This window comes from Methylobacterium haplocladii (genome assembly GCF_007992175.1).
Lineage (GTDB): Bacteria > Pseudomonadota > Alphaproteobacteria > Rhizobiales > Beijerinckiaceae > Methylobacterium > Methylobacterium haplocladii.
This window is the reverse complement of the sequence record NZ_BJZT01000002.1, coordinates 111,935-161,637: the sequence shown is the minus strand read 5'-3', so window position 1 is coordinate 161,637 and position 49,703 is coordinate 111,935. Positions and strand designations below refer to the sequence as shown.

40 protein-coding genes and 2 pseudogenes (1 of these 42 cut by a window edge) are annotated in these 49,703 nt (G+C 65.0%); 11 read left to right on the top strand and 31 right to left on the bottom strand.

Annotated elements, in window-relative coordinates; all coding sequences use genetic code 11:
• Positions 1-89: 89 nt before the first annotated feature.
• Positions 90-1,115: pseudogene (locus tag MHA02_RS01230) on the top strand (MFS transporter); the annotation flags it as partial.
• A 193-nt stretch (positions 1,116-1,308) separates the two neighbouring features.
• Positions 1,309-1,581 carry a hypothetical protein gene (locus MHA02_RS01225; protein ID WP_147076138.1) on the top strand — a complete coding sequence of 91 codons (273 nt, stop codon included), beginning with the start codon at positions 1,309-1,311 and terminating at the stop codon, positions 1,579-1,581.
• A 155-nt stretch (positions 1,582-1,736) separates the two neighbouring features.
• Here MHA02_RS01225 and MHA02_RS01220 read toward each other — a convergent pair whose 3' ends face one another.
• The 10 genes from MHA02_RS01220 to MHA02_RS01175 all read right to left on the bottom strand — a co-directional run bounded on the left by MHA02_RS01220 (position 1,737) and on the right by MHA02_RS01175 (position 11,919).
• Entirely contained in the window at positions 1,737-2,483 is a 747-nt protein-coding gene (locus MHA02_RS01220; RefSeq protein WP_147076137.1) for a glutaredoxin family protein, read from the bottom strand.
• 46 nt (positions 2,484-2,529) lie between these two features.
• Positions 2,530-5,703: an efflux RND transporter permease subunit gene (locus tag MHA02_RS01215; RefSeq protein WP_147076136.1), complete on the bottom strand. Its 3,174-nt coding sequence runs from the start codon at positions 5,701-5,703 to the stop codon at positions 2,530-2,532.
• A complete protein-coding gene (locus MHA02_RS01210) occupies positions 5,700-7,196 on the bottom strand; it encodes an efflux RND transporter periplasmic adaptor subunit (protein ID WP_147076135.1) in 1,497 nt (498 codons plus the stop codon). The genes MHA02_RS01215 and MHA02_RS01210 overlap by 4 nt, the downstream gene beginning before the upstream one ends.
• A complete protein-coding gene (locus tag MHA02_RS01205) occupies positions 7,193-7,588 on the bottom strand; it encodes a FixH family protein (RefSeq protein ID WP_147076134.1) in 396 nt (131 codons plus the stop codon). The genes MHA02_RS01210 and MHA02_RS01205 overlap by 4 nt, the downstream gene beginning before the upstream one ends.
• Positions 7,589-7,670: 82 nt before the next feature.
• The gene (locus MHA02_RS01200; protein ID WP_147076159.1) at positions 7,671-8,066 is read right to left on the bottom strand and encodes a hypothetical protein; all 396 of its coding nucleotides are present in this window, start codon (positions 8,064-8,066) and stop codon (positions 7,671-7,673) included.
• Between the two features lie 45 nt (positions 8,067-8,111).
• Positions 8,112-9,275, bottom strand: coding sequence for an MFS transporter (locus MHA02_RS01195; RefSeq protein WP_147076133.1), 1,164 nt, complete (start codon positions 9,273-9,275; stop codon positions 8,112-8,114).
• Between the two features lie 7 nt (positions 9,276-9,282).
• Positions 9,283-10,578 carry an arsenic transporter gene (locus tag MHA02_RS01190; RefSeq protein WP_147076132.1) on the bottom strand — a complete coding sequence of 432 codons (1,296 nt, stop codon included), beginning with the start codon at positions 10,576-10,578 and terminating at the stop codon, positions 9,283-9,285.
• A gap of 36 nt (positions 10,579-10,614) precedes the next feature.
• Positions 10,615-11,040 carry an arsenate reductase (glutaredoxin) gene (gene arsC, locus MHA02_RS01185; RefSeq protein WP_147076158.1) on the bottom strand — a complete coding sequence of 142 codons (426 nt, stop codon included), beginning with the start codon at positions 11,038-11,040 and terminating at the stop codon, positions 10,615-10,617.
• On the bottom strand, positions 11,040-11,567 hold the full coding sequence (locus tag MHA02_RS01180) for an arsenate reductase ArsC (protein ID WP_147076131.1): 528 nt from the start codon (positions 11,565-11,567) through the stop codon (positions 11,040-11,042). Before MHA02_RS01180 ends, arsC begins: the two co-directional genes overlap by 1 nt.
• Positions 11,560-11,919 (bottom strand): ArsR/SmtB family transcription factor, encoded by a 360-nt coding sequence (locus MHA02_RS01175; protein ID WP_170248958.1) that lies wholly within the window; start codon positions 11,917-11,919, stop codon positions 11,560-11,562. The genes MHA02_RS01180 and MHA02_RS01175 overlap by 8 nt, the downstream gene beginning before the upstream one ends.
• Before the next feature lie 50 nt (positions 11,920-11,969).
• Between MHA02_RS01175 and arsH the strand changes: the two genes are divergently transcribed.
• The 3 genes from arsH to MHA02_RS01160 all read left to right on the top strand — a co-directional run bounded on the left by arsH (position 11,970) and on the right by MHA02_RS01160 (position 15,436).
• A complete protein-coding gene (gene arsH, locus MHA02_RS01170) occupies positions 11,970-12,722 on the top strand; it encodes an arsenical resistance protein ArsH (protein WP_147076129.1) in 753 nt (250 codons plus the stop codon).
• A gap of 382 nt (positions 12,723-13,104) precedes the next feature.
• Positions 13,105-14,217, top strand: coding sequence for a DUF4062 domain-containing protein (locus MHA02_RS01165; protein ID WP_147076128.1), 1,113 nt, complete (start codon positions 13,105-13,107; stop codon positions 14,215-14,217).
• Positions 14,218-14,272: 55 nt separating this feature from the next.
• Entirely contained in the window at positions 14,273-15,436 is a 1,164-nt protein-coding gene (locus tag MHA02_RS01160; protein WP_147076127.1) for a T6SS phospholipase effector Tle1-like catalytic domain-containing protein, read from the top strand.
• A gap of 745 nt (positions 15,437-16,181) precedes the next feature.
• Here the strand turns inward: MHA02_RS01160 and MHA02_RS01155 are convergent.
• The 8 genes and pseudogenes from MHA02_RS01155 to MHA02_RS01120 all read right to left on the bottom strand — a co-directional run bounded on the left by MHA02_RS01155 (position 16,182) and on the right by MHA02_RS01120 (position 23,589).
• Positions 16,182-16,901 carry a DUF6602 domain-containing protein gene (locus tag MHA02_RS01155; protein WP_238180175.1) on the bottom strand — a complete coding sequence of 240 codons (720 nt, stop codon included), beginning with the start codon at positions 16,899-16,901 and terminating at the stop codon, positions 16,182-16,184.
• On the bottom strand, positions 16,898-17,659 hold the full coding sequence (locus tag MHA02_RS01150; RefSeq protein WP_147076125.1) for an SMODS domain-containing nucleotidyltransferase: 762 nt from the start codon (positions 17,657-17,659) through the stop codon (positions 16,898-16,900). The genes MHA02_RS01155 and MHA02_RS01150 overlap by 4 nt, the downstream gene beginning before the upstream one ends.
• A 29-nt stretch (positions 17,660-17,688) precedes the next feature.
• On the bottom strand, positions 17,689-18,636 hold the full coding sequence (locus MHA02_RS01145) for a DUF4238 domain-containing protein (RefSeq protein ID WP_147076124.1): 948 nt from the start codon (positions 18,634-18,636) through the stop codon (positions 17,689-17,691).
• Positions 18,637-18,690: 54 nt separating this feature from the next.
• Positions 18,691-19,020: a BrnA antitoxin family protein gene (locus MHA02_RS01140; RefSeq protein ID WP_174804633.1), complete on the bottom strand. Its 330-nt coding sequence runs from the start codon at positions 19,018-19,020 to the stop codon at positions 18,691-18,693.
• A pseudogene (locus tag MHA02_RS01135) lies at positions 18,974-19,183 on the bottom strand (BrnT family toxin); the annotation flags it as partial. The pseudogene MHA02_RS01135 and the gene MHA02_RS01140, both read right to left, overlap by 47 nt.
• A gap of 615 nt (positions 19,184-19,798) precedes the next feature.
• Positions 19,799-20,392, bottom strand: coding sequence for a hypothetical protein (locus tag MHA02_RS01130; RefSeq protein ID WP_147076123.1), 594 nt, complete (start codon positions 20,390-20,392; stop codon positions 19,799-19,801).
• Between the two features lie 1,337 nt (positions 20,393-21,729).
• Positions 21,730-23,175, bottom strand: coding sequence for an IS1182 family transposase (locus MHA02_RS01125; protein ID WP_147076122.1), 1,446 nt, complete (start codon positions 23,173-23,175; stop codon positions 21,730-21,732).
• 96 nt (positions 23,176-23,271) lie between these two features.
• On the bottom strand, positions 23,272-23,589 hold the full coding sequence (locus MHA02_RS01120) for a hypothetical protein (protein ID WP_147076121.1): 318 nt from the start codon (positions 23,587-23,589) through the stop codon (positions 23,272-23,274).
• Between the two features lie 313 nt (positions 23,590-23,902).
• On the opposite strand from MHA02_RS01120, the gene MHA02_RS01115 reads away from it, so the two are divergent.
• Positions 23,903-24,916 (top strand): hypothetical protein, encoded by a 1,014-nt coding sequence (locus MHA02_RS01115; RefSeq protein ID WP_147076120.1) that lies wholly within the window; start codon positions 23,903-23,905, stop codon positions 24,914-24,916.
• A 273-nt stretch (positions 24,917-25,189) separates the two neighbouring features.
• Here the strand turns inward: MHA02_RS01115 and MHA02_RS01110 are convergent, their stop codons facing one another.
• From MHA02_RS01110 to MHA02_RS01080, 7 genes are all read right to left on the bottom strand, one after another.
• Entirely contained in the window at positions 25,190-27,766 is a 2,577-nt protein-coding gene (locus MHA02_RS01110) for a hypothetical protein (protein ID WP_147076119.1), read from the bottom strand.
• Between the two features lie 442 nt (positions 27,767-28,208).
• Positions 28,209-28,805: a hypothetical protein gene (locus MHA02_RS01105; protein WP_210245044.1), complete on the bottom strand. Its 597-nt coding sequence runs from the start codon at positions 28,803-28,805 to the stop codon at positions 28,209-28,211.
• Between the two features lie 453 nt (positions 28,806-29,258).
• Positions 29,259-30,692 (bottom strand): site-specific integrase, encoded by a 1,434-nt coding sequence (locus MHA02_RS01100; RefSeq protein WP_147076117.1) that lies wholly within the window; start codon positions 30,690-30,692, stop codon positions 29,259-29,261.
• Positions 30,693-31,500: 808 nt separating this feature from the next.
• Entirely contained in the window at positions 31,501-33,462 is a 1,962-nt protein-coding gene (locus MHA02_RS01095) for a PAS domain S-box protein (RefSeq protein WP_147076156.1), read from the bottom strand.
• Positions 33,463-33,490: 28 nt separating this feature from the next.
• Entirely contained in the window at positions 33,491-34,297 is an 807-nt protein-coding gene (locus MHA02_RS01090) for an alpha/beta fold hydrolase (protein ID WP_147076116.1), read from the bottom strand.
• 661 nt (positions 34,298-34,958) lie between these two features.
• Positions 34,959-35,477: a peptide-methionine (S)-S-oxide reductase MsrA gene (gene msrA / locus MHA02_RS01085; RefSeq protein WP_147076155.1), complete on the bottom strand. Its 519-nt coding sequence runs from the start codon at positions 35,475-35,477 to the stop codon at positions 34,959-34,961.
• 206 nt (positions 35,478-35,683) lie between these two features.
• The gene (locus tag MHA02_RS01080) at positions 35,684-35,965 is read right to left on the bottom strand and encodes a DUF2312 domain-containing protein (RefSeq protein ID WP_147076115.1); all 282 of its coding nucleotides are present in this window, start codon (positions 35,963-35,965) and stop codon (positions 35,684-35,686) included.
• Positions 35,966-36,348: 383 nt separating this feature from the next.
• Here MHA02_RS01080 and MHA02_RS01075 point away from each other — a divergent pair, with 383 nt between their 5' ends.
• Complete coding sequence (locus tag MHA02_RS01075; RefSeq protein ID WP_238180174.1) at positions 36,349-37,314, top strand: NAD-dependent epimerase/dehydratase family protein; 966 nt, start codon at positions 36,349-36,351, stop codon at positions 37,312-37,314.
• A 24-nt stretch (positions 37,315-37,338) separates the two neighbouring features.
• Here the strand turns inward: MHA02_RS01075 and MHA02_RS01070 are convergent, their stop codons facing one another.
• From MHA02_RS01070 to MHA02_RS01060, 3 genes are all read right to left on the bottom strand, one after another.
• A complete protein-coding gene (locus tag MHA02_RS01070) occupies positions 37,339-39,126 on the bottom strand; it encodes a long-chain-acyl-CoA synthetase (RefSeq protein ID WP_147076114.1) in 1,788 nt (595 codons plus the stop codon).
• Positions 39,127-39,490: 364 nt separating this feature from the next.
• Positions 39,491-40,423, bottom strand: coding sequence for a homoserine O-succinyltransferase MetA (metA, locus tag MHA02_RS01065; RefSeq protein ID WP_238180173.1), 933 nt, complete (start codon positions 40,421-40,423; stop codon positions 39,491-39,493).
• Positions 40,424-40,530: 107 nt separating this feature from the next.
• Complete coding sequence (locus MHA02_RS01060; RefSeq protein ID WP_147076112.1) at positions 40,531-41,823, bottom strand: O-acetylhomoserine aminocarboxypropyltransferase/cysteine synthase family protein; 1,293 nt, start codon at positions 41,821-41,823, stop codon at positions 40,531-40,533.
• 438 nt (positions 41,824-42,261) lie between these two features.
• On the opposite strand from MHA02_RS01060, the gene MHA02_RS01055 reads away from it, so the two are divergent.
• Together MHA02_RS01055 and MHA02_RS01050 are read left to right on the top strand one after the other, a co-directional pair.
• On the top strand, positions 42,262-42,711 hold the full coding sequence (locus MHA02_RS01055; RefSeq protein WP_147076153.1) for a cupin domain-containing protein: 450 nt from the start codon (positions 42,262-42,264) through the stop codon (positions 42,709-42,711).
• Positions 42,712-42,822: 111 nt separating this feature from the next.
• Entirely contained in the window at positions 42,823-43,680 is an 858-nt protein-coding gene (locus MHA02_RS01050; protein ID WP_147076111.1) for a branched-chain amino acid aminotransferase, read from the top strand.
• A 32-nt stretch (positions 43,681-43,712) separates the two neighbouring features.
• Here MHA02_RS01050 and MHA02_RS01045 read toward each other — a convergent pair whose 3' ends face one another.
• From MHA02_RS01045 to MHA02_RS01035, 3 genes are all read right to left on the bottom strand, one after another.
• Positions 43,713-44,648 (bottom strand): hypothetical protein, encoded by a 936-nt coding sequence (locus tag MHA02_RS01045; protein WP_238180172.1) that lies wholly within the window; start codon positions 44,646-44,648, stop codon positions 43,713-43,715.
• A 383-nt stretch (positions 44,649-45,031) separates the two neighbouring features.
• Positions 45,032-46,729: a thiamine pyrophosphate-binding protein gene (locus MHA02_RS01040; RefSeq protein WP_147076110.1), complete on the bottom strand. Its 1,698-nt coding sequence runs from the start codon at positions 46,727-46,729 to the stop codon at positions 45,032-45,034.
• 161 nt (positions 46,730-46,890) lie between these two features.
• Complete coding sequence (locus MHA02_RS01035) at positions 46,891-47,799, bottom strand: acyl-CoA acyltransferase (protein WP_170248956.1); 909 nt, start codon at positions 47,797-47,799, stop codon at positions 46,891-46,893.
• Between the two features lie 265 nt (positions 47,800-48,064).
• Between MHA02_RS01035 and MHA02_RS01030 the strand changes: the two genes are divergently transcribed.
• Together MHA02_RS01030 and MHA02_RS01025 are read left to right on the top strand one after the other, a co-directional pair.
• Positions 48,065-49,507: a polysaccharide biosynthesis protein gene (locus tag MHA02_RS01030; RefSeq protein ID WP_174804632.1), complete on the top strand. Its 1,443-nt coding sequence runs from the start codon at positions 48,065-48,067 to the stop codon at positions 49,505-49,507.
• 161 nt (positions 49,508-49,668) lie between these two features.
• Positions 49,669-49,703, top strand: the start of a protein-coding gene (locus MHA02_RS01025) for a flavin reductase family protein (protein WP_147076108.1). The gene runs 490 nt beyond the window's last position; 35 of the gene's 525 nt are visible here — the first part of the coding sequence; it begins with the start codon at positions 49,669-49,671; its stop codon lies off the right edge, out of view.

The window sequence follows — 49,703 nt, the reverse complement described above, 5'->3', positions numbered from 1 at the left end:
GTCCCTCGGGATGCCGGCCACGTTGGCCATCCTCGGGGGCCTGACGCTGGCAGGCGTCGCCGCGGCAGCCTTGCTCTGGCCGGCGTCCGATCTACGCCCTGATCTTCGTCCTGCAATCGGCCTCGGCGGCGTTCACCCCGACCTTCCAGGCCACCATACCGGACATCCTGCCGGACGAGCGCGACTATACCCGCGCCCTGTCGCTCTCGCGCCTCGCCTACGATCTGGAGAACCTTCTCAGCCCGACCCTGGCGGCCCTCCTCCTGACCGTGGTGCCGTACAACGCCCTGTTCGGCGGTACCGTCGTCGGGTTCATGTGCTCGGCGGCCCTGGTGGTGTCCGTGAGCCTGCCGATCGCCACCCGGACCGAACGCCAGGGCGGCATCTACGACCGGACCACGCGGGGCCTCAGGATCTACCTCGCGACGCCGCGCCTGCGCGGGCTGCTCGCCCTGAACCTCGCTGTCGCTGCGGCCGGCGCCATGGTCATCGTCAACACCGTGGTGATCGTGCAGGGCCTCCTCAGCCGTCCGCAGACCGACGTGGCCCTGGCCCTCGGGCTGTTCGGCTGCGGGTCGATGATCGCCGCACTGACGCTGCCCCGCCTGCTCGACCGCCTGTCCGACCGGGCCGTGATGATCCCGGCAGCCGCCCTGCTCGGCGGAGTCCTGCTCAGCGTCGCCGCCATGTCCCGGGGCGGTATTATCGGCTGGCCGCTTCTTCTCGAAACCTGGCTGGTGCTCGGCATCGCCTACTCCGCCGTACAGACCCCCACCGGCAGGCTCCTGCGCCGGTCGGCGACCCCGGAGGACCGGCCGGCCGTATTCGCGGCCCAGTTCGCCCTGTCCCACGCCGCCTGGCTGGTCACCTACCCGTTGGCCGGCTGGCTCGGCGCGTCCCTCGGGATGCCGGCCACGTTGGCCATCCTCGGGGGCCTGACGCTGGCAGGCGTCGCCGCGGCAGCCTTGCTCTGGCCGGCGTCCGATCCCGACGTGATCGAGCATGCCCACGCAGACCTCGACGTCCGGCACCCGCACCTGCATGGGGGCCGCCGTCACGCCCATGCCTACGTCATCGACGACCTGCATCATCGGTGGCCGGCCAGGGCGGGGTGAGCGCCGTTCGATGTCCTTGCCGGCTGGGTCGAAAATCGGGATGGCCGACTAGTGCAGCGGAGCTCGAATGTTTCGTTAGGCACGCGAAGGGGAGAAGAACGTACCCCGCGGAACGGTCTTGGAAGCGGAGCCGTTCCAAAGGCTCGGGTGCCGTCGTATTCGACGCATTGCCGACAACGACATGAGGAAGCCCATGAAGAAGTCCCTTCTCGCCGCCGCCATCCTGGCAACCCTGGGTGCGGCTTCGGTCGCCCCGGCCTCCGCCGCCCCCGGCATGATCGGCGCCGTCGAGGCCCCCACCACCGTCACCGAGGTCCGGATGGATGGCATGCACGGCCATCGCATGATGGGCCACCATCACCATCGCGGTCACCGCATGATGCGACATGGGCACCACCACCACATGATGGGCCACGGTCATCGCCGCGGCCACATGATGGGCCATCACCGCGGTCACCGCATGTAGCTCTCGGCGACCCGGGTCCCAGCGACCCAGGACCGACCGGTTGAGGCGGGACGCGGAAAAGCGTTCCGCCTCGCTTACACAGGTCCGACCGCTCGGACGGATAAGCGTGGAAGCGCCGCGCCAGCACCTGAGACGAGCCCCCGTCGCGGCGGCGCTTATTGGTGCACCGCCAGCATCCAGAGGGCCATGGCGACCATCATCACGTTCTCGGTCAACGACACGAAGCCGAGCGGCACCGTGCTCGAACCGCCGACGCAGGCGCACTTGATGTCCCGCTTGTCGACGTAGACCGCCTTGAACACCGAGACGGCCCCGACCGTGCCGATGAACAGGGCCACGGGGATCGAGATCCCGTTCAGGGCGCCCGCCACCATCAGGACGCCGGCGATGCCCTCCAGGAACGGGTAGGCGTAGGCGTAGCGCACCCAGCGCCGCCCGAGCAGGTCGTAGCCCAGGAACATCGAGGAGAAGCTCTCGACGTCCTGCAGCTTGAGGAGCGCCAGCACGCACATGCTGAAGGCGATGAACCACTCGGCGGCGCGCATCGTGAACGGCGTGCCGTAGACGGCCTGGCTCGCCGCCAGCGCCATCAGCGCCGTCATCGAGAACACCGCGATGACGGGGGTGTAGGTCGTCGCGTTCGGATCGTTGGCGGCCTTGCCGAAGTGGCGCTGGAGGTCGTCGAAGCCGCCGACGCGCTCGCCGTTGATGAAGGTCTGCGGCGTCGACTTGACCTGGTGCTCGGACTTGAAGCGGTCGGTCTCGGCCCGGTCGGTCAGGAGGTGGTCCTCGACCTCGAAGCCCTGGCGTTGGAGGAGGTCCTTGGCCTTCAGGCCATAGGAGCAGGTGTGTTCGGGGGTGACCATCCGGTAGAGGGTGGCCTTGCGGGCGGCTGAGGACATCGGGTGTTCCTTCCTGAACTGCGGGCGGTTCGACCGGGGCCGGGACCTATTCGGCGGCCGCGCGGTGGGCCGGCGGCATGTCCTGGGTTGCCGCGGCCGTGGACGAGGCGGGTGGCAAGCCCCATCCCTTCACGAGGGCGTAGACGGCAGGGATCACGACCAGGGTCAGCACGGTCGAGGAGACCATGCCGCCGATCATCGGCACGGCGATGTGCTGCATCACCTCGGAGCCCGAGCCGGTGCTCCAGAGGATCGGCAGCAGGCCGGCCATGATGGCAGTGACGGTCATCATCTTCGGGCGGACGCGCTCGACCGCGCCGACTATGATCGCCCGCTGCAGGTCCGCGCGGGTGAGCGTGCGCCCCTCCCGGAGGCACCCGGCCAGGACCTCGTCGAGGGCGTGGTCGAGGTAGACCAGCATGATCACGCCGGTCTCGGCGGCGACGCCGGCGAGCGCGATGAAACCCACCGCGACCGCGACCGACATGTTGAAGCCCATCCACCACATCAGCCAGACCCCGCCCACCAGGGCGAAGGGCAGCGAGAGCATGACGATGAGGGTCTCGGTCAGCCTCCGGAAGTTGAGGAAGAGCAGCAGGAACACGATCAGGAGCGTCAGGGGCACCACGATCCTGAGCCGCGCCGTCGCCCGGTCGAGATACTCGACCTGCCCGCTCCACTGGATGAGCGTGCCCTGAGGCAGCGCCACCTCGTCGGCGACCGCAGCCCTGGCCTCGGCGACGTAGCCCCCGAGGTCACGGCCGGCGACGTCGACGTAGATGAAGACCGCGAGCTGGCCGTTCTCGGTCCGGATCTGGGTCGGGCCGCGGTTCAACTGCACCTTGGCGACCTCGCCGAGCGGAACCGTCCCCCCGCCCGCGATGGGCACCTGCACCTCGGAGGCGATGGATCGCGGATCGGAGCGGAAGGCGCGTGGGTAGCGCACGTTGACGGTGTAGCGCTCGCGGCCCTCGACGGTATTGGTCACGCTCTCGCCGCCGAGTGCCATGGCGATCACGTCCTGCACGTCGCCGACGGTCAGCCCGTACCGGCCCAGCGCATCGCGGTCGGGGGTGATGTCGAGGAAGTAGCCGCCCTGGACGCGTTCGGCGTACGCGCTCGACGTACCCGGAACCGCCTTCACCACCGCCTCGACCTGGCGGGCGACCTTCTCCATCTCGGTCAGGTCCGTACCCAGCACCTTGATCCCGACCGGCGTGCGGATGCCGGTGGAGAGCATGTCGATGCGGGCGCGGATCGGCTGGGTCCAGGCATTCGACACCCCGGGGAACTGGAGCGCGGCGTCCATCTCAGCCTTCAGGCTGGCCGTCGTGACCCCGGGGCGCCACTCCGTCTTCGGCTTCAGGTTGACGATGGTCTCGAACATCTCGCTCGGCGCCGGGTCCGTCGCGGTGTTGGCCCGTCCGGCCTTGCCGTAGACCGAGGCGACCTCGGGGAAGGATTTTATGATGCGATCCTGGGTGGCGAGCAGGTCCCCGGCCTTGGTCACCGAGATGCCCGGCAGGGTGGTCGGCATGTACATCAGGGTGCCCTCGTCGAGGTCGGGCATGAACTCCGAGCCGAGCCGGCTCGCCGGCCACGCCGTCGCCGCCAGGACCACCAAGGCAATCAGGATCGTCAGAACGCGCGCCCGCAGAACGCCCGAAATCAGGGGCCGGTAGATCCAGATCAGGAGTCTGTTCACCGGGTTGCGGTGCTCGGGGATGATCCGGCCGCGGACGAATAGGACCATCAGCGCCGGCACGAGGGTCAGGGACAGCACCGCGGCCGCCGCCATGGCGAAGGTCTTGGTGAAGGCCAGAGGCCCGAACAGCCGGCCCTCCTGGCTCTCCAGGGTGAAGATCGGCAGGAAGCTCACCGTGATGATGAGGAGCGAGAAGAATAGCGACGGCCCGACCTCGCTTGCCGCCTCGATAAGGATCTCGATCCGGGGCTTGCCGGGGTCCGCCCGCTCCAGGTGCTTGTGGGCGTTCTCGATCATCACGATGGCCGCGTCGATCATGGCGCCCACCGCGATGGCGATGCCGCCGAGGCTCATGATGTTGGCCCCGAGCCCCAAAACCTTCATGCCCGCGAACGCCATGAGGATGCCGACCGGCAGCATCAGGATCGCGACGAGGGCGCTGCGGACGTGGAGGAGGAACACGACGCAGACGAGGGCGACGATGACGCTCTCCTCGATCAGCGTGCCCTTGAGGGTCTCGATGGCCGCCTCGATGAGGTGCGAGCGGTCGTAGACCGGTAGGATCTCCGTGCCCTTGGGCAGGCTGGCGGCGACCTCTGCAAGGCGGGCCTTCACGTTCTCGATGACGTTCAGGGCGTTGGCCCCGAACCTTTGCAGGACGATCCCGCCGGCGACCTCGCCGTCGCCGTTCATCTCGGTGATGCCGCGGCGCTCGTCGGGACCGAGCTCAACCCGTGCCACGTCCTTCACTCGAAGCGGCGTGCCGCCCTCGGTCTTCAGGACGATGCTCTCGATGTCGGCGACGCTCCTGAGGTAGCCCTTCCCGCGGACCACGAACTCGAACTCGGAGAGCTCGACCGTGCGGCCGCCGACGTCCGCGTTGCTTGCCCTGACCGCGTCGCGCAGCTTCGCCAGGGTGATGCCCTGCGCCCGCAGGCGGTTCGGATCGACCACGACGTTGTACTGCTTCACGAAGCCGCCGACCCCCGCGACCTCCGCCACGCCCTCGGCGCGGGACGCCCCGAACCGGACGACCCAGTCCTGGAGCGAGCGGAGCTCGGCCAGCGTCCGTTCCTTGGCGACCACGACGTATTGGTAGACCCAGCCCACCCCGGTCGCGTCCGGCCCGAGGGTCGGGGTGACGCCGGCTGGCAGGCGCTTTGCGACGGTGTTCAGGTATTCGAGCACCCGGCTACGGGCCCAGTATGGGTCGGTGCCGTCCTCGAAGATGACGTAGACGAACGAGACCCCGAAGAACGAGAACCCGCGCACGACCTTCGACCGGGGCACGGTCAGCATCGCGGTGGTCAGCGTATAGGTGACCTGGTCCTCGATGACCTGGGGCGCCTGCCCGGGGTACTCGGTGTAGACGATGGTCTGGACGTCCGAGAGGTCCGGGATCGCGTCGAGCGGCAGGGTTTTGAGGGCATAAAGCCCCGCTCCGACGGCGAAAACGGTCCCGATAAGGACCAGCACCAGATTCCGGGCCGACCAGGAGATCAGGCGGGAAATCATGGCGTCTTCCCCTCGGCGGCGGCCTGCGGGCCCGGCTCGGACTTGGGCTCGGAAAGACCTTGGAGGGCCGCCTTGAGGTTGCTCTCGGCGTCGATGAGGAAGTTGGCCGAGGTCACCACGCGGTCGCCGGCGACGATGCCGTCCCGGATCTCGACGAAGCCGTCGCCGCGGGTGCCGAGCCTGACCGGCCGCGGTTCGAAGCGACCCTCGCCCCTGTCTAGCAGGACGACCTGTTTCGTGCCGGTGTCGATGACCGCGTCGTCGGGGACCGAAACCACCGGCCTGTCGCTGCCCGTGGCGATCGTCACGTCGGCGAACATGCCCGGGCGCAGGTCGCCGTTCGGGTTGGGCAGCTCAATGCGCAGGCGAGCGGTCCGGGTCCCCATGGCGAGGTGCGGGTAGATCCGGGTCACCGCGCCGGTGAAGACCCGATCCGGAAACGTCCGGGCGCGCACGGTCGCCGTCTGGCCCTCGGCCACGGCCGCCAGGTCGCGTTCGGTGACGTCGGCCACCACCCAGACCCGTGAATGGTCCACGAGCTTGAACAGGGTGTCGCCGGACTTGGCGCGCATGCCGTCGGAGACGTTGCGCTCGACCACGACCCCGTCGCGGGGCGCCGACCACGTGATGGTCGAGGGCACTTTTCGGGATCGCTCGATCTCGTCGATGACCTCGGGAGGGATGCCGAGGTTCTCCAGCCGCCGGCGGGCGCCCTCGTAGCCGATGCCGGTGAGGTACTGCGCGGCGGCCGCGTTCATCTCCGGCGAGAACAGGCGCAGGAGCGGCTGGCCCTTGTGCACGTGGTCGCCGGTGGTGACGGCCTCGACCTTCTCGATGAAGGCGTCGGTGCGCATCGCGATCACGGAGATCCGGCGCTCGTCCTCCTCGATGGCGCCCGGCGCCCGAACCGGCATCGACAGGGCCCGTCGCTCGGCCACCGCCGTCCGGACCCCGGTGCGCTGGAGCTTGCCGGGCGAGATTTTCACGGTGCCGTCGTCGGTGTCCTCGCCCTCGTAGACGGGGAGGTAGTCCATCCCCATCGAGTCCTTTTTCGGAATCGGCGAGGTATCCGGAAGGCCCATCGGGTTTCGGTAGAAGCGCACCTTACGGGCGCTTGCAGGGGGCGTGGCCTGAGCCATGGCTATGTCGCCGTGCCCGGCGTCGGGCATGGCTTCCGCCTCGTCGGGTTCGTCGAAGCGCACGTCCTCGCTGGCGTGAACGGCGCGGTAGTCTCGACCGTCCGCGGTGCGCGTCGGCTCGGTTGCGTAGTCCGGCTTCCCGTCGGGGTCTTGGTAGTAGATCACGGGTCCCGTTGCCTTGACCGGGACAGACACCGGGGACACCGGGCGATCACCCGGCAGCCAATGGGCGAACCCGGTCCGAGCCTGTCGGACAAGCGCCGGCACGGGGCTGCCCTCATGCCCCGCGCCAAATCCCAAAACCCCCGCCGCGAGCGCGGCGAGGGTCCCGGCGGCCCATGCCGTCCGGCTCACTTGGTGGCCTTGAACACCAGCTTGTTCTCGACGGTGCCGGACTCGCCCTGCACCTTGGCCCCGAGCGAGAGGCGCCAGCCGCCGGCCATCGTCAGCTTCGCCTTGAACCGGTAGAGGCCCGGTTCCGGCGACGGCAGCTGCTCGATTTTGGAGGTCATCTCCTCCATGCTGTCGGGCGCCATGTCGATGCGCTTGGCGAAGATGACGGCGTTCGGCACGGGCTTGGACGTGCGCTTGTCGACGAGGCGGACGTCGAGGATGGCCTCGCCCTGCTTGGCCTCGTCCTTTACCAACTGGAACTCGTAGTCCTTGGTGTCGGCCTTGGCCGCGGTGGTCAGGGCGAGGCCGAGCAGCGCAGCCGTGAGGGCGCGCGAAAACGATGTCTTGGACATGGTCGATGATCTCCTGAAAACGATGGGACCCGGGCCTTCAGGCGCGCGGGATCGGCCGGCGCAGGCGCCGGCGGCATCGGGTTCAGGCTCGGGGAGGCTCGGTTGGCGGCCCTTGCGCCAGGCTGTCGAAGGAGGCGGTGACGCCCCAGGTCTGTCCCTCGACGTCTGCGACGCGGCCCGGAAGTCCGACGGCGACCGGCAGCCCGGCGGCGACCTTCGCCAGGCAAAGCGCCATCAGGGGGCAGTCCTTCGAGCAGTCGGGCATGTCCTGCCGCTCCTTGGGGCAGCACGGCATTTCGTCCATGGCCATCCCGGCCATGTCGTCCATGGCCTCGTCGGGCATCGCCATGGCGTGTCCCTCAACGGCCGTCGGCGCGTGCATGCCCGCGGCGGCCGCGGAGGCGGTCACCGGCGCAAGGGCGAGGCTGAGCACCGTCAGAAGCGGTAGCAGCCGCCGAAGGGCGAGCCAGAAGGTCACGAACGGACGATGCCACATCGCATGTCGGCGAGGAAGGGACAGGGACTACCTGACGCGCCAGAGGGATAGGGCAAGCGCGACGTTCGCCAGGGCGAGCACCGCGAGGAGGGCATAGGTCGCGTCGGCGCCCGCCTGCGTCAGCACGACGGCCCCGAGGGACGGCGCAAGCGCCTGCGCCACCAGCCCCGGACGGGCGAGCCGGCCGACGAGCGGAGCGTATCGCTCGGGACCGAACAGCGCGAGGGGTACCGTGCCGCGTGCGATGGAATAGATGCCGTTCCCGGCCCCGTAGAGGATCAGCGCAAGACCGACCACCGGCAGGCCCGCTGCCAGTATCGTCACGCCCAAGGCCACGAGGACCATCGCCGCCGTGAGGGTCCAGAGGGGATGGTGCCGCCCCTTCCCGGCCATTTCGACGATGCGCGCCCCGACTTGGGACGGCCCGATCAGGGCGCCGTACGCCACGGCCGAGGTAAGCGCGACGCCATGGGCTTGGAGCAAGGTGATGAGATGCACCGAAACCAGGGCCATCACGGACCCGCCGAGGGTCAGCACCCCGGCCATGAGGAGAAAGGCGTGGCGCTCCCGACCAGCGAGACGAATGACCGGGTTTGGCCCTGCGGATCGCGTGACCGGATGTGCGGGCGGCCGGGGGATCACGAGCAGGACGAGGGGTAGCGTCACCCCGAGGTGCAGCCCGGCGTAGGCCAGGCAGGTCCCGCGCCAGCCCACCTGCTCGTTCAGGAAGGCCGAGAGCGGCCAGCTCACCGTGCTGGCGAAACCGCCCCAGAGCGTCAGCGTCGTGATCGCGGGCCGTGCCTCGGCGCCGTAGAGACGTCCGAGCGTGGCGAAGGCGGGGTCGTACAGGCCGGTCCCCATGCCGAGGCCGACGAGGAGCCAGCCTCCCAGGTAGACCGGCAAATTCGGCGCCATGGCGAGGACGGTCAGGCCCACGGACAGGATGACGGCGGCGAATGCCAGAACGGGGCGGCCGCCATGCTCGCCGATGAAAGCCCCCACCCGCGGCGAGACCAAACCGGCGACGAGGAGGCCGAGGGACAGGCCGCCGATGACCCAACCCAGCGGCCATCCCGTATCCTTCGACATCGGCGCGGCCAGCACCGACAGGAAGTAGAACGACGAGCCCCAAGTCAGGATCTGGATCAAGCCCAGGGCCGAGATGACGGGCCAGCGGCGCGACGTGGTCATCGCTGCGCTACCGAGCCCCGAGCACCGGCAGCCACAGCGCGAGGGCGGCCAGGGTGACGAGCAACACCGGAGGGGTGATCACGAGGCCGACCCGCATGTACTGGCCCCAGGTGATGCGCTGTCCCTTGGTGGCGAGGACGTGCAGCCAGAGCAGGGTCGCCAGACTCCCGATGGGCGTGAACTTCGGGCCGAGGTCGCATCCGATGACGTTGGCGTAGACCATCAGCTCGCGCATCAGCGGCGACAGGTCGGGGGCCTGCTGGATGGACAGCGCGCCCACGAGCACGCTCGGCATGTTGTTCATCACCGACGACAGGATCGCGGCGGCGACCCCCGTGCCGATGGTGGCTACGAACGGTCCGTGACCTGAGAGCCAGGTCAGTCCCTGAGCCAGGTAGTCGGTGAGGCCGGCGTTCTTCAGGCCGTAGACGACGAGGTACATGCCGAGGCTGAACAGCACGATCTGCCAGGGCGCGCCGGCGAGGACCTTGCGGATGGGAATGACGCGGCTCCGTTTGGCCAGCATCAGGAGAATGAGGGCGCCGGCGCAGGTCACGACCGAAACCGGCACGCCGAACGGGGCCGTCACGAAGTAGGCGATCAGCAGCAGGCCGAGGAGCGGGAAGGCCGCCCCGAAGACGAGCGGGTCCTTGATCGCGTGCCGAGGCGCTTCGAGCTCGGCCACCGGGTACGTGGCCGGCAGGTCGCGCCGGTAGAACAGCCACAGCACCACCAGGGTCGCGGCGAGCGAGACGAGGTTCACCGGCACCATCACGGCGGCGTAGCGGCTGAAAGAGATGTCGAAGAAGTTCGCCGAGACGATGTTGACGAGGTTGGAGATCACCAGCGGCAGGCTGGTGGAGTCCGCCACGAACCCGCAGGCGACGATAAAGGCCAGGGCGGCGGCCGGCTTGAAATTCAGCCGCAGCAGGATGGCGAGCACGATGGGGGTGAGCAGCAGGGCCGCCCCGTCGTTGGCGAACACCGCGGCGATGGCGGCCCCGAGCAGGATCACCAGCGGGAACAGCAGGCGCCCCCGACCCCCGCCCCAGCGGGCGATGTGGAGGGCGGCCCAGTGGAAGAAGCCCGCCTCGTCGAGCAGCAGCGAGATGATGATGAGCGCCACGAAGGTGAAGGTGGCGTCCCAGACGATGTGCCAGACCACCGGGATGTCACCCGGGTGGATGACCCCGGTAGCCAGCGCCACGGCGGCCGCGATCAGCGCGCTCCACCCGATCCCGAAACCCTTCGGCTGCCAGATGACGAAGACGAGGGTGACGACGAAAATGGCGACGGCGAGCATCGGGACCGCTTCTTGTTCTTGTGGGCTCTGGACGGTTCAGGCGGTGGCGACGCGGCGCCCGTGCTCGTCGACGACGCGCTCGCCGTCCTCCTTGACGAACTCACCTTGCTGGGCCGGCAGGAGGTCGAGCACCGCCTCGCAGGGGCGGCAGAGGGCGACGCCTTTGGGGGTGACCACGAGGGGCCGGTTGAGCAGGATCGGGTGAGCCTCGATGGCGTCCAAAAGCCGGTCGTCCGTGAGGGCCGCGTCGCCGAGGCCGAGCTCGGCGTAGGGCGTCCCCTTCTCGCGAAGGAGGTCGCGCACAGTGATGCCGGCGCGCTCCGCGAGCTGGCGGACGAGCATCCGGTTCGGCGGGGTCTTGAGGTACTCGATGACGTGCGGCTCGATGCCGGCGTTGCGGATGAGGGCCAGGGTGTTGCGGGACGTGCCGCAATCCGGGTTGTGGTAGATGACGACGTCCATCATGCGACCTCCGAGCGGGGCGAGGTCGCGCCGGCCTGCTGGCCGATCTCGCGAACCTTGGACGTCAGGGCGACGGTGTCGAGGCTCGCCATGGGCAGCGCGAGGAAGGCCGAGATCCGGTTCTTCAGGTAGCGCTGGGCTGTGACGAAGGCGGTCTTCCGCTCGATCTCGCCGCCCTCGACGGACGCGGGGTCCTCGATGCCCCAGTGGGCGGTCACCGGCTGGCCAGGCCAGAATGGGCAGGCCTCGCCGGCGGCGTTGTCACAGACCGTGAAGACGAAATCCATCACCGGCGCGTTCGGGCCGGCGAACGCGTCCCACGACTTCGAGTGCAGCCCCTCGGTGGGGTAGTCGGACTCCCGCAGGGCCTGGATCGCCATCGGGTTGACGTCGGGCTTGGGCTGGCTGCCGGCCGAGAACGCCCGGAAGCGTCCACGGCCGTCCTTGGCCAGCATCGCCTCGGCGAGGATCGAGCGGGCGGAGTTGCCGGTGCAGAGGAAGAGGACGTTGTAGACCCGGTCAGGCATGGGCTGTGTCTCCGGTGGGCAGGCAGGAGGCGGACAGGGCCGCGACGGCAGGGGCGCAGACCTCAGGGCGGCCCTGGCAGCAATCGCGCATCAGGAACTGGATGAGCTCGGACAGGTCCGGATAGGCGGCGCTGTAGATGATCGAGCGACCCTCGCGGCGGGAGGTGACCAGCCCCGAATGCGAAAGCTCCTTGAGGTGGAACGACAGGTTCGTCCCGGACACGCCGACCGCCTCGGCCAGCAGGCCGGCCGCCATGCCGTCCGGCCCAGCGGTGACGAGTTGGCGCACGATGCGTAGGCGGTGTTCCTGCCCAAGGGCCGCGAAGGCGGCCACGGCTTGCCGTTCGTCCATCATAATGTCAATATCTCAACCATCGTTGAAACGTAGAGGAAGAAATATCCTTGGACAAGCCCCAGCAGCCCTTCGCCGACGGCATGCCGAACCTGAGCGAGGGGCACTTCGAGATCCCGACCAGTTCCAGCCTGCAGGTGGCCGCGCCGTTCACCCACGCCCCGCGCTTCCTGATCCTGTACGGCTCGCTGCGGGATCGCTCCTTCAGCCGGTTCCTGGCCTACGAGGCCGCGCGCCTCCTTGAGGCCATGGGCGGCGAGGTCCGGATCTACGACTCGCACGGCCTGCCGCTGCCCGACGACGCCACGGCCGATCACCCGAAGGTTCAGGAACTCCGAAACCTCTCGATCTGGTCCGAGGGGCACGTCTGGGTCAGCCCCGAGCGCCACGGCGCCATGACCGGGGTCATCAAGAGCCAGATCGATTGGCTCCCCCTATCGGAAGGGTCTGTCCGTCCGACCCAGGGGCGAACGCTCGCCGTCATGCAGGTCTCGGGCGGGTCGCAATCGTTCAATGCGGTGAACGGCCTGCGCATCCTGGGTCGCTGGATGCGGATGATCACTATCCCGAACCAGTCGTCCGTGCCGATGGCCTACAGGGAGTTCGACGAGGGCGGCCGCATGAAGCCCGGGCCGTTCTACGACCGGGTCGTCGACGTCTGCGAGGAACTGTTCAAGTTCACCCTGCTCACCCGCGAGCGCTCCGACACCCTCGTCGACCGCTACTCGGAACGCAAGGAGCGGGAGCCGGAGCGGCTGAAGGCCGTGGCGATCGACATCGGGTTCGTGAAGCGCTCCCCATGACCCGTTCGCAGCAAAGGCTGAGGCGTCGCGAGTATGCCTGACGGGCGGTCATCCGGACAGGTTAATGTATCGCTGACCCGGGAAGCGGGCATGGGGAAGCGCATCCCGTATCGCGCTTCCCTGGGAGTCGAGGTCGGCCGCTCGCGATTGCGCCGGAGGCCCATCCGTTTGGGGTGGCGGACATAGACTGAGCCTTGCCATGCCCTGCGCCGGACCGACCCGTTTCGGAACAGATTAGGAACGTCCACGGGGCGGGCACGTTGGCTTGGCGGTGCGCCCAGGGCCTGCGCGCCCGGGTTCGGCTTCAGTGCGTAGCCACGGCGAGCTGATCGACGGCCCACCCAGCCGGAGCTCGTCCTCCGGATCGTTGCAGGGGGCATACGTGAAAGTATTCATCAGTTCGCTGATCGGCGGGATGGGTCCGACCCGGACCGCGGCGCGGGCCGCCGTCGTCGGCCTCGGGCACGAGGTCATCATGGCCGAGGATTTCGGGGCCATGCCGACATCCCCGCAGGTCGCCTGCCTCGAAGGCATCAGGCAGGCCGGCATCGTCGTGCTGATCCTCGGCAAGGACTACGGGGCCAAGCAGCCCTCCGGCCTCTCGGCGACCCACGAGGAGTACCGGGAAGCCCGCCAGTCCCGCCCGGTGATCGCGTTCGTCCAGGAAGGCGTCGACCGCGACGCCGACGAGGCGGCGTTCGTGACCGAGGCGCAGGAATGGGTCGGCGGCCTGTTTCGCGGGGGCTTCACGACCCCGGAGGAACTCCAGGCCAAGATCGGGCGCGCGATCCACGAGGTCATGCTCTCCCGCGCCGCGGGGCCGGTGGACGAGGGCAGCCTCGTCGAACGGGCGCTGTCGATGCTACCCCAGGAACGCCGCGGCTACTCTTCGATGAGCCGAAACCTGAACGTCGCCTTCGCATGCGGGCCCACCCAGGCGATCCTTCGTCCGAGTCGGATCGAGGACCGCACCCTCGCCGAGGAGTTCTCGCAGGCCGCCATGTTCGGTCCCCTGCGCATCCTCGACCGGACCAAGGGCGTCAAGGAAGCGGTCGAGGACGGATCGCTCGTCATCCGCCAGGAGCGAGAGACCTCCTTCACCCTGACACCTCAGGCCGACCTGTTGTTCGCGCTTCCGATCCCGCGGGCGGACGACATGATGGGCGGCGTGATCGAGGAGGACATCGCGGACCTCCTGCGTCAGGCGCTGCGGTTTGCCGTGTCGGTCCTCGACAAAGTCGATCCCACGCAGAAGATCACCCACGTCGTACCGGTCGCGTCCATCGGCGACGCGCAGATGCTGGCTTGGCAGACCCGGGCGGAGGCGTCACGCAATCGCGGCAGCATGAGCTACGGCATGGGTCGGGACGAGCCTAGCCCCGTGAGGCTGACGCCGGCCCTCCGGACCCGGTCGGCCCTCACCCACGACGCCGTCGACCTCGTCGAGGACTTCATTACCCTGCTGCGCCGGGAATACCGCAACAACGCGAACTGACGTCCCGGACGCGCGGCCGCCTCCGTGATGGTGGGCCTTTGGAGGGAACCCGAACGTGAAGCGCCTCGCCATCTTCCTCGACGGAACCTGGAACACTCTCGGCAACAACACGAACGTCTGGCGCCTGAAGTCGCTGTGCGATCCCTTGGCCAAGGACCAGATGGTCTACTACGGGCAGGGCGTTGGCACCCGCTTCGGCGAGAGGGCACGCGGCGGCCTCGGCGGCTATGGGCTCGATAATGAGATCATCGACGCCTACGCCTGGCTCGCCCAGGTTTACGACGAGGGCGACGAGATCTTCATCTTCGGGTTCAGCCGAGGGGCCTACGCCGCACGAAGCCTCTCGGGCCTGATCGCGAAATGTGGGGTGCTGAGGCCGGGGGCTCCCTTGTCCATCGAGCAGCTCTACGCCCGCTATCGCCGCGCCAAGGACCGGACCATACGGGACCTTCGGACCGGCGCTGGCGGTCCGCCGAAGGACATCGAGGAACGCTGGCTGATCGCGCACGCCGTCGCGGCGGACATCAAGTTCGTCGGGGTCTGGGACACCGTTGGATCGATCGGTAATCCCGTGGCGAGCATGCGGTCGAAGGTGGCCAAGTATCGCTTCCTAGATACACATCTGCGCAAGTCCAACCTTCACGCCTTCCACGCCGTCGCCCTCGACGAACACCGGGTATCGTTCGAGCCGACCTTCTGGACGGTCACCACCCCGAACGGGACGCCGCCCACCTCCGGGCGGTCCCTCGACGCGGTCGAGCAGCGCTGGTTCGTCGGGGCGCACGCCAACGTCGGCGGGGGATACGCCAGCGACATCCTCGCCCAAGCCCCCCTCCGGTGGCTCATGGAGAAGGCCGCACAGCATGGATTGGCGTTCCGCTCCGGCTTCGAAATGGACCCGTCAAATCCGGAATCCAAGATCGCCGATTCCTACGCGAATTTCACGCCCTGGTGGCTTCGTCCGATCAGCAAGCGCTTCCATCGACCGGTCGGGCCGCATCCATGGACCGGCACCAAATTCACGACCTCGCGGATCAACGAGACCATCGACGGGTCGGTGTTCGACCGCTGGCGGCAGAACCCGAGATACCGGCCCCCAAGCCTGAAGACTTGGGCCGAGCGACTGAAGATCGATCCGGCGTTCCTCAAGGAGCCCGTCCGCGCATCGGATGGTACGCGGATCGACGGTGGCACGGGCTCGCCCGCCGCCATGGCGTAGCGGAGCATCGTACCCATGGAGATGGGTGCTGCGCCCGACGCCCCGGCAAGCGGTCGGTGCCTGGAGCCATCCTCCGACGTCATCGGCCGCATGGTCCAGGTCCATGCCCGGGGCGACGCCCGTGAGTGCCTCACGTTCACCCCCGAGCATTGAACGAAGGTGATCAATTGGGGCCGCGCCGACCGCGCATCACTCGATCCTTCGGCGGTACCACCGGCTGCCGTCCTCGCGATCCTTGCTCTCGAAGTATTTCGTGTGCGTCACCCGGATGCCCATCTGCTTGTTGAGCCGACCCCGCGTCAGGTCGTGCCCGCGGGTGATGGCTTCGCGTACAAGCGACGGGGGCAGCAGCCTCAGCCCTGCCTGTCGGCCACTCAGCCCCCCTCTGGGAGAACGTCCGTTAATCGCCTGGTTTCAGAGAAGTGTTAAGTCTGATCGGCTGCTTCAACAATTAACTCTGTAAGTTGTTGAGAAAGATTAGACAGGCAAACTCGTCAGGCAGTGCTCCATGTGCCCCCCAAGGGGTATCCGAACAACCCAATGCGCTCAGGCCGGTAACGGCCTTTGAGGGCCGCTCAGCACCGGCGACGGACGGGGTGGGGAGGGGCTGGGTTGCGACGATGTTGCCGGCTGGGACGAGGCGAGCCTACTTACCGAGAGGCACCTGCCCGTGAACGCCGAGACCTGCCAGGAACTCCGTTCCGGCGGTGAGTGGAGCGAATACGAGATTCGGGGATAACCCGGCCTAAGTCAGCCAGCGCGCATAAGCCCGGATGTCGATCATGGGCACGGTTGCCGTCGCCTGTAGGCGCGCGATCAGCTCGAACAGGAATGCGGTCGCCGGGCGGCCTTCGGTTGTGTAGGCGTATGCGCCATCCGTCAGGGCAAAATGCCCATGGGCGGCCACGCAGCCAAGATGGAGGCGGCCATCCTCAATGCCAGCGGTGAGGGCCTTATCTAGCGGCTCCCCAAAGGGCGGGTTCCAGTCGCTTTGCAGGGTGAGCAGCCCGGCGATGATGTGGGGCGGCTCCTTGGCGGGGTACACGCCACCGGCATGGGGGATGGGAAGGCTTGTGCGCTTAAGGCAGCGCACCGAGGCAGCCTTCTTTTGCGCATAGTCCACCATACCCGCATTGATTGACTGTTTGGCCTCGAATACCGCGTAGACGCTTTCCGCAGGTATGACGTTCTGGCCTTGAAACGTGAAGATGAACGGCGAGTATTGCCGATCATAAACAACCACATCGATCTGGTCGCTGAACGTGCCCTCACTATCAACAACGTGCGCGGTATCCGCCTTGTAACGGGCGGGTAGGTACTTCTGCAGAAGCTCAAGCCAGACAGCTTCGCTGGCGTCGCCTTTGACACCGGGATGCCCGAATGAGGCCCGCGCCCGCCCTAGGCGCTGCTGAATATCGTCGTGCAGCTCCGCGAGTAGGGTTGCAAGGCTCCACTGACCGCTCACTTGACCACCTCGCCCCATGTACCTGCGGCAGCCGCAAGCCCGGCTGCTTTTGAGATTGCAGCTTTTGCCACGGCTGAGAGATCATCAGAAATGATGTTGTTGGTGTTAGCTGGATCGACAAACCGCGCATTGGGCAACCTATCGCGAAGATACTCAAATACCGTCTGTAAATTCCGCTCAAGTCCCATGAATAGGCACACTCTCAGCGCTTCGATAACGGCCAGCTCCAAATAAAACGACGGGAAATCCAGCCCTTTCTGGTTGCGCCAGAGCTTAATGAGGCGGATTTCGTCATGCCATCCGCAATTAATAACCGTCGAGATGTGCGTTGCGACGTTCGTTTTCGTCCATGTATCGGCCCGCCTGCGATACAAACTGTGATCGGCCAAACCCCAATTCTGCTGCTTTGCCGGGACCAAATCGACATCATAAGCCCCAACCTTGATGCCAATGGATACGTTTTGTTGGCGGGGACTATAACCCTTTTCCTTCATCCGCGCGGCAAGCTTTGTGTAAATCTCTTTCAGGGTGTCCGTAACGGTTGGTGCCAGAGAGATAAAAAGGTCGATGTCCGTACCGCTTTTGATTGCAGTGCCTTTGGCGAACGAACCACTTGGTGTCACGCTGTTTAATACGCCCGGCGCCCATTCCTGAATAATTGGGTCAATGGTCTGCTGTACGTTGCGGACAGGTGAGAAAATCCCAGTGTCTACGGCTTCGCGCGCCAGAATATTCCGCAAATACTGTTCGCCGCTCATGCTACGCTGCCTTTTTCCTCTAGATCATCCTAGCCTGCAAGTACGTCCTTCGGAAGATCGGCGACGGCCTGCAAATGCTCTTTATTAAGACCATATATTTGATTGTATGAGAACTTTAGCATCTGGCTGTTGTAATAATTTACCTGCAAGCTCATAGCCTTGGTCTCAGTCTTGAGCGGTGCAATTGCGTCCTTCTCAAATATCAATGCTAAGGTCGGTTTTAACGGATAATACAATCGAAACCCAATGCCATCTTCGCCTAGGCTAATCACAGGCTGGTCGCCGGTTATAAAGCTGGTTTCGGTTTCATTCGTAAGAAATTTGAATTTGTACATGTTCCTTTCTAAAAATATGCCTGCGCTAACATTCGTTGCAAATATCTGACTTTCAAGAAACCAAGTCCGGTCAAGATCAAGTCCTTTGTCAAAATACGGGTGATTTTCTCTGATCTGGAGGACTCGTAATTTTGGGGTGCGGAAAAATTGCTGAGATATGTAGTGGATAAAGTTTATCCGGTCCTGTTCGTGGTTATAAAAATCCACGTCAGAATTTTTGAGCTTTTCTAGTAGGGGAAAAGCGAGGTTTTCGATGCCAGTGTGCCACCGTTCTCCGAGGGTCTTCCGCATAACATCAAGCTTGGCTTGTAAGCTTTGGCGTGCTGTATCAGCTAGGTCCTGTTGAAGATCGAGCCAAGACTGCATCTTAAATATGTTCTGGAACAATCCCACCGTCTCACGGTGCATCTGCCGTACTTCGGGGTTAGATGCACGTTCTATAAGCCTATCAATCCACTCTTGTTCGATCTCGTTCAAATCCGTGAGCTCATAGAAGAAACGTTCAACTGCAATGTTTTCCGGCTTGGTACAGAAGGAATTACGCTCCTTCAACATGTAACAGGCAATGTGCCCTTTTTTGTCGGTCCACTCACGCAAGTAGTTACACCAGACATAATGCTGATTTTTAGTAAGAGTTGACATGATGCATCGCGCCGGTTGGGACAGGCTTAAAAAATGTCAACGAAAAAGCGAGCATCAGCCCGCTTTCTCCTTCGCTTGCACGTAGCTTCTCAACACGGCGTTGATGCGGGACTGGTAGCCTTTCCCAGTGCCCCGGAAGTGGCGCAGCACATCGGGATCGAGGCGCAGGGTGATCTGCTCCTTGTTCTCGGCCTCAACGGGCCGCGCGGTAATCCAGAACCCCGGCGGGATTGCACCCGCGTCGGGATCGTTGGCGGCCCGCCGCTCGGTTTCGTCGTCTGTCAGAGCCTTGAACGCGGGGCTCAGCGGCTCAGCCGGCGCCATGTCGTCGAGGCTATCAAACCTGACGAGCTGACCGCGCTTGTGCGTATGCTTTTCGGTCATGTCTGCTCGCCTTCCATGCTGAGATGATGCGGATGTCGCCGTCGCGCAGGACGTAGACGACCCGCAGCACCTCGTTGTCGTACTCACCCAAGGTAACGAACCGGCGTTCGCCGTAGTCGCGGCGGGTGTCCTGACGGGTCTGCCGGAAGCCCCAGAAAATCTCAGCTGCCTGCCGGAAGCTGACGAGGTGCTTGGCTTGGTTGGCCGCATCCTTCTCCGTGTCTCACTGAAAACCCATGGCTTATGTGTAGCTACAAAACGTAACTCTGACAAGATTATTTTCATATGTTCTGTAGGGTATAACGGCGCAAGGGGGTGGAGGTTTCGGACAGCGTCAAACTCTCAACATTTGGGTGGCGATCTGCCGTTTTGGGTCCAAGCTCAGGAAGTGAGGCCCTAGAGCGCCACGGCGTCCACAAAGGCCGTGTGGAAGCTCTGGCGCATCAAGACGGGCAACGCCTCGGCCAGCGGCATGGAAACCGTGAGGGCGGTCCCTAGTGGTGAAAACCTGACGGATGGTACCCATCCGGAACGTCCGAGTTGGGTGGATTTCTGCTCTTAGGCGCCACTCGCAGAGTGACTGCTGTCCGACCCAGTTCGGACATTGCGCACCAGATTTCTGCACTGACTTAACGGTTGTTGTTACAGGACCGATCGCACCGCTCATAAATCTTGATTTTTGGACTGATGGCCCGGTAAATGTTCTGGCTTACCTTACCTCGAACGACCTCAAGGGCGCTTTTAAATTGACAAACCCATACTACCTCTGAACGTCGTTCTAGAAACTGCAAATACCAACTTTTGCTATCCAGAAGCGAGCACCACCAGCGTCTAAGATATCAGACATTGCAATCTGTCCGTTAATCCGATTAAACTCGACCGAATAATATCCGTTGCCTATTTCAGTTTTGACACTTCCACTGATGATATCCTTTTCACCCGAAATGGGTATTGCAATGTCATTGTTTCGAACAAATTCTTTAGTACCAAAGTTTATAGTGTAAGTCTCTGTAGTCTGTCCGCCTTGATTTATAACAGGACGATAGTTGCCTTTCCATCCGTCATCGACTTTAATGTCGGACGACAAATTGCATATCAATTTCATGCCGCGTTTGGGGGCCTCGTTAAGTTTCACACGCGATGATGCGTCATTGCTTGAATCATTACTGTTAGTCGCTCCAGCAGGATCAGACGCCGCGGGTACAGAAGTTCTCGGTTGATGTGGGCTAGAAGGTGAAATTCTTATTGGACTACGTGGCTCTTCCTTTGGCACATCATCGCTGAACATGAAGCTGCCCGCGAAACCGGTCGTGCCGGATACTGCGGTGAACGATAGCGCACCCAGGAACGCGATAAGCGGTTGAAAGGACAAGACGACTGCTCCTGTACACGTTACCGTCAAATCCACCTGTCTATCAGATCATTCTGCATTCGTGAATGCCTGTCCGTGCATTTACGTACATAATCAAGAAAATCAGGTGGCCAAACGTCGCCATTCTAGGCTACCAGGTTATCCCTTCTTGTATAGCGCGGAGAAGTGAAGCAAGATCCATATTTCGGCGCGCAACCACGGCACCGCGTGACAAAAAGGAGACCGCTCACATGAAAAACTTTTTTATAGCTTCCGTTATAACGCTCGCTTATCCATCTATCTTGCCTGCAAATGCGCAACAAAACCATTATATGCAAACAGCACAGCAAGATATCCAGACTTTTAGTGCGTCAGGTCCGACTAAATCAGATGCATGCAGCAGCGCGATTAACCTTTCCAAGCACGGTTGTATGATAAAGAATTATAATATCACTAAAGTTAACTGTGAATGCGACGGAGAACCTTCCTCAATTGGCCGCTGGACATGCGTGGCCACGGTAATTTGCCAGAGATAGCAATTAATGCCGGGATTATATTTAAAAATCATACGGTTAAGGAAAGGCTACAAGGCAACACCTGTGGCTTGCATTGTAATGTTTATATTTATGTTTGCGTCAAGTGCCTTCGCTGAAGATTGCAAAAATATTGAACAGGCCCCTGTTAATGCGGTGCAACAATGTGATCCTGGTTTGTCGGAGACGCAGCGCTGTAACAAATTAATGAAAATCTCTGGTAAACCTTACAAAGAACCGACACCCCAATGGCAAGAGTGTCTAAGAAGCATTGCAGATTGTCGAATCAGAGTAAGAGAGGAAGAGCGGACGCGGGATAAACTTCTTTATCGCTGCAATCAACAAGCGCTACAACATCGAAAGGACGAAGAGAGACGTAAGCGCGATACAAACCGTATTAAGCAGTTCATGAAAAAATGTAAATCGAACACAGTAAGTTTGAATTGTAGTGGGTTCTAAACAGCTACTGTAAAAAAATTTTATAATCATACAATTTTAAAAGAAAGCGTCGTTGATTGTGAGTGATGACGTTCCATAATGGCAGTTTACGCGAATGAACGGTCTAGGCTGATGGCGGATCTCGGTCAGCTTTTCCTCGGCAGCTTTGGTGGCGGAGCTGTCATTCCGGGAGACGGTCAGGAATGGCTGCAAAGGGTCCTGGCTGTGTAAAAACGGTTTGCGATTATTAGCTTGGTGATTGCGGTCTTGGCGGACAGCGGACAATCAGCAGATTTTCTTGGTATCGCTCTGAGGCGGCCGTGAGCAGCTCTACGCCTTTGATTGCGCCAAGCGTCGTTGTCCCGCCAAGTGTACGCAGTGGGGTCGTCAAACGGCCCTGATGGCCGCGACCAGTGCCGGTCGCCCGAGGATATTCATCACGCGGGTCAGATTGTAGGCAAGCACGTGCAGCGCCATCTCGGCGGCCACGTTGGGCAGGCGCTTCATCAGGAAGTGCGTCGCGCCCATCCGCGCCTTGATCGTACCGAACGGGTGCTCGACCGTCTCGCGCCGTACCCGCATCAGATCGGGATTGGCGTCGAGCCTCGCTTGGACCGCCTCGATCAGATGCTCGTGCTTCCAGCGCGTGATGCGGCGCTCCTTGGACGTCGTGCATTGCCGCTTCATCGCGCAGGCGGAGCAGGCAGCCGTCGACCAGTAGCGCCGCAGCTCCATGCCCTTCTCGACGTTGCTGTAGTGGTAGGGCAGCACGTCACCGGCCGGACAGCGGTAGGCGTCCTGATCGGGCAGGTAGACGAAGTCCTGCTTACCGAAGCGGCCCTCGGCCTTCGAGCCGGACGTCTGCGGCTTGGGCAAGGTGATGGTCAGCCCGGCCTCCACGCAGTCCTTGACCTGCTCGCCATCGAAGTAACCGCGGTCGGCGATGACGTGCAGGTCCTCGACACCGAGCGTCTGCTGGGCCGCCTTGGCCATGGGAGCAAGTTGCGCGCGATCGTTGCCGACGTTGGTTACGTCGTGCGTCACGATCAGATGGTGCTCGGTCTCGACCACGACCTGCACGTTGTAGCCGACCATGCCGGAGCCGCGCCCGCTGGTGGCCATCGAGCGGGCGTCGGGATCGGTCAGCGAGATTTGGCCGTCCGGCGACTGGCACATCAGCTTGTCGATTGCGGCGAGCCGGTCGACCTCCTGCCGGAGCCGGCCGATCTTGTCCTTCAGCCGCGTCGTCTTGGTCAGCATCGCCTCGCTCGGCTCCTGCCGGTCGGCGCTGTCGAGTTGCTGCAGGTAGCGTGCGATGCTCTCCTCGATCTGCGCGAGGCGGCGGGCCATCTTGGCCTGGGTGAAGTTCCGGTCGCGGTTGTTCACCGCCTTGAACTTGCTGCCGTCCACCACGACCGTGCCGCCGGTCAGCAGACTCATCTGACGGCACAGGGCGACGAAGCGGGTGCAGACTTGGCGGATCGCCTTGCCGTTGTCCTTGCGGAAGTCGGCGATGGTCTTGTGATCCGGCACAAGCCGGCCGAGCAGCCACATCAGCTCGACGTTGCGCCCGGCTTCGCGTTCCAGCCGCCGGCTCGACTGCACGCGGTTCAGGTAGCCGTAGATGTAGAGCTTGAGCAAAGCAGCCGGATGGTAAGCCGGTCGTCCCGTCGCCGCCGGCAGCACGCCAGCGAAGCCCAGCGCGGCGAGGTCCAGAGCGTCGACGAAGGCTTCGATGACTTGGACGGGATTGTCTTCATCAACCCAGTCGTCGAGGCATTCGGGCAGAAGGCAAAGCTGCGAGCGGTCGGCTCCTTCCACGAAACGACCCATCCGATCCTCCCGCGACCCAGCGGGAAAACTCTATCCGACTCGTCCGTTTTCACACAGCCAGGATCGGGAGCGGACCCAGAGCAAGGGTTCCATCCGTCAGATTTTGACCACTAGGCGCTTGGCGGGCAAGCCGTCGAGCTGGTCGAGCCGCACCCAATAGCTGGCACTGCCTCCGGCCGGATCGAGGCAGGCGAAATACACGGTCAGGTGAAAGAGCCGGGCGAACGTGCGGAGTTTCCGCACCTCGTCCAGATCGAAAATGATAGCGTCATCGTAGACGCTCTTGGCCTTCACATCGAAGGCCACCATGCCGACGCCGGGCACCCCGGCAAGGTAATCCGGCCGCTTGAGCATGCCGCGCATCGGGGCGGGGACGCTCATGGGCGTCTGATCAATATAGAGGTGCGGCAGCACGCCCTCATCGAGCCAATCCCGGAAACGATGCTCTGCCGCTTCACCCTTGGCCTGATCGGCGGGATGAACGGCTCGGCGGGGGCTGTTGTACGGCTGGTGTTGGCTCTTGTTGATGCTCGCTTATGGGCAGGCAAGCAAAACCGCCCTGACGGGCGGGACCGCTGCCGGATTATTGTCGGCTCGGCGTCGCGGAGCTGTAGGTATGGTTTTGGGGCTGATGAATTTTAAAGGCTGTAGCCAACCGGTAACGGTCGACCTAAGTTCCATCTGGTATGAGACCACTACCCTTGAACGGTAATGTATTGATAAACCGATGTCCGCACCTGTAGAAATTGCTCAAGTTATTAGTCGCTCTCGAACCATTCCCATATTGGGAACTGGCTTGGTAATTATAGCCATTACCATTAGTTCGGCAGGCATCTTAGATAAAATCACTCAACAACTGCTATTTACGTTTGGCGGGTTGATAATCCTATTAGGTACATCCTTAGAGATGCTAAATTATCTTCAATCCGCTAAAAAGGTGTCATTTCCCCCTCCTGAAATAGAATTGGGATTTATTAGTAGTGAAGTAGATCCGCTAAAAGATCAGATCCAATCGCTTCAGAAAGAGATAGTCGCGCTGCAAAAACAGTCTCAAGGAGCAATTTTTAGTAAAGAAGATAAAGATCAAGCGTTACTTATTGCTCGCGACAGATTGACTAATGACGTAATTGGTCAGCTCTCAAAGTATTGGGAAGGAAAATATAAAGAAACTTCTTTTTCCGCAGAAGTTTCGAGTTTTGTGGATCGCATAGCGGAAGATACCAGACGACGCTTGCAACAAGAGGTTTTTACACTTGGCCGCAGAGCCAATCTCAATCTTGTAATTGGCGCAATGGTGTCGCTATTCGGAATTGGGCTGCTGTGGTATTTTATAGCCGCAACAACAGTTGATATCGTTGGCGGGGTGGCGACAACTGATATAGCTATAAGATTTGCTATCAGATTTTCTCTCGTAGTTGTAATCCAGATATTCGCCTACTTTTTTCTACGATTATATCGCTACAGCATATTTGAGACTAAATATTTTCAGAACGAGATTACCAATGTAGACTTTAAGCTTATTGGTTTAAAGTCTGCGATCCTGACGGACGATAAGAAATTGATCGGCTCGATTTGCAATGAAATTACAAAAACAGAACGAAACTTTATCCTCAAGAAGGGGCAAACGACCGTTAGTCTGCGCCGAGACGAGATGGAAATTCAATATGAAAACAACTTACTAGCAAAGGTAGAGCGGATTTTTGCTATCAAGAAGGCAAAGGATACTCCTGAAGGCGATTAAGCTTGAGGTTCGCGTGATCGCCCTCGCCTTGAATAGCCGGGGCGTGAGCTGGTAGCGCCTCGCCTGTGAATAAGCGTCGAAGGTTCACCCCTCATAAATACCACTCAATACTTTGAAATTGAAGCTGAAATTTGCTTTGAGGCGGGGTTGGCATCGGCACCGATCGTGACACCACCTCCGTTTCGTTTTTTCTAGATCGTTGAAAGAGTTAGATTCGATCTTGCCGGGGTCATGCTTCGAAGCCGATTCACACTGAAGGGTTAGATGCCTCGGTCAATCGTACCGCCCCCGAGCCGCCGGCGCGCGCGCCAACCAAGCCGGAGGACGGTGATCCAATCGGCTCGGCTCGCTTATTTCCTCCGCCCAGGTGCCCGACCCGGCCGAACGCTTTGGTAAGGTCAACCTGTCGCGCGGCGAGGCGGGTCTATCGGCCTCGAAGCCGAGATCGCCTTCGTAGGCTTCCTCGAAGACGCGACGGACAACATGCCTCCGGTCGGTTGGGAGGTACCGGCCATACGTGTTCCTGATCATCGGAATGTCGTCCTGAATGGCATCGGCAGCGGCGCTGTAATCGCCTCGCGTCAGCTTGAGGACACCCGTAGCCACGATGTGCCGGCAGGCTTGCGGCGCGAACGGGCGCACGCCCGGAATGCCCGAACCCGTACTCTCCCGCCAAACGAGATGGCGGCCCGTGATGAGAAGGAACCGGTCGGCTATGTGATCGGCGGTCATGCGCCCGGGATCAATCGCCGGCGGAACTCCCCCTTCCGGCCTCACGACCATGCGCTCGCGCCTAACGACCTGGCCGACTTTGTTCCGGTGCGGGACAAGGACGAAGAGCGCCGGCGTACGAAGCGCGAGATGCTTGGCCGGCCCGGCCAACAGTAGGGGCCGCCCCCAGGCGATGTAATCCTCGATGGCATCGTACAGGCCCTCCACGTCGAGGAGTTCCTCGTCGAAATCCCGCCAGCCGTCGTGGCCGACCCGAAAATACGGAGATTCCCAATTCTTGAAGTCGAGTCGCGAGATGCAAAGCCGCCACCGGCCCTCCTCCTGTCGCAAGTGGCCGGTCCCTTCCGATGGATGGTCGATCAGCGAGAGGGTTTCGGGGCGCAACGGATATTGCGCGACGATGCCGCCCAGGACTTGGTCCCTGAGTGCGTAAGCGCCGGCCAGCGTGTTCGATGCGGTTGCCTCCCGCACGATCCGCAGCTCGGAGTTCAGCTTCCGAAGGGCAGAGAGGGGGTTCGGAAACTTCAGGATGGGCAGCACCGCCTCGTGGCTGTTGCGTCCGCGGGCGACGAACTGTTCGTGCGCCCGGACCAGCCGGCGGCACGCCCGGTTGGCGTCGGCGCAGGCCCCGGCCCAATCGGCGCGCACTCGGTCGATGTCCTCGGCCGTGGCGATGCCGTCGACCGGTCTCAGCCGCGCGGCCAGTTCCGGACGTTGGGTCAGCCATCCGGTCTCGGGCTTGAGCAAGGCCTTGACGAAATGGATGCCGGTGATGTCGGCGCCGGTGATGTAGGCGCCCCGCGCCGGATCGAACTTCGCGTTACGCTCACTGCGGAAGCGGAGGAACAGGCCGCTGAGCTTGCCCGAGAAAACCAGATAGGCGAGGCTGAGGTCGGCAACCGGAAGTGCGCCGGGCCGCTGCTCGTGGGTCAGGAAACCGAACAGGCTGGACAGGTGCGACTTAACGATCTCCTGCGTTCCGCGCCTCCAACGCTTGCCTTCGCGTTCGTCTGTCAGCCGCTCAAGCGCCGCCTCTCCCTTGAAGCGAACGAGATCGCTCCATTCCTCCTGCAGCTCACGCGGCCAGAGCGACAGGCGATAGGGTTGACCAGCGGTGCGTTCGACCACGCGGTCGCGCCGAACCTGTTCCTCGCGGAGCCGGTCACAAAGGTCCCCAATCAGGGTGTCGCGCGCTGACTGCTCCATCGTCGCGATGTCGTTGGGCAGCTGGACAAGCAACCTCTTCCGCTGCGCCGATCTGGCCGGAAAGTCGGGGGGTAGCGTGACGTTCCGGGGTATGGAACCCTTCCCGCTCCTTCGAAACCGCACCCTCGACGCGAGGCTGCCCTCGGGCAGGTTGCAGAGCCTTTCGAGGGCCGCGACGAGATGCATGGACCGCTGCGAGGGGCCGCACATGCCGTTCATCCAGTTGCTCAGGCTGCCTTCGTTCATGCCGATCGTGGCCGCAGCCGTGCGCCGGGGCTGGCCCGCCTTGGTGAGGGCGCGACGCAACGCTCCGCCGAAGTCGTCCGGCAGGTCGGCGTCGGCCTCGTTGACGGCCAGGAACCTGAGGCACCACGACAACTCGGCGCGCAGGCTCCCGCCGGCCGTATCAGGATCATGGAGCAGACCCTCGATAGACTCCCGCGCTGCGGACCGGTCGCCGTAAACTTTTGACACGCATCCGAGTGCCCAACGCAGGTTCGCCAACGCCTTCTTGCGCCCCTGGAGATCCATGTCCGTCCGCGCCCGCAGGTTGCGCTCGCGTTCGGCCAAGGCCTTCTGTTTGAAGCGGCCCAGCGTGATGACGTCGAGTCCCCGAACGACGGTCAGACCGATCTCGGACGCCATTGCCTCGACCGCGAGCCGGGCAACGCAGCCGACGGCCTGGATTTCCTGGTTGAGCCCCGTCTCGCGCCGGACCTGGGTCCACCAGATGTCGTCGGGCCGCTTGTGATGCGCGGGCACGCCCCGTCCCTCGGCCACGAGCCGTAGTTGATAGGCCTTCAGAACCTCCGCCTGGGCGGCCCTTCCGATCCCGCCGCTCTTCCACAGCCGCGACCGGGTACGCGGCCGCCCGCCGGCACCTGGCTTGGAGAGCTTGGGAGTTTGCGCCATCCGGTTCGGTCTCCTGACAGGTCGATCTTGGCGCGACTGGCCGCCGTGTCGCGTGCCGTTTACGGCTCGGAGGTCCGCCCAGCGTGCCGTCAAGACGCCGCCGCCCTATCCGTAAACTGCTGGCAGTGCCGGCTCGCAAGAGTCAACGTATTTCTTGCAAAACAACCGGTATTGGCAACATTTTTTCAGCTGAGACCGGCCTTTTATAAGCCGATATACGACGCTTTAGCCTGACTGAAGGATTAGATGCGTTATCCTATACTTTGATTTATCGACAAACATATAAACTCAGCAAAATCAAAGATTTAAATCGAGGAGCCTACGCGCGTCGTGCTGAAAGAGAGGAGATCCGATCCTTGGCAAGCGACGCCCGAGCGCAATGCTCGGGCGTCGCGGGCCGACCCATCGGGCTGCCCCCATGCCTAACCAAACCTGACCTCGCCTAGCCGAGCCCTTGCCTTGCCGTGACCTGCGCCAGGAAGCGGCCGAACCGCGGCCGCCAATCGCCCAAGCCGACACGATGTCCGGCCAAGGCGATAAATTCCCCGATGTCCCGCGGGTTCAGGACGTCGGGAAGGTAGTCGGCCTCGAAGGCCAATCTCCATCCGGCCGGGAAGCGTGGCCGGGTCCGCATGATCCGTCGCGGCCCGATTGCGACGGGAACGCGGAGCCGGAACCGGGCGTCGCACCTAAGCGTCTCCAGGTCGCGCGGGCCGTCGTAGTCCAGGGTCGGCGTCTCCGGCACGAGGAAGCCGGCGCGGACCGATCTCGCGGCCCGCTTCAGCTTGGCCGCCTCGGCGACCATGGCCTCGATCGCCTCGGCCGGCACGCAGGGCTTGCCGGACAAGGCCCACAGACCACCCGTCCATTCGAGCTCATCGATCCGTGCGATGTCCGCCTCGGTGCGAACGCGCTTGCGTGTGATCGCCGCGATCTCCTGCGCGACGGGGTCCAGGGGATCCACCATCCGCCCGGACCGCATGAGCAGCGGTGCCGTGCCCGTCAGTTCGATCGTCAGCCGCTCGTGTCGCAATGGCATCTCCATAGGCCGGGACGGTGGTCAGGCGGCGACCGGGAACGAGGTCTCGGACGTCCTGCGGCGGCCCGACCGGTCTGCGGGCGTAACGGCGACGGCGCAGCTCGTCCGTCACCACCCGGTGGCAGGGTCTGCACAGTAACGTCAGGTCCGAGGGATGCTCGCGTCCGAAGCGGAGGTAGGTTCGATGGTGGACCTCCAGCACGGCGTCCGCCGCCCCCGCGTAGCAGACGCGGCACCGGCGTCCCGCCGCCTCGATTTCGGCTAGGCGGGCCGGGCTCGCCTGCCAGGCAAGCGACCTGATGTAGGAGTCGTATGCTGGGCTGATGGGAAAGCCTCCTTCGGGATGGCCCTCGCCGGCAATTCCCTGCCGTCGGCGAGGCTAGGGTTTCGGGCGGGGCACAAGGGGATGCCGGACCTTCGGGTGACGTCTCGGGCCGGATGTCGGCGCGACGGCTAAGACCGCGCGATGACCTGGTCCGGCTCCTGCACAAGGCTTCCGTCCAGCGGCGGCAATCTCACCTTCGCCACAGCCCTGCGCGCGGACCCCATCACCGGACCCTCGCTGTAGACGCCGAGCGTGATGCCGCTGCGCTTGTGGCCGACGACGGCGGCGATCAGGCTGTCGGCAACGTCTGCCTGTTCCAAGCGGGAGATGAACCACCGCCGGAATGAGTGGAAATTTACGAGGGAGCGCCGCACCCCAGGGATGTCGTGGCTGACGCCGACCGAACGTCGGTAATCCGTGAAATGGTTCGAGGCCTTGAAGCTGCGCTCGCGCTTCGAGTTCGGGTCCGTTACAGGCGGCCATTCGGGGAAGAGGTCGTCGCTTGGCGCCTTCCCCGCCGTTCGCCGCGCGATCACCGCCGCGAGGTCCGGATGCACGGGGACGTAGCGCGCGGTCGTCTCCGACTTCTGCGGCTGGAACAGCAGGCAGCGGTTCGCGGTATCGCACACCCTAAGCCGGACGATGGCGTCGAGACGGGCGCCGGTCAGCGCGCCGATCATCATCAGGTCCGACATGTGCGGCGTCGCCGGCCCCAGGAGCAGCCGTGCCAGTTCTCCATTCGAGAAGGGCCGCTCTTTCTGGTCGTGGGGCTTCTTCGGTCCCTTCACCACGACGCCGGCGAACACGTTGGTCTTCGCCGCATCCGTCCGCTGCACCAGGTACTGCCAGTACGACGACAGCCGACCGATGTACTTGTTGAGCGTCACGTGATCGAGACCGGTCATCTCCTTCAGCGCATCGGCGAAGGCATAGGCCCTCTTCCCGTCGATCCTCTCGACCGACGGGGGGATTCCATCCCTCGCGCACCACTGAAGGATGAGCTTGAGGGCGCGTTCGTCGTCGGACTTCGTACGCCGTGTCACGAACAGCTGCGCCAGATAGGCCTCATGGTGGAGGTCTATCGGAGTCGCGCGTCCATAGGCGACGTCGGAAAAGAGGTCGGCTTTCCGGGCCTGCTCGGGCCGTTCCTGCTCCTGCTCGAACGGACCGTCCTCGGGGTCCTCGACCGTGATCCACCGGGCATCCTTCCAACGGATCTCGGCCTGCCGCTCGTAGACGGCGTCGGTGAAGGCGCGCCACTCCTCCGGCGTTCCCTGCTCCCGCAGCCGTCCGGCGACCTTGCCGAGTTCAAGCGCGACGTTGAGGTCGGATCTGCTGGGGCCGCGGGACGCGTCCAGCGCATCCTGGATCTGCCTCTTGAACCGCTCGACGTGCTGCCGCTTGAGGACGTTCGCGACCGAGAGACTGTCGGTGCCAAGGTTGTGCTTCAGCCGGCCGGTGCCGAGCGCCTTGCGGGCCTCCTTCGGAACGGCGACGCTGACGCGCCAGGTCGTGCCGTGGAGTTCGAGATAGGCCTTCTTGGGATCTGGCTGGCGAGGCAAGGTTAGATCCGGAGCTACGGGAGGATAAGTCCCACGTTCGTCCCAGGATGCGTCCCGAAATCCTTCGGGCCTCCAAAGACTTCCATAACCGCAATGGGTTAATCGAACGTGGGTTCGAGCCCGCTCAGCTCCACCAGGTAGTCCCGCAAAAAAGTTGGCGTCGTTCTCCGTAACAATTTGCTTCGTGCCGGTAGACGCCTTCAACGGCCGCATCCCGTCTCTGCGCGCAGGAATTGCGTCAACAATTCGGGTCGACGGGCCGGCAAAACTCGATAATCTCAGAAGACGGGCCAGATTTTCTGCTAGGCCGGCACGAGATCGTGCGAGAGCGTTTCGTTCATATCGAGAGATAGTTCGAAATGAAATGTCGCTCAAGGTACTCGACAGCTAGGCCCGGTATTGGAATTCTGATGGTTTAGCGAACCTCAGGTCTTTCGCTTAGTGACCTATCGAGTATGATTATCGGGCTGTAAGTGGCCTTACGGTTTCGCGGTGATCTCCGTCGTCGAATGGCAACAACAGTGCTCTGACGTTGACGCAAAATACTTGTCCGGGCGTGGATGTGAAAGGCTTTCTTGGATTCCCTTTCTGGCAGGTAGATCAGGACACGATTGATCCGGCGGCAACGATGGGCGGCTTTGCGCCGAAAACAGAAGTTGGCAGCCTGCCCGGAAGCAAGATCCTCCGCCTTCGACCCGAGCTAGTCGTAATTCACGGCCCCCACCACGCCGGGAAGCAGTCGTTCGCCCCGCCGCCGTTCCGGCAGAATTGCGCCCATTTCCTTCATCCGACCGGCACGGACGGTTGCTCAGTCCCGCGGCCGTGGCACCACCTTGCCCAGGATGCGCCCAAGCTGGTCGGCCGAATACGGCTTGTGCAACAACTCGAAGCCGTGCAGCCCGTCCTGAGCCAGCACATGGCTGTAGCCAGACGTCAACAGGATCGGCAGATGCGGCAGCCGGTGCTGGAGTGCCTTGGCCAGCGCGATGCCGCCCATGCCGGGCATGACCACGTCGGAGAATACCAGGTCGAAGCTGGCGCCATCGGTGCCGAGCTTCTCCAGCGCCTCCTCGGCGTTGGCGGCCCAGGTCGTCCTGTAGCCGATATCCTCCAGGATCTGGGTGGCGAAGCGGCCGACCTCGACATTGTCCTCGACGATGAGCACACACTGGCCCTCGCCGCTCGGAAAGCTCCCATCGTCGGGAAGGGCTGCCGACGGTTCGCAGGCATCCCCTATGATCTTCGGCAGGTAGAGCGTGAAGGTGGTGCCGCGGCCGGGCTCGCTCTCGACCTCGACGTCGCCGCCAGACTGCTTGGCGAAGCCGAAGACCTGGCTGAGCCCGAGCCCGGTTCCCTTGCCGATCTCCTTCGTTGTGAAGAACGGCTCGAAGATGCGGGCGACCTGGTCGGGCGCGATCCCGCTGCCGGTGTCGGTGAGGGAGACGCACGCGAACCGGCCGGGCGCGGCGGCATGCCCGCGGATCGGCGGCAGGTTGCCGGTATGGTCCAGGCGCAACGTCAGCGTGCCCGCGCCGTCCATAGCGTCCCGGGCGTTCACCGCCATGTTGACGAGCGCAGTCTCGAACTGGCTCACGTCTGCCATCACGATGCACGGCTCGTCCGGGATCTCGGTCACGACGCGGATCCGAGCGCCGGTGACGGTGTCGAGCATGTCGGCGACGCCGCGAAGCCTTTCGCCGACGTTGAACATCTCCGGCTTTAGGGTTTGGCGTCGCGCGAAGGCGAGGAGCTGGCCGGTGAGCTTCGCCGCCCGGTCGACCGTGTCGGAGACCGCGTCCATGTAGCGGGTGCGGCGGTCCTCGGGCAGGTCCGGCCGGCGCAGGAAGTCGACGGACGAGCGGATGATGGTCAGGAGGTTGTTGAAGTCGTGCGCCACGCCGCCGGTCAACTGCCCGACCGCTTCCAGCTTCTGCGACTGGCGCAACGCCTCCTCCGCCCGCACCAGCGCGGCAGCCTGCTCGTGCTCGACCGTCGTGTGCCGGCCCGTCGCGTAGATCTGGCCGTCCTCGAACGCCCCCGTCCAGGCGAACCGGCGATAGGTCCCGTCCCTGTGCCTGAGGCGGTATTCGTAAGGCTCGACGAGCGGCGCCGTCATGATGCGGCCGAGGGCGGCCCGCGTCGGCTCCAGATCGTCCGGGTGAGTGAGCCCGGCGAAGCCCTGCCCAACGAGGTCGGAGCCCTCCCAGCCGAGCAAGTCCGTCCAGGCCGCGTTCACCGCCAGCAGCGTCCCCTGCGCGTCAGCGATGGCCAGGAGATCCGGCGAGAGCCGCCAAGCCCGATCCAGGGCGCGCGCCCGGTCGGCGACCCGGGCTTCCAGCGTCAGGTTGAGTTCCCGCAGCGCGACCGTGGCCTGCTCCGCGACCCGGCGCGCGTCGAGCATCTCCCGCTCGTAGCGCCGACGGTCCGAGGCGTTGAAGACGGTGATCCGGATGAAGCGCACGCCGCCCGCCTCGTCCTTGCGGACGACGGCGTTGACGAGGACCGGCAGCGTCGTGCCGTCCGCGCGCACGAGGTCGAGGGCGACCTCGGCGAAGAAGCCCTGCATCCGCAGCATCGGCGCGAAATGGGTCTCGTAATAGACCTTGCCGGCGATGTTCAGGAGGTCGAGGAAGCGGCGTCCGACGAGTTCGTCCGCCAGGTGACCCAGCCAGGTCGAGAGCGTCCGGTTGACCTTGGAGATGCGTCCGTTCGGCAGGGCGGAGGCGTAGCCGCAGGGCGCGTTCTCGAACAGGTCCTCCAGGTCGTCCACGTCCGGCACCGGAAGGGTGGCGGCCGTCTCATCCACGGCTCGGTCCTCGAAGGAAAGCCTGGATGGCCGCGATGGTCTCCGCAGGCGCGCTCAGGTTGGGGCAATGGCCCGTCGCGTCGAGCAGCGCGAGCTCGCTGTTCGCCAGGTGCCGGTGCACGTAGGCGCCGACCTCCTGTGGTGCGATCACGTCCTCGGAGCTCTGGATGACGAGACAGCGCGCCTCTACGCCCGCGAGATCGGCGCGGTTGTCGGCGAGGAAGGTCGTGCGGGCGAAGCGCTTCGCGATGTCCGGGTCGGTGCGGCAGAAGCTGTTGGTCAGCTCCTCACCGAGTTCGGGCCGGTCGGCGTTCCCCATGATCGCCGGCGCCATCGCCTGGGACCACCCCATGTGGTTCGTGTCGAGGAAGTCGAGCAGCTCGTCGATCTGCGGGCGGGTGAAGCCGCCGACGTAGCCGTCGTCGTCGAGATAGCGCGGCGAGGGGCAGACCAGGACGAGGCTGTCGAACAGCTGCGGGGCTTTCTTCGCGGCGAGGATGCCGATCATGGCGCTTACCGAATGGCCGACGAACACGCCACCGGTCACCGACAGGCCGCGGCAGAGCGCGACCACGTCGTCGGCATAGCCGTCGAGAGAGGCGTACCTGTCGGCGTCGTAGGCGGCCAAGTCCGATCCGCCGGCCCCGATATGGTCGAACAGGATCGTGCGGTAGCGCTCCTCGAAGGCCGGAGCCACGAAGCGCCACATGTTCTGGTCGCAGCCGAAGCCATGCGCGAAGACCATGGCGGTCGCACCGGCGCCAGCCTGCCTCACGTTGTGTCGCCGAACGACGGACAAGCCCGCACTCCTAGAAGGCTGGCGGTCTAGCATGCATCCGCGAGCAGCGCTCGCTCAACCCGCCGGCCCTGCTGACGCGGCAGCCTTCAGGTGTGCAGTGATCGGCCTGTCCCTTTCGAAACCGGATCGCGATCATCTCGCAGCCAGCGCTCGCTATTCAGCGAACGTGCGCTCGTCTGCTATCGCTCCGAAAGCACCCAAGCGGAAATCCAACGAAACCACGCCGCTCAGCCTCCCTCCAGGGAGTAAGAGCACACGCTGTCTTTCACTGGAATGAGCGCAAAGCTGCCGATGGACCCATCCTACTCAACCATGCTGGCGCATCAGCTTTCACTGTAAATTCGGTTTCATTCTCTGATCGGTGCTGTAGGAAAATTGTCCATAATTTGCTCAGATGTCATTGGAAATTTGGTGGTCAGCAAAGTTAAATGCGGATTTCCGAAGCGATTAGCTGTTTTTTTGCAGTATTAGGGAAAACCCGACGCAGACAGGTTCGATCTCGACGATCCTCACTACCAGCGGCGTCGCGCTACCGGCTCCATAGCCGTTCGAACTTCTTGCCGCGATCGTTTTGGATGTGGTCGTCGCGCGAGCGGTCCGGTCCTCGTGCCGTTCGCGACGCCGCCTCGGTCGGCGACGCCTGCGAACGGGGGTATTTCCCTCAAGCTCCCTGAAGCGCTTCGGCCCGGGCCGGCAACGTCCAGTTCGGCCTGATGAAGTGGCAGGTGTACCCATCGGGACGTCGCTCCAGATAGTCCTGGTGCTCCGGCTCGGCCTCCCAGAACGGCCCCGACGGCACGACCTCCGTGACCACCTTTCCGGGCCAGAGGCCTGAGGCGTCGACATCGGCGATGGTGGCCTCGGCAACCCGGCGCTGTTCGTCGTCAGTGTAGTAGATCGCCGAACGGTAGCTCAGACCGCGGTCGTTGCCCTGGCGATTCGGAGTGGTCGGGTCGTGGATCTGGAAGAAGAACTCCAGCATCCGCCGGAAGCTCGTGCGCTCCGGGTCATATGTGATCTCGATCGCCTCGGCATGGGTGCCGTGGTTACGGTAGGTCGCATTCGGCACGTCGCCGCCGGTATAGCCGACGCGGCTCGACACCACACCCTCCTGGCGCCGGATCAGATCCTGCATGCCCCAGAAGCATCCTCCGGCGAGAATAGCTCGCTCGTTGCTCATCATCCGTCCTCCTTCGGGTCGAAACCGAGTAGTCGTTCCCGATAGATAGGAACTCGGCCGCCGCTGCGGAATTCGGGCGCGTGCTACAAAGCGACGCCCGACGGGATCGGATCATACGGCCGGCGTCCCGGGAGGGCCCGAACGGCATCGCCCTGGGGAGACGGCGACGCGTCAAGGAAGGCGGGGCGGTCACACGGCGTCGATCGTCAGACGACCATTCCGAGGGCCTGCATGTAGAGTTCCAGAATGGCCTCTTCCTCCTGGCGCTCGGCGTGATCCTTCTTGCGCAGACGCAGGATGGTGCGGACGGCCTTCACGTCGAAGCCGCGGCCCTTCAGCTCGGCCATGACTTCCTTGATGTCGCCGGCAATCGCAGCCTTTTCCTCTTCCAGGCGCTCGATGCGCTCGATGAACTGGCGCAGTTCGTCGGCGGCAACGCCCTCGGAGGAGGAGACGTCCTGGCCGGCGGGGCTGACGTGGGCGTTCATGACTGGGGCTCCGTGCGGTTGCGGTCTGATGGGGGCGGCCTTAGGCCGGGGCGGGACGAGAGTCGATGATCGGTCGGTCCGGACGGCCATCGGCGAAGGGTGTGGTGCGCTCGAGAGGCGTTGGTATCGGCTCGGGCTTACCGGGCCGTGAACCCGAAGCTGTGCGGCCCGAGAGGGCGCCATGCCGCGCGTGCGCCGCGCAACACGCCGAGCGACGACGATCACTTGCGCTCGCGCGCTTCGTCGAATCGCTCCGACCCGGACCGAAACGGGCGGGACAATCGGCGGGGGGCATTGATCGGCCCGGCGCAGCCGATGCATTCATTTCACCGAGGCGCTGACCGAGCCTTCGGCGGACCGGGCGCTCGGGCGTCGAGGGATGAATGGTGACCCGGATCCTGATCACCGGCGTTGGCGGGTTCGTCGGCCGCCATGCCCTGCGAGCCTTGGCGGGGGCTCGCGCGCCGGGCGATGCGATTGCCGGGCTCGGGCTCCACGTACCGGAGAACGCTCCCGAGGGCGTGAGCCTGGCCGCGATCGATCTTCTCGACGGCGCCACGCTGTCACGCTTCTTCGCAGCGTTCGCGCCGACGCACGTGCTGCATCTCGCCGGCCTGTCATCCGTCGGGCAGGCTGGCGGCGCGCCTGCGGAGACTTGGCGGGTCAACCTTCTGGGAGTTCTCAATGTCGCCGAGGCGATGGTCGCCGGGGCACCCGGCTCGACGTTCCTGTTCGCGAGCTCCGGCGAGGTCTACGGCCGCGCCTTCCTCGCGGGCGAAGCGCTCGACGAGACGGTCGTTCCGCAACCGGCCAACACCTATGCCCGCACCAAGCTCGCGGCGGAGGGACTGCTCGCCGACGTGCTGCCCGCGGCGGGGATCCGGCTGGTGACGCTGCGGCCGTTCAACCATATCGGACCGGGGCAGGACGAGCGCTTCGTCGTCCCCTCATTCGCCGGACAGATCGCCCGGATCGAGGCCGGGCTTTCCGAGCCGGTTTTGGATGTCGGCGACTTGACGGCGCGACGCGATTTTCTGGACGTCGGCGATGTCGTCGCGGCGTATGCCGCGGTGATCCGCGGATCGGACAGCCTGGAGCCGCGCTCCGTCTTCAACGTCGGCTCGGGTCGCGCCCGGCCGATCTCCGACCTGCTCAACGGCCTGCGCGAGCAGGCTCGGGTGCCGTTCGAGATCCGCGTCGCGGCCGACCGGCTGCGACCGTCGGAGATTCCCACCGCGAGCGGCGATGCCTCGGCGCTCACCCGTGCCACGGGCTGGAAGCCGCGCATCGCACTGGCAGAGTCCCTGACGCGTATTCTCGACGATGCCCGTGCGCGGGTACGGCCGTGACGCGCGATCGCTGATCGGACCCCGCTACAGGCGCACGTCGCCTCGGCCGACCGCTGCATAAGTCGCCGGATCGAGTGGCCGGTACTGCCCATCGCGATCGATGTAGAGGGCATCGCCGATGCGCTCCGGATCGAAGCCTTCGGCGGCGAGCACGGCCTTCTTCTGCTTGAACGTCTCGGTATGCGCGAAATCCTGGACGATCCGGAGGAAGACCGGACGCGCGTAAGCCGGTAGCCCTTCCGCCAGGGCGGCGTGCAACGCATCGATGTCGAAGCTCGCGCCGGTCGTCAGCGCGGCCATGCCGGCCTTGCCTTCGGAACCGGGCACGGCGACGCCGTAGACGCTGGCTTCCAGCACGCCCGGGCAATGGCCGAGCACTTCGGCGACCTCGGTGGTCGCGACGTTCTCGCCCTTCCAGCGGAAGGTGTCGCCGATCCGATCGACGAAATAGAAGAAGCCCTGAGCATCCTTCCGCATCAGGTCGCCGGTGCGCATCCAGGCATCGCCCGGTTGGAGCGCGTCGCGAACGATCTTGCGGCTGGTCTCCTCGGCGCTGGTGTAGCCCTCGAAGCTGTGTTCGGCCTTCGCCGACAGCCGGCCGAGCAGCTCGCCGGGCTCGTCCGGATCGGCCGGCACGCAGCGGCCGGCGGCATCGCGCAGCGGCAGCCCGGTCTCGACGTCGTGCCGCACGATCAGGGCCGGTGAGCGCCGCGCCATGAAGGGCGGCACGCGTCCGACCGCGCCGAGCCTACCCTCGACGTTGTAGAGCGAGACCGTGCCCTCGGTGGCCGCATAGAATTCGAGGATGCGGGGAATCGCGAAGCGCTCGCGGAACCGCTCCCAGACGTCGGGCCGCATTCCGTTGCCGGTGCAGAGCCGCAGGGCGTGCCGGCGCTCGAACGGGTCCGGCGGTGCCACGGTGAGGTAGCGGCAGAGTTCGCCGATATACTGAAACACCGTCGCGCCGGTCTCGGTGACGTCGCGCCAGAAGGCGCTCGCCGAGAATTTTGGGCGGATCACCACGGAGCCGCCGCCGATGAGCACGCTGCCGGGTGCCACGACGCCGCCGACCGAGTGGTAGAGCGGCAGGCAATTGTACATCCGGTCGTCCGCGCCGGCATCGATCAATCCGGCGAACCAGTGCGTCCACATCATGATGCGGTGGTGGCTTACCCGCGCGGCCTTGGGCAGGCCGGTGGTGCCGGAGGTGAAGATCAGCAGAGCTTCGTCGCGCACCGTGACGGCCGGTCCCTCTCCTGCCTGCAGCGGAGCCTCGGAGTAGCCGGCGGCGGCCTCGGCCAACGACGGTCCTCCGGCACCGGGCCCCTGCCAGACGATGTCGGGCTGCTTCGCCAGATGCGGCTGCGCGCTCGCGACGGCCTCGGCGAGATCGGCCTCCAGGATGAGAAGCCGGGGGGCCGCGACGTCGATGCAATGGGCGAGGCTGCGATCCCGCAGGTTGGTGTTGAGCAGCGCCACCCGGACGCCGACGCGGGTGAGGCCCAGCCAGATCGCCAGGAAATCGGGCCGGTTGGTCATCAGCAGGGCGACGGTTTCGCCCTTGACCAGCCCCCGGGCGAGCGCCCAGCGGGCGTAGCGGTTCTGGCGCGCTGCGAGATCACGGTGGCTCAGCGTCTCGTCCGTGCCGATGAGGGCCGGGGCGGTGCCGTGGCGGGTGGCCAGTTCGTCGATGACGCGGGGGAAAATGCGTTCCGGCTGCGCATCGATGCGCGCGGTCCGTTCGAGCGCGCCGATCCAGCCCGAGGTCGAGGAGGGCCGCTGCGACGGTGGGGGGAGAGGGGAGGCGGCCATGAATCTGCGTTGTTGGAGGATCAGGCTTCGGACGGTTTCAGACCGTATCGCGTGCATCAGTCGATCGGCGAAGACTCTCTCTTCCCCGTATGGTTGCGCCCGATATGAAGCTGTTCCGAAGCCGTTTGGCTCTCTTTATCTCCCACCCGGAACCTCACCTCGAGGTGCCCGCGTCAGCGGGCCTCGAAGGGTTCTCCAAGGGATCGCGTCGGGACCAGGAAGACCCCCGTGCGGCCTCCGCTACGCTCCGGAACCTCAGGGTGAGGGCGTGGGTGGGATATCGAATCAAATCCGTACAGGCCCCGTAGCTCCGATGGGGTAGGAGAAGAACTGCGCCACCTGACCCAATCAACCGGATGTCGTGTCAAACCGCGCAGAGCTCCGCGCCGACAGTCCGGCGCAGGGCGACTTGCGCGATCCAGTTGCGAAAGAGCTGTACCGCCGGCTCCTGCCACGATGGCACCCTTGGCGGGGCAGCCGCGAGGCTCGGGAACCGGGTGAACAGCTCGGGCTCGCGCCGCGCCTGCGCTTCCGCCGCGAAGGCGTTGAGGCGAGCTACGGCCTCCGCGGAAAAATAGTTCTCCGGCAGCGGCGGATGAGTGTCACGGCTGCCGTCCAGGAACCGACCGACGTCGCGGCGGTACTCGCGGGCGAGGCTGTCGGGCGCGTATTCCGGGTGGCCCTGCAGGAACACGAACAGGCTGCCGGTCTCGCGCACGAACAGGTCGACCCCGATCTCGGCCGAGCGTCGCAGCACCGTGTAGCCACGGGCGACGAGATCGGCTTCCGCCAGGTCGTTCCAGCGGGAATGCGGCACCGCGACGGTGTCCGGCATGCCGGCGAGGAGCGGATGCGGAACGGCCGCGCAGGCGTAGACGCCGGAATGCTTTGCGGGCAGCGGCCTGCGCCGGATGCCGTCGAGATGCAGGACCGCCGCGTGAGAGGCGAGACAGGAGAACAGGGTCGAGACGGTGTTGGCCGCGGCCCAATCCACCACCGCGCCGAGCGGTGCGAAGAACGGCTCGTCGTCGAGGTTTTGGGCCTTCGGCTCGCATCCGGTGACGACGAGGGCATCGAGCCGCGCCGCCGCGAGTGCTTCGTGCGGCGCGTAATGCGCATCGATATGGGCGCGGACGATGGGTCCGCGCGGAAGGTCGCGGAAGACGAACGGTGCGAGCACCGCATCCTGGCCGATGAGTTGCCGGAACTGCCGCTCGGTCTGGACGAAGGCCGCGTCAGGCATGTTGTTCAGGAGGCCGATCCGCAGCGGCCGCTCGATGCGCGGCCATGAGGGCATGACCGGCGTCGCTTCGGAGCCGTCCCATCCTGTGGAGGGAGCGGGGCTGGGATGTCCGTGATCCAGCATTGCGAAGAACTCCTGGCTAATCGCCGCGCAGACGGCGGTCACGCCGCGCGGGCGAGAACGTTGGCCGCTGCGAGCGCCTGATCGAGGTCGTCGGTGATGTCGTCGATGTGCTCGATGCCGACGCTGATTCGGATCATCTCCGGGGAGACGCCGGCGGAAGCCTGCTCGGCCGGCGTCATCTGCCGGTGCGTGGTCGAGGCGGGGTGGCAGGCCAGCGATTTCGCGTCGCCGATATTGACGAGCCGCTTCACCAGCTTGAGCGCGTCGTAGAAGGACTTGCCGGCCTCGAAGCCGCCGCGCACGCCGAAAGTGAGCAGCGAGGAGCCCTCGCCGCCGAGATATTTCTGCGCCATCGCGTGGTGCGGGCTCTCGGGGAAGCCTGCATAGTTGACCCAACTGATCCCGGGATGCGCGCGCAGGAATTCCGCGACCCTGCGGCCGTTCTGCACGTGCCGCTCGACTCGGAGCGCTACGGTCTCGATGCCCTGGAGCAGCAGGAACGCGCTCATCGCAGGCAGCACGGCGCCGGTGGTGCGCTGGTAGACGCTGCGGGCGCGGGCCACGAAGGCGCCCTTGCCGAAATGCTCGGCGTAGACGAGGCCGTGATAGGACACGTCCGGCACCGAGAACATCGGGAAGCGCCGGGCCTGCGCTTTCCAGTCGAACCGGCCGGAATCGACGATGAAGCCGCCCATCGTCGTGCCGTGGCCGCCCATGAACTTGGTCAGCGAGCCGAGGACGATGTCCGCGCCGTAATCGATCGGCCGCAGCAGGATCGGCGTTGCCACCGTGTTGTCGACGACGAGCGGCACGCCCCGGGCATGGGCGACGCGGGCGAGCGCCTCGATGTCGCAGATGTTGCCAGCGGGGTTGCCGATCGACTCGCAATAGACCGCGCGGGTGTCGTCATCGATCAACTTCGCGATCTCGGCCGGGTCGTCGCTCGCGGCGAACCGGCACTGGATGCCCTGACGCGGCAGCACATGGGCGAGCAGGGTGTGGGTGGTGCCGTAGAGCTGGGGCACCGAGACGATGTTGCCGCCGTGGTCGGCGAGCGTCGCGATGGCGTAGTGAAGGGCCGCCTGACCGCTGGCGACGGCGAGCGCCGCATGGCCGCCCTCGAGTTCGGCGACCCGCTTCTCCAGGACCGCCACCGTCGGGTTGGCGATCCGGCTGTAGCGGTAGCCTTCCTCCTCGAGGTTGAAGAGGGCCGCGCCGTGATCGGCGCTGTCGAAGGCGTAGGCGACGCTCTGGTAGATCGGAACCGCCACGGCATGCGTCGCCGGATCGTGGTCGAAGCCGGCGTGAACCGCGATCGTCTCGCTGCGCATGGGGATTTCCGTGCTGGAGTTGCAAGATCTGCCAGCCGTCGAGCAAGGGTCGAACCAGGCATGTCCGTATCGTAACGGGACATCCGTTCGAGCAGGCCAAACGACGGGGCATGACCTCTACCATGCCGGACGTCCGTTAAAAGTTCTTCTGAAACAATGGTTTATAAGGCCTGACCGGTCGTTCGACAGAATTGCGGAAATCATTCGGGACGTTTCCGTGTCGATCCCATCGTGGAACGGATGTGCCGTAGAAGGACTTCAAGACTTGAGGCGATATTGATCTTTCTGCCGTCAGCGCAAATGCGTGTTCGAAGTCATTAATAATACGCAGTAGAAGTTCTTGCGCGGCGTCGGAATCCTCGTAATTGCTGCCGAGATTGCGCTTCGCTCATCCGCAGGCTGGCGCCGACGAGGGAGACCGTCTTGAAGACCAAACCGATGATCCCGTCCGTGACCACCGTCGAGCTGGCGCCGGCACCGATCGAGCCGAGCTGGATCCGCGAGGGCAATCCGATGGCACGCAACGCCACGCTGTCGAGCGGCGCCGACGGTATGGCCAGCACGCTGATCTGGGATTGCACCGCGGGCAAGTTCGAGTGGATCTACGACATCGACGAGACGATCTACTTCCTCGAAGGCTCGGCGACGATCAGCGACGGCCACGGGCCGGCCAAGACCTTCGGTCCCGGCGACGTGCTGTTCCTGCCCCGTGGGGCGGTCTGCCACTGGCATGTCGAGACATACGTGCGGAAGGTCGCCTTCTGCCGGAAGACGCAGCCCTGGCTGATGACCTTCCCGCTGCGGGCCTTCGGCAAGATCAAGCGTATCCTCACGGGCAAGAACACCGCCAAGCCGGGCGGCTTCCAGGTCGGCTTGGGCGCGGCCTGAACCTCGGCGCCACCCGTCGAATCCACCAGCCGCGCGTCAGGCGCGGCCTCGCGACCCGGCCGTGACGGACCGGGTCGCCGAACGCGGTGCAGCCGAGGCGAAACCCGAGCGATGTCGACACCGGACACGGACACTTGGACGTTCTTCGAGGGCGATTGGCACTCCGGCAACGTCCGCCTGATGGGGCCGCGCACGCATGGCGCGTGGCTCGGCTCGACCGTCTTCGACGGAGCCCGCGCCTTCGAAGGTGTTACGCCCGATCTTGAGCTGCACCTGGCGCGGGTGAACCGTTCGGCGGAGGCTTTGGGTCTCAAGCCGAAGGTGAGCGTCGAGCAATGGGACGGGCTGGTCCGAGATGGGCTCGCCCGATTCCCGCACGATGCCGAGCTCTACATCCGCCCGATGTACTGGGCGGAATCCGGCTTCGCGGGCGGCGTGCGGTTCGACCCCGAGACCACCAACTGGTGCCTGTCCATCTACGTCGCCCCGATGCCGCTGCCGACCGGCGTGCGGGCGACCCTCTCGCCGTTCCGGCGTCCATCGATCGAGATGGCGCCCGTGGACGCCAAGGCCGGCTGCCTCTACCCGAACGGCGCGAGAGCGCTGACGGAAGCGCTCTCGCGCGGCTTCGGCAACTGCCTGATGTGCGACGGTCTCGGCAACATCGCGGAATTCGCCAACGCCAACGCCTTCTTCGCCCGCGACGGCATCGTCTACACGCCGGTGCCGAACGGTACCTTCCTCGCGGGCATCACTCGCGCCCGCGTAATCGCGCTGTTGCGCGCGGAGGGGGTCGCCGTCGTCGAGAAGACGCTGCTCTACGACGACTTCCTGCAGGCGGACGAGGTCTTCACCGCGGGCAACTTCGCGAAGGTGGCCCCGGTCATCGGGCTCGACGACGCCCGCTTCGAGCCGGGTCCGATCTTCCGTCTCGCGCGCAAGCTCTACTGGGAGTTCGCACACCGCTAGCGATGGTGCCGTCGGCGACGGGCGCCGCCCGCTCACTCGCCGAACAGAACCTGCTCCGTGTAGCTGAGGTCCCCGACCGGGACGGGGTGCGGTCCCTTCGCGTAGCGCGGAGCGCGGTCGTGGATGTAGCGGCCGACCACGCCTGGCATCGGGCCGTTCGCATCGAGGAACAGAAGCGGGATGCCGTGCCGGAACAGCAGGTGGCGGCCGAGCGCTCCGAGCCAGCGTCCGAGGGTTTCGCCCGCCGGGCCATAGACGAGTTGATAGCAGGGGAGGGTGGGGCTCGCCGACCAGCGCGGAAGGGCCTTGATGCGATGCGGCTGCAGGACGACGGCCTGGGCCGCATTGCCTTCGCGGCAGACCAGCACGAGGCAGCCGTAGCCCGCGTGGTCACGGGCGATCGCCTGTTCCCGCGGGGGCAGCAGCGCGAGGTTCGCGTCTGCGAGAGTCTCGACTCGCTGCCCGCGCCGGATCCGGCTCAGAGCCGGGGCCGCAAGCAATTGCCCGTCGGCGTAGGCCCGAAAACCGCGAGCCCGATGCATCGCCCTGGTGTGAACGGTCGGTGAGATGTTGAGATAGGTTACGGACTTGTCGCGCATGGCGCGCCCGTCGAGGAGCGTGGCCGCGGCCCGGACGGCCGGCTCCACGTACCAGCTCGACAGGTTGCAGCGCAGGTGCGAGCCGGCACCGTCCTCGATCCGCGTGTAGAGCGTGAGCAGCACGCCGACCACGGCGCCGTCGCGTTCGAGCAGGTAGCCGTAGCGCGGCACGCCGTCCGGCACGCCGCGGGCGATGTGGCGCTCCAGACCCCGGCGCCAATGCGCTTCCGATCGGCCGGAGAAGCCCTTGCACAACAGCGCGACGACCGCGTCGCGGTCGGTCTCCTCGATCATCCGGCAGCGCAGGGCAGCGGCATTGGCCGGGATCGCGGCGGCTTTTTGTGCCGGTTCGGCTACGATCATGTTCATGACAGGGTACTCACCCCTGGACCTGTACCCGCAGCGCGTACGTGGCCTGCTGGGTTGTGGCTGGCGCTGGGACGGTCCGCGGATGACCGGAGCAAAGATGAGACTTCGCCCGCTAATTCTTGGTTAAGGCGCGCGACGAGGCGTCCGTTACCGAGTTTCGCTGCGCCCGTTGCCGACCTGCCGGACCGCCGCCGGCTGATGCGTTCGGACATCGTGTCCTTCAGGCTCAGCCGTCATTGCGAGGCAAAGTCGAAGCGATCCGGCGCCAACGTACTGACGTTGCGGGTGTGGCCCTGGGTTGCTTCGCTACTCTTGCAAAGACGAAGAAGGCTCCGATCCGATACGCCGGAAGTGGTATCACGTGAGACGGTACGCGGCCCGGTTCACCTCCCGGCCAGCGCCTTCTCGCGGATTGCGGTCAGGCTCATGCCGGGCGAGATCGCGTCGGTCGACATCTTCAGATGGATGATGGACGGCTGGCCCGAGGCGAGTGCCGCCTCCAGCGCGGCCGGGAAATCCGCGGTACGCTCCACCGTGATGCCGAAGCCGCCGAAAGCGCGGGCATAGGCGGCAAAATCCGGGTTGCGCAGGTCGGTCGCTGCGACGCGGCCGGGAAAATCCCGCTCTTGGTGCATGCGGATGGTGCCGTAGCTGGCATTGTCGCAGATGATGCAGACGATGGGCAGATCGTACTGGACGGCGGTGGCGAATTCCTGCCCGTTCATCAGGAAGTCGCCGTCGCCCGCGAGCGAGATCACCGTGCGCTCCGGATAGATCCGCTTGATCCCGACCGCCGCCGGCACGCCGTAACCCATCGAGCCCGAGGTCGGCGCGAGATGCGTGGCGCGCTGCCGGAAGCGGTAGTAGCGGTGGATCCAGGCCGCGTAGTTGCCGGCACCGTTGCAGAGGATCGCGTCGGGCGGCAGCGTCTCGCGCAGGTGGATCATCACCGCGCCGAGGTTCACGTCGCCGGGCTGCGGTGTCGCCTTCTCGCTCCAGGCGAGATAGTCGGCATGGGCCGCGCGGGTCTGTTTCGCCCACGGCACCGTTGCAGGCGCATCGAGGCGCGCCAGAGCCGCCGCCATGCGGTTGGGCGCGGCGTTGATCGCGAGATGCGGGACGTAGACCCGTCCGAGTTCCTCCGAACCCGGATGGACGTGGACGAGCCGGCTGCGCGGGTTCGGGATGTCGATGAGCTCGTAGCCCTGGCTCGGGACTTCGCCGAGGCGTCCGCCCAGCACGATCAGCAGGTCGGCCGCTTTGGCTCGCGCGACGAGCTTCGGGTTGGCCGCCAACCCGAGATCGCCGGCATAGGCCGGGTGCAGAGGATCGAACAACGGCAGCCGGCGGTAGCTCGTGGCGACCGGCAGGTCGAAACGGTCGGCGAAGGCGTGGATGTCGCGATAGGCCGCCTCGCTCCAGCGGCTGCCGCCGAGCAGCAGGAAGGGCCGTTCAGCCTCCGAGAGTAACGCCGCGAGCTGCTCGATCTCCTCGTGCCCGGGGGCGGCCTCGACCGGGCGCCAGGGTGCGGCGAGCGGGCCTGGACAGGCATCCTTCAGCATGTCCTTCGGCAACGCGATCACCACCGGACCCGGCCTGCCCCCGGTTGCTGCATGGAATGCGCGCGAGACGTATTCCGGCACACGCGCCGCGTCGTCGATCTCGGTGGCCCATTTGGCGATCGGGCCGAAGGCGGCGCGGTAATCGACCTCCTGCCAGGCCTCGCGGTCGCGCAGATGGCGTTCGATCTGGCCGACGAACATGATCAGCGGCGTCGAATCCTGCTGTGCGATGTGGATGCCGGCCGAGGCGTTGGTCGCGCCGGGTCCACGGGTCACGAAGCAGATGCCGGGCCGGCCCGTCGCCTTGCCGTAGGCCTCCGCCATCATCGCGACGCCGCCTTCCTGGCGGCAGACCGTGATCTGGATGCGCGATTCGTAGAGGGCGTCGAGCACCGGCAGGAAGCTCTCGCCGGGCACCGTGAAGACGTGGTCGACGCCGTTCGCGGCAAGCTGATCCACCAGCGCCTGGGCCGCGCTGCGGCTCGCGATGGGACCGTTGGAGACGTCTTGGTCGAGCATGGTGCGATCCGGACCGTCGCGGGCGAGCCTCTTACGGATGCCGGGACCATGTGGATTGTCCCGTATCCTGCGCCGGAACACTTCGCCCGTCGGTGCCGCGCCGTACAGGCGTAGCGCTCAGGCCGTGAAGATTTGGAGAACGCGTCGGCCTGCCGGTGATCTCAAGTCCCGATGACCGCGGCCTCGGTATAGGCAAGGTCGCCGCAGCGTGGGGTGACGGGTCCGCGCGCGTATTTCGGCATGCGCCCGGCCAGGAAGCGACCGGGCAGGCCGGGCACCGCGCCCTGCGCGTCGAGCAGGAGCAGGAACAGGCCGTGCCGGGCGAGGGCGCGTCCGACTGCATGCGACAGCCGGCGCCAGTCCAAGGCTTCCGCGCAATAGACGATCTGCGCGATCGGCAGGCGCCCCTTGATCAGCCGGCGCGCCACCACGAACGGATAGGCTCGCCCGTCGGCGACGCACCAGAAGGTGATGCAGCCGAGTGCCGCGTGATGCTCCATCAGCGCGGCTTCGGCGGGATCGACGGTCACGTCGGCACCCGGACGCCCCGCGGATATCGTCGCGCGTCCGAGCCCTGCCAGCGACGCCAAGGGTGCCGCGAGCATCACGCCCTCGGTATAGCGGCGGAACCCTTGCGCCTCGATGATCGGCCGGGTGTGACGCTCCGAGGAGATGTTGACGTAGGTGATCGATCGGTCGCGCAGGGCGGCGCTGACCAGCATGGTGCCGAAGCGGCGGTAGCCCTCCTCGACGTACCAGCTCGACATGTTGCAGCGTGTACCCCCGGCTCCGTAGAGCGTCAGAAGGCAACCGACGAGGGCGTCTCCGTCCGCCAGCACGAAACCGAGACCGGGCAAACGCTCCGCCTCCGTCCAGGCACGGAGCTGCGTCAGGGATCTGCGCCAGTCCACGAGGCTGCGGGCCGGAAAGCCCTGCGTCAGAAGCAGCCCCAGAGCATCGATGTCGGCCGGCCCGACACGACGGCAACGCACGCCCGGGCGCGGTTCGGTCGTCGCGGACGCGGCTGCGGCTGCGGCTGGGGCCGATGAAGCGTCTCGGATCGTCGTCATCGCTCGCCTTCGCTTGTCTCCGAACGACACGCCGGCCGGACGCCTTTACCGAAAAGCGTGCCGGATCCGAACGGCCGCTCCGCCGCGCCCCGGGTCTCGATCTTGCAACCGCAGGCTTCGAATACGCTCGTTTGCCATTTCTGCACGGGTTCGACGAGTTCGGATCGCCACTCGAATAGGGCCTCACTCTAGTGAGGCGACGTTAAATGTTTTCGGGAGGGGTGAACGACGTCATGCGAACCCTTGCAATGCGGTTTCCTGCAACATGATCCAGGCCTTGAAGTCTTCGGTGCTCGGACGTCTGTCGCGGGCCCCTGCGACGGTCGGCGCAGCGCCCCGCGGCGGGTTCGGCAGCCGGTTCGCCGTGATCCTGTCCGGCGAATTGATCCAGAGCCTGTTCCACTTCGTGCTGAACGTCGTGCTCGTGCGGACACTGAGCCAGCACGATTACGGGCTGTTCGCGATCGTGTTCACGAGCGGTGCGGTTGGCATCGCCTATATCCGGGCGCTGGTCGCGGTGCCGGCGACACTCTTCCTGTCGCGCAGCCTCGGCCGCCCGGCGGAGCGCGGCTACGACATCGTGTTCGGCTCCGGCGCGCTCGTCGTCGCGCTGGGCATGGGCCTTCTCGCGACGGCCATCCTCGGTGCGGTGATCGGCGCCTACGGAGCGCTCGCCGCGGGAGCCTTCATCGCCCTCTATGCCTTCCGGAGTTATCTGCGGATCGTCCTGCTGGCGCGGAAATCCGCGCGGATCGCGGGGATGAGCGATGCCGTCTATGCGGGCGTCGGACTGCTGTTCGCGCTGCTCACCCTGCATGGCAGCGACACCGCCGTCCTCGACCACGCCTTCCTGTCGCTCGCGTTCGCCCATGCCTGCGGCATCGCCGTGTCGTACTTCGCCCTGCGCCAGCCGCTCCGCATCACCCTGCGCCGATCGCTCTGGCGCCGTTACCTCTCGCTCTGGCGCACGCTGCTCTGGTCGCTGACTGGGGTGACCAGCATCACCGTCCAGGGCCAGGGGCTCACGCTGGCCTTCGCAGCCATCGTCGGCCCGGCGGCCTATGCGCCGATCGCCGCCACGCTCGTGCTCTTCGCGCCGCTGCGCATCCCGACCAACGCGCTCACCAACATGGCGCTCGCCGAGGTGACCGGGCTGCTGGCGCAGGGCCGCACCAGCGCGGCCTACCGGATCGTGGTGCGGTCCACAGCGGTGATCGCCATCGCGAGCCTGATCTACGGATTGGCGATGTGGGGCGCGCTGCCGATCATCGAGCATTATCTCTTCAAGGGGCGGTTCAGCCACGAGCCGATGAACCTGATCGGCTTCGCCGTGTGGGGCGTGGTCGCGATCTCGCTGCTCTACGCCATCCCCCGCGCCTATCTCGAAGCGTCGGCGGCGTTCCGCACCATCGCCTGGGGCGCGATCGCCGCCGCCTGCATCGGTTTCACGATCATGATCCCGATGCTGCTGACCCTGCCGCCGCACTACGCGCTGGCCGGGTTGGCGGCCTCCGAGCTCGCCGTCGTCCTCGGGTCGGCCATCGCCTTCCGCAAGTTTGCGCGCCGGGCGGACAAACGGGTCCTGGAAGCGGCCGCGGCCGTCGCGGAGGCCGCGGCACCGCACGAGGACGTCCCGACCGGGCGCAGGGAGACCGCGGTGCCGATACGCGCTACCTACGCGCCGGCCTATTCGGCGCCTGCGGAATGAAAGCCGCCGGCGCACAGACGGCGGCCGTCGCGAACAGGCGGCGGACCATGGCGTTTCCGGGCGCGGGCAGCGTGGCAAAGGGTCTGGGGGCCGATCGGGGCGAACGCGCGTTCCCTCCGGTCGGACCGTCGGCAGGGTTGGTCGCGGAGCAGGAGAGGGCGATGAACATTTCGGTCCGAGACATCCCCCCTCCGCC

Excerpts from the sequence above, each read along its gene's own strand:
- MHA02_RS01080 (WP_147076115.1), bottom strand. The coding sequence starts at position 35,965 with ATGAACGCCCACGTCAGCCCCGCCGGCCAGGACGTCTCCTCCTCCGAG.
- metA (WP_238180173.1), bottom strand. The coding sequence starts at position 40,423 with ATGCCCTCATGGCCGCGCATCGAGCGGCCGCTGCGGATCGGCCTCCTG.
- MHA02_RS01215 (WP_147076136.1), bottom strand. The coding sequence starts at position 5,703 with ATGATTTCCCGCCTGATCTCCTGGTCGGCCCGGAATCTGGTGCTGGTC.
- MHA02_RS01035 (WP_170248956.1), bottom strand. The coding sequence starts at position 47,799 with ATGACGACGATCCGAGACGCTTCATCGGCCCCAGCCGCAGCCGCAGCC.
- MHA02_RS01180 (WP_147076131.1), bottom strand. The coding sequence starts at position 11,567 with ATGCCTGACCGGGTCTACAACGTCCTCTTCCTCTGCACCGGCAACTCC.
- MHA02_RS01195 (WP_147076133.1), bottom strand. The coding sequence starts at position 9,275 with ATGACCACGTCGCGCCGCTGGCCCGTCATCTCGGCCCTGGGCTTGATC.
- MHA02_RS01140 (WP_174804633.1), bottom strand. The coding sequence starts at position 19,020 with ATGACCGAAAAGCATACGCACAAGCGCGGTCAGCTCGTCAGGTTTGAT.
- MHA02_RS01070 (WP_147076114.1), bottom strand. The coding sequence starts at position 39,126 with ATGGCCGCCTCCCCTCTCCCCCCACCGTCGCAGCGGCCCTCCTCGACC.
- MHA02_RS01175 (WP_170248958.1), bottom strand. The coding sequence starts at position 11,919 with ATGGACGAACGGCAAGCCGTGGCCGCCTTCGCGGCCCTTGGGCAGGAA.
- MHA02_RS01105 (WP_210245044.1), bottom strand. The coding sequence starts at position 28,805 with ATGCCATTGCGACACGAGCGGCTGACGATCGAACTGACGGGCACGGCA.
- MHA02_RS01030 (WP_174804632.1), top strand. The coding sequence starts at position 48,065 with ATGATCCAGGCCTTGAAGTCTTCGGTGCTCGGACGTCTGTCGCGGGCC.
- MHA02_RS01145 (WP_147076124.1), bottom strand. The coding sequence starts at position 18,636 with ATGTCAACTCTTACTAAAAATCAGCATTATGTCTGGTGTAACTACTTG.
- MHA02_RS01225 (WP_147076138.1), top strand. The coding sequence starts at position 1,309 with ATGAAGAAGTCCCTTCTCGCCGCCGCCATCCTGGCAACCCTGGGTGCG.
- MHA02_RS01190 (WP_147076132.1), bottom strand. The coding sequence starts at position 10,578 with ATGCTCGCCGTCGCCATTTTCGTCGTCACCCTCGTCTTCGTCATCTGG.
- MHA02_RS01050 (WP_147076111.1), top strand. The coding sequence starts at position 42,823 with ATGTCGACACCGGACACGGACACTTGGACGTTCTTCGAGGGCGATTGG.
- MHA02_RS01075 (WP_238180174.1), top strand. The coding sequence starts at position 36,349 with ATGGTGACCCGGATCCTGATCACCGGCGTTGGCGGGTTCGTCGGCCGC.
- MHA02_RS01045 (WP_238180172.1), bottom strand. The coding sequence starts at position 44,648 with ATGAACATGATCGTAGCCGAACCGGCACAAAAAGCCGCCGCGATCCCG.
- MHA02_RS01220 (WP_147076137.1), bottom strand. The coding sequence starts at position 2,483 with ATGTCCTCAGCCGCCCGCAAGGCCACCCTCTACCGGATGGTCACCCCC.
- MHA02_RS01060 (WP_147076112.1), bottom strand. The coding sequence starts at position 41,823 with ATGCGCAGCGAGACGATCGCGGTTCACGCCGGCTTCGACCACGATCCG.
- arsC (WP_147076158.1), bottom strand. The coding sequence starts at position 11,040 with ATGGACGTCGTCATCTACCACAACCCGGATTGCGGCACGTCCCGCAAC.
- MHA02_RS01110 (WP_147076119.1), bottom strand. The coding sequence starts at position 27,766 with ATGGCGCAAACTCCCAAGCTCTCCAAGCCAGGTGCCGGCGGGCGGCCG.
- MHA02_RS01040 (WP_147076110.1), bottom strand. The coding sequence starts at position 46,729 with ATGCTCGACCAAGACGTCTCCAACGGTCCCATCGCGAGCCGCAGCGCG.
- MHA02_RS01150 (WP_147076125.1), bottom strand. The coding sequence starts at position 17,659 with ATGAGCGGCGAACAGTATTTGCGGAATATTCTGGCGCGCGAAGCCGTA.
- msrA (WP_147076155.1), bottom strand. The coding sequence starts at position 35,477 with ATGAGCAACGAGCGAGCTATTCTCGCCGGAGGATGCTTCTGGGGCATG.
- MHA02_RS01055 (WP_147076153.1), top strand. The coding sequence starts at position 42,262 with ATGATCCCGTCCGTGACCACCGTCGAGCTGGCGCCGGCACCGATCGAG.
- MHA02_RS01125 (WP_147076122.1), bottom strand. The coding sequence starts at position 23,175 with ATGGGTCGTTTCGTGGAAGGAGCCGACCGCTCGCAGCTTTGCCTTCTG.
- MHA02_RS01115 (WP_147076120.1), top strand. The coding sequence starts at position 23,903 with ATGTCCGCACCTGTAGAAATTGCTCAAGTTATTAGTCGCTCTCGAACC.
- MHA02_RS01205 (WP_147076134.1), bottom strand. The coding sequence starts at position 7,588 with ATGTCCAAGACATCGTTTTCGCGCGCCCTCACGGCTGCGCTGCTCGGC.